The sequence below is a fragment of the Paenibacillus sp. NPDC056579 genome, from assembly GCF_042793215.1.
Lineage (GTDB): Bacteria > Bacillota > Bacilli > Paenibacillales > NBRC-103111 > Paenibacillus_S.
In genome coordinates this window covers 574,654-631,313 of the sequence record NZ_JBHTVD010000003.1, presented here as the reverse complement: position 1 = coordinate 631,313, position 56,660 = coordinate 574,654, and the positions used below count along the sequence as shown (strand labels likewise).

The 56,660-nt window shown below is 51.3% G+C and carries 58 protein-coding genes (2 of these 58 only partly in view); 43 read left to right on the top strand and 15 right to left on the bottom strand.

All coding sequences use genetic code 11. The features are described 5' to 3' along the window. Positions 1-164 carry the 3' end of an SGNH/GDSL hydrolase family protein gene (locus tag ACFQ88_RS15470; RefSeq protein ID WP_379454690.1) on the top strand. The gene continues 472 nt to the left of window position 1, outside the view, so 164 of the gene's 636 nt are visible here — the last part of the coding sequence; its start codon lies beyond the left edge, outside the window; the stop codon is at positions 162-164. 123 nt (positions 165-287) lie between these two features. On the opposite strand, the gene ACFQ88_RS15465 is transcribed toward ACFQ88_RS15470, so the two are convergent. Both ACFQ88_RS15465 and ACFQ88_RS15460 read right to left on the bottom strand, forming a co-directional pair. Further along, entirely contained in the window at positions 288-1,136 is an 849-nt protein-coding gene (locus ACFQ88_RS15465; protein ID WP_379454689.1) for a sugar phosphate isomerase/epimerase family protein, read from the bottom strand. A 35-nt stretch (positions 1,137-1,171) separates the two neighbouring features. Beyond that, the gene (locus ACFQ88_RS15460; RefSeq protein WP_379454909.1) at positions 1,172-2,251 is read right to left on the bottom strand and encodes a Gfo/Idh/MocA family protein; all 1,080 of its coding nucleotides are present in this window, start codon (positions 2,249-2,251) and stop codon (positions 1,172-1,174) included. A gap of 191 nt (positions 2,252-2,442) precedes the next feature. Between ACFQ88_RS15460 and ACFQ88_RS15455 the strand changes: the two genes are divergently transcribed. Beyond that, a complete protein-coding gene (locus ACFQ88_RS15455) occupies positions 2,443-3,345 on the top strand; it encodes an AraC family transcriptional regulator (protein ID WP_379454688.1) in 903 nt (300 codons plus the stop codon). A gap of 337 nt (positions 3,346-3,682) precedes the next feature. Here the strand turns inward: ACFQ88_RS15455 and ACFQ88_RS15450 are convergent, their stop codons facing one another. Then, positions 3,683-5,314 (bottom strand): LTA synthase family protein, encoded by a 1,632-nt coding sequence (locus tag ACFQ88_RS15450; protein ID WP_379454687.1) that lies wholly within the window; start codon positions 5,312-5,314, stop codon positions 3,683-3,685. A 253-nt stretch (positions 5,315-5,567) separates the two neighbouring features. Between ACFQ88_RS15450 and ACFQ88_RS15445 the strand changes: the two genes are divergently transcribed. The 3 genes from ACFQ88_RS15445 (at position 5,568) to ACFQ88_RS15435 (ending at position 10,532) form a co-directional block, all read left to right on the top strand. Continuing rightward, positions 5,568-7,319, top strand: coding sequence for an ABC transporter ATP-binding protein (locus tag ACFQ88_RS15445; RefSeq protein WP_379454686.1), 1,752 nt, complete (start codon positions 5,568-5,570; stop codon positions 7,317-7,319). After that, a complete protein-coding gene (locus ACFQ88_RS15440) occupies positions 7,316-9,100 on the top strand; it encodes an ABC transporter ATP-binding protein (RefSeq protein ID WP_379454685.1) in 1,785 nt (594 codons plus the stop codon). Before ACFQ88_RS15445 ends, ACFQ88_RS15440 begins: the two co-directional genes overlap by 4 nt. A 379-nt stretch (positions 9,101-9,479) precedes the next feature. Beyond that, positions 9,480-10,532, top strand: coding sequence for a Gfo/Idh/MocA family protein (locus ACFQ88_RS15435; protein ID WP_379454684.1), 1,053 nt, complete (start codon positions 9,480-9,482; stop codon positions 10,530-10,532). Between the two features lie 6 nt (positions 10,533-10,538). Here ACFQ88_RS15435 and ACFQ88_RS15430 read toward each other — a convergent pair whose 3' ends face one another. Then, positions 10,539-11,156 carry an MmyB family transcriptional regulator gene (locus ACFQ88_RS15430; protein ID WP_379454683.1) on the bottom strand — a complete coding sequence of 206 codons (618 nt, stop codon included), beginning with the start codon at positions 11,154-11,156 and terminating at the stop codon, positions 10,539-10,541. Positions 11,157-11,409: 253 nt separating this feature from the next. Between ACFQ88_RS15430 and ACFQ88_RS15425 the strand changes: the two genes are divergently transcribed. After that, on the top strand, positions 11,410-13,434 hold the full coding sequence (locus tag ACFQ88_RS15425; RefSeq protein WP_379454682.1) for a heparinase II/III domain-containing protein: 2,025 nt from the start codon (positions 11,410-11,412) through the stop codon (positions 13,432-13,434). 255 nt (positions 13,435-13,689) lie between these two features. Next, positions 13,690-14,841: a DUF2087 domain-containing protein gene (locus ACFQ88_RS15420; protein ID WP_379454681.1), complete on the top strand. Its 1,152-nt coding sequence runs from the start codon at positions 13,690-13,692 to the stop codon at positions 14,839-14,841. Positions 14,842-14,917: 76 nt separating this feature from the next. Here ACFQ88_RS15420 and ACFQ88_RS15415 read toward each other — a convergent pair whose 3' ends face one another. The 4 genes from ACFQ88_RS15415 to ACFQ88_RS15400 form a co-directional block, all read right to left on the bottom strand. Beyond that, positions 14,918-17,254, bottom strand: coding sequence for a helix-turn-helix domain-containing protein (locus tag ACFQ88_RS15415; RefSeq protein ID WP_379454680.1), 2,337 nt, complete (start codon positions 17,252-17,254; stop codon positions 14,918-14,920). A gap of 178 nt (positions 17,255-17,432) precedes the next feature. Further along, complete coding sequence (locus ACFQ88_RS15410) at positions 17,433-18,953, bottom strand: extracellular solute-binding protein (protein WP_239627447.1); 1,521 nt, start codon at positions 18,951-18,953, stop codon at positions 17,433-17,435. Positions 18,954-19,064: 111 nt separating this feature from the next. Then, positions 19,065-19,937, bottom strand: a complete 873-nt coding sequence (locus ACFQ88_RS15405; RefSeq protein WP_239627445.1) for a carbohydrate ABC transporter permease — start codon at positions 19,935-19,937, stop codon at positions 19,065-19,067. Between the two features lie 30 nt (positions 19,938-19,967). After that, the gene (locus tag ACFQ88_RS15400) at positions 19,968-20,927 is read right to left on the bottom strand and encodes an ABC transporter permease (protein ID WP_379454679.1); all 960 of its coding nucleotides are present in this window, start codon (positions 20,925-20,927) and stop codon (positions 19,968-19,970) included. Positions 20,928-21,248: 321 nt separating this feature from the next. On the opposite strand from ACFQ88_RS15400, the gene ACFQ88_RS15395 reads away from it, so the two are divergent. Together ACFQ88_RS15395 and ACFQ88_RS15390 are read left to right on the top strand one after the other, a co-directional pair. After that, a complete protein-coding gene (locus ACFQ88_RS15395; RefSeq protein ID WP_379454678.1) occupies positions 21,249-23,135 on the top strand; it encodes a heparinase II/III domain-containing protein in 1,887 nt (628 codons plus the stop codon). A gap of 205 nt (positions 23,136-23,340) precedes the next feature. Beyond that, a complete protein-coding gene (locus tag ACFQ88_RS15390) occupies positions 23,341-24,264 on the top strand; it encodes a pectinesterase family protein (RefSeq protein WP_379454677.1) in 924 nt (307 codons plus the stop codon). Positions 24,265-24,363: 99 nt separating this feature from the next. On the opposite strand, the gene ACFQ88_RS15385 is transcribed toward ACFQ88_RS15390, so the two are convergent. Continuing rightward, the gene (locus ACFQ88_RS15385) at positions 24,364-25,251 is read right to left on the bottom strand and encodes a sugar phosphate isomerase/epimerase family protein (RefSeq protein WP_379454676.1); all 888 of its coding nucleotides are present in this window, start codon (positions 25,249-25,251) and stop codon (positions 24,364-24,366) included. A gap of 328 nt (positions 25,252-25,579) precedes the next feature. Between ACFQ88_RS15385 and ACFQ88_RS15380 the strand changes: the two genes are divergently transcribed. The 11 genes from ACFQ88_RS15380 to ACFQ88_RS15330 all read left to right on the top strand — a co-directional run bounded on the left by ACFQ88_RS15380 (position 25,580) and on the right by ACFQ88_RS15330 (position 33,394). Continuing rightward, complete coding sequence (locus tag ACFQ88_RS15380) at positions 25,580-26,350, top strand: DeoR/GlpR family DNA-binding transcription regulator (RefSeq protein ID WP_379454675.1); 771 nt, start codon at positions 25,580-25,582, stop codon at positions 26,348-26,350. A 256-nt stretch (positions 26,351-26,606) separates the two neighbouring features. Further along, on the top strand, positions 26,607-27,467 hold the full coding sequence (locus ACFQ88_RS15375) for a GNAT family N-acetyltransferase (RefSeq protein ID WP_379454674.1): 861 nt from the start codon (positions 26,607-26,609) through the stop codon (positions 27,465-27,467). A 358-nt stretch (positions 27,468-27,825) separates the two neighbouring features. Next, the gene (locus ACFQ88_RS15370) at positions 27,826-28,395 is read left to right on the top strand and encodes a histidine phosphatase family protein (RefSeq protein ID WP_379454673.1); all 570 of its coding nucleotides are present in this window, start codon (positions 27,826-27,828) and stop codon (positions 28,393-28,395) included. Between the two features lie 203 nt (positions 28,396-28,598). Then, positions 28,599-28,976, top strand: coding sequence for a VOC family protein (locus ACFQ88_RS15365; protein ID WP_239627425.1), 378 nt, complete (start codon positions 28,599-28,601; stop codon positions 28,974-28,976). Between the two features lie 101 nt (positions 28,977-29,077). Next, positions 29,078-29,830 carry a CAP domain-containing protein gene (locus ACFQ88_RS15360; protein ID WP_379454672.1) on the top strand — a complete coding sequence of 251 codons (753 nt, stop codon included), beginning with the start codon at positions 29,078-29,080 and terminating at the stop codon, positions 29,828-29,830. Between the two features lie 594 nt (positions 29,831-30,424). Then, positions 30,425-30,595: a hypothetical protein gene (locus ACFQ88_RS15355; protein ID WP_379454671.1), complete on the top strand. Its 171-nt coding sequence runs from the start codon at positions 30,425-30,427 to the stop codon at positions 30,593-30,595. 14 nt (positions 30,596-30,609) lie between these two features. Then, complete coding sequence (locus ACFQ88_RS15350; protein ID WP_379454670.1) at positions 30,610-31,089, top strand: GNAT family N-acetyltransferase; 480 nt, start codon at positions 30,610-30,612, stop codon at positions 31,087-31,089. Between the two features lie 143 nt (positions 31,090-31,232). Next, positions 31,233-31,520 (top strand): protease complex subunit PrcB family protein, encoded by a 288-nt coding sequence (locus tag ACFQ88_RS15345; RefSeq protein ID WP_379454669.1) that lies wholly within the window; start codon positions 31,233-31,235, stop codon positions 31,518-31,520. A gap of 18 nt (positions 31,521-31,538) precedes the next feature. Beyond that, complete coding sequence (locus ACFQ88_RS15340) at positions 31,539-32,000, top strand: GNAT family N-acetyltransferase (RefSeq protein WP_379454668.1); 462 nt, start codon at positions 31,539-31,541, stop codon at positions 31,998-32,000. Positions 32,001-32,022: 22 nt separating this feature from the next. Then, positions 32,023-32,508 carry a pantetheine-phosphate adenylyltransferase gene (gene coaD, locus ACFQ88_RS15335; RefSeq protein ID WP_239627410.1) on the top strand — a complete coding sequence of 162 codons (486 nt, stop codon included), beginning with the start codon at positions 32,023-32,025 and terminating at the stop codon, positions 32,506-32,508. Positions 32,509-32,590: 82 nt separating this feature from the next. Further along, positions 32,591-33,394: a phosphotransferase family protein gene (locus ACFQ88_RS15330; RefSeq protein ID WP_379454667.1), complete on the top strand. Its 804-nt coding sequence runs from the start codon at positions 32,591-32,593 to the stop codon at positions 33,392-33,394. 88 nt (positions 33,395-33,482) lie between these two features. Here the strand turns inward: ACFQ88_RS15330 and ACFQ88_RS15325 are convergent, their stop codons facing one another. Next, the gene (locus ACFQ88_RS15325; protein ID WP_239627404.1) at positions 33,483-33,941 is read right to left on the bottom strand and encodes a GNAT family N-acetyltransferase; all 459 of its coding nucleotides are present in this window, start codon (positions 33,939-33,941) and stop codon (positions 33,483-33,485) included. Positions 33,942-34,154: 213 nt separating this feature from the next. On the opposite strand from ACFQ88_RS15325, the gene ACFQ88_RS15320 reads away from it, so the two are divergent. The 6 genes from ACFQ88_RS15320 (at position 34,155) to ACFQ88_RS15295 (ending at position 38,492) form a co-directional block, all read left to right on the top strand. Next, a complete protein-coding gene (locus tag ACFQ88_RS15320; RefSeq protein ID WP_379454666.1) occupies positions 34,155-34,589 on the top strand; it encodes an NUDIX domain-containing protein in 435 nt (144 codons plus the stop codon). Positions 34,590-34,729: 140 nt separating this feature from the next. Beyond that, positions 34,730-35,515, top strand: a complete 786-nt coding sequence (locus tag ACFQ88_RS15315) for a DUF3891 family protein (protein WP_379454665.1) — start codon at positions 34,730-34,732, stop codon at positions 35,513-35,515. A 35-nt stretch (positions 35,516-35,550) separates the two neighbouring features. Continuing rightward, positions 35,551-36,096, top strand: coding sequence for a hypothetical protein (locus ACFQ88_RS15310; RefSeq protein ID WP_379454664.1), 546 nt, complete (start codon positions 35,551-35,553; stop codon positions 36,094-36,096). 58 nt (positions 36,097-36,154) lie between these two features. Further along, positions 36,155-36,547, top strand: a complete 393-nt coding sequence (locus ACFQ88_RS15305) for an MmcQ/YjbR family DNA-binding protein (protein ID WP_379454663.1) — start codon at positions 36,155-36,157, stop codon at positions 36,545-36,547. A 110-nt stretch (positions 36,548-36,657) separates the two neighbouring features. Continuing rightward, positions 36,658-37,929, top strand: coding sequence for an ATP-binding protein (locus ACFQ88_RS15300; protein WP_379454662.1), 1,272 nt, complete (start codon positions 36,658-36,660; stop codon positions 37,927-37,929). Between the two features lie 125 nt (positions 37,930-38,054). Further along, positions 38,055-38,492 (top strand): NUDIX hydrolase, encoded by a 438-nt coding sequence (locus tag ACFQ88_RS15295; protein WP_379454661.1) that lies wholly within the window; start codon positions 38,055-38,057, stop codon positions 38,490-38,492. A gap of 18 nt (positions 38,493-38,510) precedes the next feature. Here ACFQ88_RS15295 and ACFQ88_RS15290 read toward each other — a convergent pair whose 3' ends face one another. Continuing rightward, complete coding sequence (locus ACFQ88_RS15290; RefSeq protein ID WP_379454660.1) at positions 38,511-38,708, bottom strand: hypothetical protein; 198 nt, start codon at positions 38,706-38,708, stop codon at positions 38,511-38,513. 123 nt (positions 38,709-38,831) lie between these two features. Between ACFQ88_RS15290 and ACFQ88_RS15285 the strand changes: the two genes are divergently transcribed. From ACFQ88_RS15285 to ACFQ88_RS15260, 6 genes are all read left to right on the top strand, one after another. Further along, a complete protein-coding gene (locus ACFQ88_RS15285; RefSeq protein ID WP_379454659.1) occupies positions 38,832-39,533 on the top strand; it encodes an HAD family hydrolase in 702 nt (233 codons plus the stop codon). 53 nt (positions 39,534-39,586) lie between these two features. Then, entirely contained in the window at positions 39,587-40,195 is a 609-nt protein-coding gene (locus ACFQ88_RS15280) for a histidine phosphatase family protein (protein ID WP_379454658.1), read from the top strand. Between the two features lie 222 nt (positions 40,196-40,417). Next, the gene (locus ACFQ88_RS15275) at positions 40,418-40,642 is read left to right on the top strand and encodes a DUF896 domain-containing protein (protein ID WP_239627379.1); all 225 of its coding nucleotides are present in this window, start codon (positions 40,418-40,420) and stop codon (positions 40,640-40,642) included. 67 nt (positions 40,643-40,709) lie between these two features. Continuing rightward, on the top strand, positions 40,710-41,117 hold the full coding sequence (locus tag ACFQ88_RS15270) for a DoxX family protein (RefSeq protein WP_379454657.1): 408 nt from the start codon (positions 40,710-40,712) through the stop codon (positions 41,115-41,117). Positions 41,118-41,188: 71 nt separating this feature from the next. Next, a complete protein-coding gene (locus ACFQ88_RS15265; RefSeq protein ID WP_379454656.1) occupies positions 41,189-41,752 on the top strand; it encodes an NADPH-dependent FMN reductase in 564 nt (187 codons plus the stop codon). 225 nt (positions 41,753-41,977) lie between these two features. Further along, positions 41,978-42,532 (top strand): DJ-1/PfpI family protein, encoded by a 555-nt coding sequence (locus tag ACFQ88_RS15260; protein WP_239627369.1) that lies wholly within the window; start codon positions 41,978-41,980, stop codon positions 42,530-42,532. 273 nt (positions 42,533-42,805) lie between these two features. Here the strand turns inward: ACFQ88_RS15260 and ACFQ88_RS15255 are convergent, their stop codons facing one another. Then, a complete protein-coding gene (locus ACFQ88_RS15255; protein ID WP_239627367.1) occupies positions 42,806-42,955 on the bottom strand; it encodes a hypothetical protein in 150 nt (49 codons plus the stop codon). 107 nt (positions 42,956-43,062) lie between these two features. Between ACFQ88_RS15255 and ACFQ88_RS15250 the strand changes: the two genes are divergently transcribed. Continuing rightward, a complete protein-coding gene (locus ACFQ88_RS15250; RefSeq protein WP_379454655.1) occupies positions 43,063-44,898 on the top strand; it encodes an ABC transporter substrate-binding protein in 1,836 nt (611 codons plus the stop codon). A gap of 119 nt (positions 44,899-45,017) precedes the next feature. On the opposite strand, the gene ACFQ88_RS15245 is transcribed toward ACFQ88_RS15250, so the two are convergent. Next, positions 45,018-45,737 carry a glycosyltransferase family 2 protein gene (locus ACFQ88_RS15245; protein WP_379454654.1) on the bottom strand — a complete coding sequence of 240 codons (720 nt, stop codon included), beginning with the start codon at positions 45,735-45,737 and terminating at the stop codon, positions 45,018-45,020. Between the two features lie 289 nt (positions 45,738-46,026). Between ACFQ88_RS15245 and ppdK the strand changes: the two genes are divergently transcribed. The 5 genes from ppdK (at position 46,027) to ACFQ88_RS15220 (ending at position 51,191) form a co-directional block, all read left to right on the top strand. After that, positions 46,027-48,717, top strand: coding sequence for a pyruvate, phosphate dikinase (ppdK, locus tag ACFQ88_RS15240; protein WP_379454653.1), 2,691 nt, complete (start codon positions 46,027-46,029; stop codon positions 48,715-48,717). 100 nt (positions 48,718-48,817) lie between these two features. Next, entirely contained in the window at positions 48,818-49,261 is a 444-nt protein-coding gene (gene ndk, locus ACFQ88_RS15235; RefSeq protein WP_239627358.1) for a nucleoside-diphosphate kinase, read from the top strand. Positions 49,262-49,461: 200 nt separating this feature from the next. Continuing rightward, the gene (locus tag ACFQ88_RS15230) at positions 49,462-49,665 is read left to right on the top strand and encodes a helix-turn-helix transcriptional regulator (RefSeq protein WP_239627355.1); all 204 of its coding nucleotides are present in this window, start codon (positions 49,462-49,464) and stop codon (positions 49,663-49,665) included. Then, positions 49,662-49,961, top strand: coding sequence for a hypothetical protein (locus tag ACFQ88_RS15225; RefSeq protein ID WP_239627353.1), 300 nt, complete (start codon positions 49,662-49,664; stop codon positions 49,959-49,961). Before ACFQ88_RS15230 ends, ACFQ88_RS15225 begins: the two co-directional genes overlap by 4 nt. A gap of 114 nt (positions 49,962-50,075) precedes the next feature. After that, positions 50,076-51,191, top strand: coding sequence for an aminopeptidase (locus ACFQ88_RS15220; protein ID WP_379454652.1), 1,116 nt, complete (start codon positions 50,076-50,078; stop codon positions 51,189-51,191). Positions 51,192-51,281: 90 nt separating this feature from the next. Here ACFQ88_RS15220 and ACFQ88_RS15215 read toward each other — a convergent pair whose 3' ends face one another. After that, positions 51,282-52,160, bottom strand: a complete 879-nt coding sequence (locus tag ACFQ88_RS15215) for a helix-turn-helix transcriptional regulator (RefSeq protein WP_239627351.1) — start codon at positions 52,158-52,160, stop codon at positions 51,282-51,284. A 138-nt stretch (positions 52,161-52,298) separates the two neighbouring features. On the opposite strand from ACFQ88_RS15215, the gene ACFQ88_RS15210 reads away from it, so the two are divergent. The 4 genes from ACFQ88_RS15210 to ACFQ88_RS15195 all read left to right on the top strand — a co-directional run bounded on the left by ACFQ88_RS15210 (position 52,299) and on the right by ACFQ88_RS15195 (position 55,245). Further along, positions 52,299-53,585, top strand: coding sequence for a Gfo/Idh/MocA family protein (locus ACFQ88_RS15210; protein WP_239627350.1), 1,287 nt, complete (start codon positions 52,299-52,301; stop codon positions 53,583-53,585). Between the two features lie 250 nt (positions 53,586-53,835). Next, positions 53,836-54,579, top strand: coding sequence for a peptidylprolyl isomerase (locus tag ACFQ88_RS15205; RefSeq protein WP_379454651.1), 744 nt, complete (start codon positions 53,836-53,838; stop codon positions 54,577-54,579). Positions 54,580-54,613: 34 nt separating this feature from the next. After that, positions 54,614-54,835 carry a hypothetical protein gene (locus ACFQ88_RS15200; RefSeq protein ID WP_239627346.1) on the top strand — a complete coding sequence of 74 codons (222 nt, stop codon included), beginning with the start codon at positions 54,614-54,616 and terminating at the stop codon, positions 54,833-54,835. 32 nt (positions 54,836-54,867) lie between these two features. Then, complete coding sequence (locus tag ACFQ88_RS15195) at positions 54,868-55,245, top strand: PH domain-containing protein (protein WP_239627344.1); 378 nt, start codon at positions 54,868-54,870, stop codon at positions 55,243-55,245. Here ACFQ88_RS15195 and ACFQ88_RS15190 read toward each other — a convergent pair. Then, positions 55,230-55,655, bottom strand: a complete 426-nt coding sequence (locus tag ACFQ88_RS15190) for a hypothetical protein (protein WP_379454650.1) — start codon at positions 55,653-55,655, stop codon at positions 55,230-55,232. The two genes, ACFQ88_RS15195 and ACFQ88_RS15190, sit on opposite strands and share 16 nt — an antisense overlap. A gap of 310 nt (positions 55,656-55,965) precedes the next feature. Between ACFQ88_RS15190 and ACFQ88_RS15185 the strand changes: the two genes are divergently transcribed. Further along, positions 55,966-56,660 carry the 5' portion of an AbrB family transcriptional regulator gene (locus ACFQ88_RS15185; RefSeq protein WP_379454649.1) on the top strand. It continues 430 nt past the right edge of the window, so the window shows 695 of its 1,125 coding nt (coding positions 1-695); the start codon lies at positions 55,966-55,968; the stop codon falls past the right edge of the window.

Below are 56,660 nucleotides of genomic sequence, written 5' to 3'. Positions count from 1 at the left end.
CACGCGAATACGGCGCGCGTCTTGTCTCGTTGGACGGATTGTTCGCTCAAGCGTCAACCAAGGCTCCATCGGCTTTCTGGGCTCCTGACGGAGTACACCCGTCTCCGGCAGGACATGCGCTGATAGCTAGAGCATGGCTGCAAGCCGTCGGCGCTATACAATAACATGCACAATGCCCCGGTTAGGAGAGCTAGCCGCTGTTGAAATTGCAGCTAAGCTCTCTTGTGCCGGGGCATTGATTATTATTGTCATTGAAAGTAGATTCGGCTGCTTGTTACCGAGTTTTTTTATTCAAGACCTGCAGCGGCATACACTTTATGGAATGCCTCCTGCGAACGCTTCAAAAGCACATCGCTCGATTCCTCAAGCGGCTTCGGCGTCAATATTTCCTGGGCAATCACGCCACGATAGCCGATTTGGTTCAATGCACGAAGAAATCCTCCCAGGTCGATTACGCCTTCTCCTGGGAACAGTCGGTCATTATCCAAAACGTCCTGCACCGGTACCGCAGGTGCATCGTTGATATGAACCAGCACGATTTGCGACGGATCCAGCTGCAAAATAGCTTCAACGTCCAGCTCGTTCGTATACCAATGGTAGCTGTCGAACAGCAATCCAACGTTGGATTCTCCTATCGCGTCAATCCAGTCGAGCGTCTCCTTTAAACCCCAGATGAAGGGATTTTTCCATCGCGTTCTAAGATGATGCGGCCCTACGAACTCGAGTCCGAGACGGATGCCGAACGGCGCCAACAGCTGCGCGCATGTACGCAGACGCCGGGTGGCCAGCGTCATGAACGGTGCGGACTCGTAGTCGGTTGATGGGAGCACATAGGTGCAGCATGCCGTGCACCCAAGGGCAGCGGCGGCTTCGGCGTCGCGAACCAACCGTGACAAGCCGGCGCGGAATTCCTCTTCGCTTGTACGCCATTGCACGGACAGCCCGATGGTTCCGATTTGAATTCCGTATTCCTTCAGAAACGATTGTGCCCCGGCAATTCCTTTGCTGTCGATCCATTGCTCCAGCTCTTTACCGTCTGCAGCAATAGCTTCGAACCCATGTGCGGATGCAGACCGGATGAAGTCCTCCAGTGTGCCGACGCTGCCGATTCCTGCACGGGTTAACCCTTTTAACATGGTGTGGCCTCCTTTTATAAATGTGCTTGAGCTAGTTACAAGCTCCAGTCCAGCTTGACTTCGTGACCGGTTCTGGACGATTCGTAGATCGCGTCGAGGATCAGGTTGTTCGTAAACCCTGTCAGTGCCGAAGTATCCGGCTCTTTACCATCGCGGATACATTCGAGAAAATGACGGCTCAGCCGGATGCGTCCGCCTTCATCCTTTTCAGGGGTGGAAAGGGAAACTTCAACGGGACGGTCGAATTGCTCCGTAAGCAGCTTGCCTTGGTTGCCGCGAATGGATGCGCCGCCCTCGGAGCCCATGAGATGGACGAAATGAGCGCTGTCCGTATCCATATGAACCGCCCAGCTCACTTCAAGCGAGAGCGTGCTTCCGTCTTCCATTTTGATCAGGGCCGTAGCCAAATCCTCCACGTCGAAGCGGCCGTTCCAATCGGGAGTTCCCCAAGTGCCGATGCCGCGCTTTTTAGGTCCGAATTCCGCATAGGTTGAGCCGTATACGGAAACCGGCTTAGGGTTGTTCATCAGGAAAAAAGCCAAATCCAGCATATGAACGCCGATATCGATCAACGGTCCGCCACCGGATTCGTCACGCTTTGTAAACCACGTTCCCCAGCCGGGAATCCCTTTGCGGCGCATCCAGCCGACTTTGGCGTTATATATTTGCCCGAGCGCCCCTTGATCCACTTGCCGCTTGATTTGCAGAGGGAGCCACTCCCACCGCATTTGGTGGGGAATCATCAACACTTTGCCGCTTGCCTTTTGGGCTTTGACAATTTCTTTGGCTGAGGGCACGTTGATTGCCATAGGCTTCTCGAGCAATACATGTTTGCCTGCCTGAAGCGCCTGTACTGCAATGGGTGCGTGATACTGATTCGGCACGCCAATGACAACGGCATCGATCTCAAGGTCGGCGATCAGTTGATCTGCCGTTTCATAGCATTTGGGAATGCCGTATTGGGCTGCGCGCTGCTGTGCCAACGGTAAGTAGGAATCCGTAACAGCCGTGATGACGACTTCTTCACTAGGAAGCTTTTGGAAGGTCTGAATATGTACGTTGCCGATATTGCCGGCGCCGATGACGCCGATGCGGATAGGGTTGCTCATCTGAATGTCCTCCTGACGGTTTGTGGCTGCCTGCAGCCGGATAAGTAATCTGGGCCGATTTTAATGAAATTGAATCATTTCAAAACGAACGGTTGAAAGAAACCGTATTCTTTTTTATAGTAAGATGGAACTGAAGAAATTGCGTCCCACTTTTTCCGGTCGGTATCCCAAAATTTCAGCAGGGGAGAGATAGTCGCATGGCCGTCATTCCGAAATATTTGACCCATTATCCCAACATGGACTCGGAGCTTCCTTTTCACATAAAAATTCACAGACTGGAAAACGGCTTCCCATCGCATCGGCACGATTTTTTGGAGTTTTCCTATGTTATCGAAGGGCGCGGAACGGAAATCATCAACGGTGTGGAGCATCCGATGGTTCCAGGGACATTTACGCTCGTCATGCCTTATCAATATCATGAAATTATCTCGGAGCCGGGAGCTCCGTTGTCGTTATATAACTGCAACTTCGGAATCCACTTGTACGCGCCGGGAGAGCAGCTGCCGGGAATCGATCTGCATCAGGCCGAAGACCTGCTGCCATCCTTCGTGCTGCTGCCGGAGTGCGAGCAGGAGAGGCTGCGGTCTCTTCTTGCGGAAATGCGGGAGGAATATGCAGGGGATAGCTTGTGGAAGCAGTCGCTGCTCAAAGCCAAGCTGACAGAGGTGCTCGTCCGGTTCGACCGGTTCCGCAGAAACATGACGGGAGAAACTGTGGCGGCGCCGTTTCGCAAAGGGAGAGGACACTCGCAGCAGCCAAGCAGCATCTGGCGGGTCATTCAGCATATACACGCTCATTACCAGGATGATCTTACATTATCGGGAGTGGCCGACACGTGCGGCTTCAGCGTTCCTTACTTGAGCGAGCTGTTCAAAAAGACGGTGGGGCAAAACTTCCTCACCTTCGTGCATGAAGTTAGGATCCGTCATGCGTGCGGACTTCTTGCGGCGACGGAAATGAACGTCTCCGATATTGCACTGGAGTCGGGCTACGGCTCCTACAATACATTTTCCAGAATATTTAAAGAGCACAAAGGAATGACCCCTGTCGAATACCGGAAGAGGAAGTCGGCAGCGGTAGAATTGATTTCCAACAGGTGAATACGAATGAAAAATACCCTGAGAGCTTCGGTTGCGCATGGAACCGTTTGCACGTCAGGGCTTTTTGCCATATCAGAATAGGTAAGACTCGTAAAGGCCGCTCAACTTCGGGTTTCGTCGATGGATGTTTTTCTCTCCACAATGGAATGGATAAGCTATCCGAGATCATCGGATGCAGAATTCTATTTGGCGATAAAAACTTCCATTGAATGCGGCCGCTCATCTTCGGGTTTCGTCGATGGATGTTTTTCTCTCCACAATGGAATGGATAAGCTATCCGAGATCATCGGATGCAAAATTCCATTTGGCGATAAAAACTTCGATTGAACGCGGTCGCTCATCTTCGGGTTCCATCGATAGACGTTTTTCTCACCAACACCGGCAGAAAATACGGCTTCGATTGCGCCAGAATGTTCTCCTTCTCGTCGACAACCTTGACCTGAAGCTCCAGATTGCCAGGTTTCGCCAATAAAGATTTGGGCAGGTCGGCCGTAAGCTCCTGTTCGCTTTCCCATTTTGTTTGCATCGGCTTGCCGTTCACGTAGACGACGCTCCCAATACCGTAGCGGCCGCCGGTCAGAGTGATCTGTATCATCTTTTTCGTATCGGTGAGCGAGGCGCCGTCACCCGTACTGAGCGAATCTGGAGTAACGGATGTAATAACAGGATCTCCGTATCCCATTATCAATGTAGGTTGGATTGGCGGGTCATCCATACTCTCCGGGGTATTCCTGTCGCCGCCGAACATCATAACCTGCTGGCGTGACTGGTATTCAGTCAAATCCGCCTCGTTAATGTTCATGGCTTCATAGTACGATTTAGGCGGTATGATCGGGATTTTCTTGGACAGCTGCGACAGGAAATCGGTGTAATCGCTTCCTTTTATCTTGGCCAAATTAAGAACGTAAGGTCCGAGAAAGGAAGGATTGAAGTATAAGTCTTCCCTGCCTTCCTGAAGGTAGTTGTTCCATATAAGCAGAGGAACCTTGTGAGTCTTCTGCAGAAAATCGGGATCCTCCTCGCCCTGTAAATAATGGCCTTCGCGGTACACGTAATAATCTTCCTCAAAGAAAGGGAGATGGTCGCCGAAAAACACAACGATCGTCGGCTCCTTCACTTTGCTGTAATGCTCTACGAGCTCCTGCAGCATGGCGTCCGCTCCATTCGCTCCTTGTGCATACGTTTCCAAAATATCGATTGCTGCGCCTGCCATCGTATCTTTCTTATCTTTGATTCGAATGGTGTTCCGTTCGAATTTATTGGCATAATAATGGTAATGATTTTCCATCGTGTTAGCGAAAATAAAATCGGCGCCTTCGGTGCGAGCGCTTTCTTCAATAATCCGTTTGGCTACGGCATGATCGCCGATATAAGGCCCGACGAATTCATCCGGATTAAAAAACTCGTAGCTGATATAGCGGGAAAAGCCAAAATGACGATACACGTTCCGGCTGTCGAAATACCAGTCGTAGAACGGGGTAATCGCGGTAGGAGTGTAGTTTCGGGACGACAAAATCGACGCCAGCGACTCGATATCGCGCTTGACGAATTCCTCGTACGCTATCGTATTTTCGGGTAGAAACCGCATGGAATTGCCCGTAAGCACCTCCAGCTCCACATTGGCCGTACCGCCGCCGAACTGGGGTGACAGCATCCAGCCGCTCGTATATTTCTTGCTCAGCTCGTGAAAGGTGGGTATCGGGTCTCTGCTGAACGTCAGATCTTTCATAAGAGTAGGGTCCCAGAACGATTCGCTGAGAACGATAATAATATTGGGATTGCGTTTCAGCTCCTCGCTTGTCCAATCGGTTAAGGAGGTGTCCAGCTGCAGCGGCTTGCGCGGATTGACAGCATTCTCGACGGGAGGAGATGTCCGCATCATGGATATAACGCCTATGACGACAAGTAGGGCGAGCATGCGAGCCCATACCGGGTAGCTGCGAAACGGTTTACGGAATTTTGATAGCATGGACATGTCTCCTAAATTAACAATAATTTCAATTATAGCATGGATAGGAAAGGAAACGCATCCATTTTGTAAGCGATCCCAATTTGCCGATTTCATCAGCAGCTTAGAGCCTGTTTGAGTCCTGAGCTTGCATATGGGGAAAGTTAATTTCATCCAAAAAATACGTTGACGCCGCCATTGGTATCCACTAAAGTAACAAACGTACGTACGCTTTTTGGAAGAGCGGTATTCACCTTAAGGAGGGCAGTCCATCATGAAACAGAAAATACCGGTGAAGGAATACGCCGGATTGCTGCAAAGCTACTTAAGGCCGCAGCGCAAAGCGATTGTATGGCTGTCGCTGCTGTTGTGCGCCGGCATCGTCATGCAGCTCATCAATCCGCAAATTATCCGTTATTTCATCGATACGGCCAAGTCGGAAGACAGCTCGGCACCGCTCATCTACGCGGCAGCTTTGTTCATCGGAGTATCCTTGCTGCAGCAGGTCATTACTATTATCGCGACCTATATCGGGGAAAATGTGGGCTGGATCGCCACGAATAAGCTGCGCGGGGACGTTGCGGAGCATTGCATGAAGCTGGATATGTCGTTCCATAAGTCTCACACATCGGGTGCCATAATCGAGCGCGTCGACGGCGACATCAACAACCTGGCGAATTTCTTCTCCAACTTCGTCGTGACGCTGCTCAGCAATCTGGTTCTGGTTGCCGGCATGCTCGTTCTGCTGTATCGGGAAGGGTGGGTTATCGGGCTCGGCATGACCTTGTTCGTCGTGGCTGCTATATACGCCATCCAGTATATTAGAAAATTCGCCGTCCCTCACTGGGGGAATTTGCGGCAGATGAGTGCGCGCTTTTACGGCTTTCTAGGCGAGCATCTGGAAGGGACGGAGGATACGCGCGCAAACGGTGCGACTGATTATGTCATGTTCCGCTTCTTCACCTTGATCCGGGAATGGCTGCCGCTGCGTATGAAAGCCTTTATGGGCTGGGCCAGCATGTGGATTACGACGCTGGTCGTATTTGCCATCGGCAATGCGGTAGCTTTCGGCCTCAGCGCTTATTACTGGAAGCAGGGGGCGATTACGCTCGGTACCGTCTATATGATCTTCTATTACACGGAACTGATGGCCAAACCTATCGAGAAAATCCGCACGCAAATGGAAGATTTGCAAAAAGCGGACGCGAGCATTATTCGAATCCGCGAGCTGCTCGCTACAGAGCCCAAAATTCGTGACGGTAAAGGAGTGCCGCTGCCGGAAGGGCCGTTGTCCGTTACGTTTAACCATGTCATGTTTGGATACGAGGATGATACGTTAACCTTGAACGACATCGATTTCCGGCTGGAAAAGGGCAAGGTGCTCGGGGTACTGGGCCGGACGGGAAGCGGCAAAACGACGATGGCGCGTCTGCTGCTGCGGTTTTACGATGTGAGTGCCGGAGGAATTTTGCTGGAGCAGGTCGATCTGCGCGACGCCAAGCTAAGCGTTCTGCGCGGCAAAGTCGGGATGGTGACGCAAAATATCGAAATATTCCAAGGGACGGTGCGCGATAATCTGACGTTCTTCCGCGACGATATCCCCGATAGCAAAATCATCGAGGTGCTGGAGGAGCTCGGCTTGAAGGAGTGGTTCCGTTCAATGCCTGCGGGACTCGACAGCCAGCTGGAGTCCGGGGGCGGCGGCCTCTCGGCCGGGGAAGCGCAGCTCATTTCGTTCGCCCGCGTATTCTTGTCGGATCCGGGGCTCATCATTCTGGATGAAGCGTCGTCGCGTCTGGATCCTGCCACCGAGCAGAAGATCGAACAGGCGATCAACCGGCTTCTGGTGAACCGGACCTGCATTATCATCGCCCACCGGCTGGCGACGATTCAGCGTGCGGATCAAATTCTAATCCTGGAGCAGGGAGAAATGATCGAATTCGGTGACCGTACGGTGCTCGCCGCCGATCACCGGTCCCGTTACAGCCGGATGCTTCAAGTCGGAATGGAGGAGATGCTGGCGTGAGCACCTTTACGTTTTTGTGGCGGATTACGAAGTACCGGCCGCTCTTATATATCCTTAATGCAATAGCCTGGTCGCTTATTTATTTGGCCCCTATCATACCGGGCTGGATTACGAAGGAATTTTTCGATACGCTGTCGGGCGGCGCCGTGTACGGGTTCAGCATTTGGACGCTGATCGTCCTGCTGATTGCGGCTGCACTCGGCAAATCGGTTCTCATTGTTCTGGGCTTTATTACGGACATCAGCTTCCGTTTTCGAATCGGCGCTTTGCTGCGCAGAAATATGCTGAAGCACGTGTTGAAGGAGCCGGGAGCGAAGGCGATTCCATGCTCTCCGGGGGAGGCGATCAGCAGCTTCCGCGATGATGTCGATCAGCTCGAGGAGACGATCAGCTGGTCGGTGGACGCCTTCGGGATGACCTGCTTTGCTGTAGTATCCTTCTACATCTTGTACGGCATCGATCCGAGGATGACGCTATGGGTATTTCTGCCGCTGGTCGTCGTAGTGACCATAGCCCAGCTGTCTACGACGCTGCTGCAAAAATACAGGGCGGCAAGCCGGGAGGCGACAAGCCAGGTTACCGGCGCCATCAGCGAAATGTTCAGCACAGTGCAATCCATTCAGGTGGCAGGCGCTGAGGAGCGGGTTATCAGCCGGTTCCGCCAGCTGAACGACAACCGCAGGCAGGCGATGCTGAAGGATAAGCTGCTGAACCAGATGCTAGACTCCGTGTTCTCCAATACGGTCAACCTGGGAACCGGCTTTATTCTGCTGCTGGGAGCACAGTCGATGCGAAACGGCAGCTTTACCGTCGGCGACTTCGCTTTGTTCGTTTATTACTTGACGTTCGTCACGCAGTTCATTCAAAACTTCGGCAAGTTTTTGACCTATTTCAAGCAAAGCACCGTAGCCAAGGACCGGCTGGAGCATCTGCTTCAAGGAGCCGACCTCGCTGTGGCGACCGAGCATCATCCGCTGTATTTGCGCTCGAACCCGATCGATCCGGGAAGCTTAGATGCTGCGATTAAGGAACAAGATCGGCTGCAGTCGATGGATGTGCGCGGGCTGACCTACCGCTATCCCGAAACCGGTAGAGGAATCGAGGATGTTACGTTCCGCATCCCGCGCGGATCGTTCACCGTCATCACGGGGCGCATCGGCTCCGGCAAGACGACGCTGGTGCGGACGCTGCTCGGGCTGCTTCCGATGGATAGCGGAGATATCCTCTGGAACGGGCAGCGGGTCGACCATCCCGGGGACTTCTTCGTTCCGCCCCACAGCGCCTATACGCCGCAGGTTCCGCGGCTGTACAGCGACACGCTTCGCAACAATATCCTGCTCGGGATGAAAAGCGAAGGCGGGGAGCTGCAAAAAGCCGTTCACTCCGCCGTGCTGGAGCCCGATATAAGCCATTTGCAGCATGGAATGGATACGGTGATCGGCCCGCGCGGAGTGAAGCTGTCCGGCGGCCAGGCGCAGCGTACGGCGGCCGCCCGCATGTTCGTCCGCGATGCGGAGCTGCTCGTCTTCGACGACCTGTCGAGCGCCCTCGACGTCGAAACCGAGCGCAAGCTGTGGGAGCGTATCTATGAGCAGCGGCAGGGGGAGGCTACCTGCCTCGTCATTTCGCACCGCAAGACGGCGTTGGCCCATGCGGATCATATCATCGTACTGAAGGACGGCCGGATTGAAGCCGAAGGAACGCTGGAGGAGCTGCTGGAGACGAGTGAGGAGCTCCGCCATCTGTGGCTTCGGGAGGACAGCAGCGAGAACGCGGGCTAGAGTCCTGAGAGTCCCCATGCTTTTCACGATGTGAATACGCGAGCACATGGCTATAAAACCAACTGGCGCCCGCTGTCTCAGCGCGAGTCAAGTCATCATACAACCGTTCCCGCCGGCCTGCTATCAGGCTGCCGGGAGCGTTTTTTTTCGTATATAGAATTTATTATCATGGCTCTCCGCAAAGTATCTGATTGGCCTCGATGCCCAATCTCCACTTTGTGGGGTTATGTTACGAGAAGACATCATGCCATACAATAGCAACCTGAATACATAGGAATCGGCATCCCGGTTGCTATAATGAAACTGTGCTTAGAAGGAACCGGGTTCCTTGGGGGCGGGATGGCGAATAGAGATTAGAAATCAGAAGAGGGATGATGAGATGACTTTGAAAGCTATTATCGTAGGAACGGGCGGTTGGGGCAAAACGTGGGTTACGCAGACGCTTCCCAAAGCCGTTCAGGAAGGGCAGCTGGAAGTGGTGGCAGCCGTTGATGTGAATCCGGACAGTCTGAAGCTTGCGGAGCAATATTTGGGGTTGAGCTCTGACCGGTGCTTTACAGAATTGGAGCAGGCCTTTGCAGCGACTGCCCCGCAAGTGTGCATTATAGCATCTCCGCCTCATACCCGAGAGCATATCGCAGTTTTTGCAATGGAGAACGGCTGTGACGTGTTGTGCGAGAAGCCGCTTGCCGATACGCTGGAGGCCAGCTGCAAGATCGTACAAAAAGCGCGCGAGCTCGGGAAGAAGGTTGGCGTTACGATGACGCACCGGTTCAGACAGCCGATCTGGACGTTTCGCGAGCTGGTTCGATCCGGTAATTACGGTGCGCTGGACTACCTCGTTTTCAATTTTAACTGGAACCGCAGAGACGGCCTAAAGGACAGACAGGCTAAAATGGACAATACAATGCTAATCGAAGGCGCTATCCATCAGCTGGACTTGCTGGAGCACTTGGCGGGTGCACGCTGTGAAACCGTGTATATGGATTCGTGGACTCCGAAGTGGGGCAACTTCACGGGCAGTGCACAGGCAATGCTTGCTTTGAAGTTCGAGAACGCGGTCCGCGCCTCTTACGAAACCGCCTGGTGCAATGCATCGGCCCAAAACAGCTGGGAGCAGGAATATATCCGCGCGGAATTCGAGCATGCTACGGTCGTTTTGAATCGGGGAGCCGTTGAAGTGTTTGCCGAGGAGGACAACATAAAGAGCGGTCCGACAGGTATGCCGGTCCCGCTCAAAGAAAATGCCAAATGGGGCAATGATTACTTACTGGAATCGTTCCTTCAATGGGTCCATGGCGGACCGGCAATGGAAACGAATGCGGAAGCGAATTTGAACTCCATGACGCTACTGTTTGCGGCTATCGAAAGCAGCAAGCTGGGAATGCCTGTCCGGGTCCGGCAGTTTGCCGCCGATAACGGACTCTTATAGAAAGCTTCAGGACATGGATCCAAGCAGCTGCCGCATCTTCAATTCCGTTTCGGAATCCGGCAGCGGGGTATAGACGCAGCAGCGAAGATCGGCGTTGGCATATACTTGAAACGAGGTAATCTCGAATCTCATGTTGCCGGCGAGAGGGTGGTTCAACTCCCTTACGGTTTTAGGCTCCGTTCTGTGATCGCCCTGCTGCCACAGCTGTGTAAACTGCGGATTGATTTTGGCGCAATGGTCGGTGAATTCGTCGTACCAAGGGTCGCCTGCGTATTGGCCGTAATAGTTGCGGAATATAGTAAGAAAATCGTGTGCGAAATCTTCCCAGTTCACCACCAGGTCGCGCATCTCCTGCTTCATAAAAGAAAGCCAGACGATATTGCGTTCCTCTTCGCGGATAGGTCCGATGCTGCCCATAATGGCGCTGGCTGCCTTATTCCATCCGACAATGTTGCATCTGCGGTCGGCAATAAAGGCAGGGCAAGGACAGAGATAGTCCAAAATGCGCTGCAGCGTAGGATTGATAACGTCGGATTCCGGGGCGAAGGCTAGCGATAATGGCGAAAAGGCGGGCATAGTATGTAAACTTTCGTCTTCGATACGACAGGCGTCTATTACAGTCACTTTGGTCACTCCAATATTAAATCGTACATGTGATTATAAAATATACGTGAGCAAAACACAATATTTTGTCGAGCACCAATTTAAAATCTTGTACGTCTTGTGACGGAAGCGTAAAGTAACGACATTTTTTCGAAATGTACCGTAACTTTCCCAGCTCGGATTCTGGTAGGATGAACAGAGAATTGAAAGCTTTGTCGAACTTCGCTCGACGTTGTTCCATTTTGACGAACAAATACTGGAAGGGGTAATGGACATGTGGACCCAATCATGGTTAGAAGCAATAAGCGATAAATGTAAGCGTTATCCGCAGGCGCGCGCAGCATACGACCGTTTTCGCAGCGATCAGGAGAGACTGGTGTCTCAGAGAGTGGCCATTCCGCTCTTGGAGGGCGGATGGAGTCACGATTACAACTGTCCCAACGACGGTGACCGTCTTATTCTAATCGACCGGCATCATCACCGCTGTCCGACCTGTAACGAGGTTTGGAGCGGCAAGCCATGGGATGATGTAGCCGTAGCCAACGAGCATTGGAACTATGCAAGAACGTGCCGCAACGCAAGCGTCGTTTCCGCTATCGAGGGCAACGGGCAATGGGCCGAATGGTCGAAGCAGGTGCTGATGTCCTACGCGGATCATTATGAAGGATTCGAGCTGCACGACCGGTATGGCGGCGCCAGTAAAACATCGGGCAAAGTGATGTGCCAGACGCTGTCGGAGGCGAGCTGGCTATGCTTGCTTGCGCAGGCCTACCATATTTTGAAGGAGCAAGGAGTATTGTCGCCCGAAGAATGCCGGCATATAGCGGACAAGCTTCTATATCCGGCGATTGAGGTTATCAATAACAACCCGGCAGGCATTTCGAACTGGCAAACGTATCATAATGCAGCCAAAGCTTTAACAGCCGCCGCTGTGGGCGACAGAGATCTGATGGATCAGGCGCTTCATGATCCGGAGAACGGTTTTTACTTCCAAATGGAAAATAGTCTTGGCGAGGACGGGTTCTGGTACGAGGGAGCGTGGGGCTACCATTTCTACACATTGGAGGCGCAAACCTTAATCGTGCTGGCAGCGCAAAGCTTTAACCTTCGCCTGTACGAGGAACCGCGGTTTCAATCGATGTACCGTGCGCCGCTGGAGTGCATGCAGCCGGACGGAACACTGTCCGCGATTCACGATTCCGGCGTGGTGCCGATCCAAAAGTACTTCCATCTGTACGAATTTGCCGCCAAATACATCGGGATCGGCAGCGAGGTGCTGGAAGGCGCTGCAAGAGATTCATTGTACAGCTTTCTGTTCGGCTTTGAAGAAGAGCAAGAGGGGAGCGCGGATCTGCAGCCATTGGCAATGGACGAACCGGATAGCCGGTTTGTCCATTTGAAAAAGGCGGGCATGCTGTTTCTGAAGCGGGACGCCGGGGCGCCTGATCAAGGCCAGGTTGCTATGGTCGATTACGGGGAGCACGGCGGATGGCATGGGCATCAGGATAAGCTCAACCTGCTGTTCTTCGCCGGAGGACATCCGTGGCTCGAGGATGCAGGGATGCTTCCTTACGGAAACCCGATACATTTCGAATACTTCAAACAAACGGTCGCGCACAATACGGTAGCTGTCGGAGGCAGGTCGCAGGCTGAAGCCGAAGGCTCGATCGTGCTCATGCAAAGGCGGCCGGACGGAACGCTGGTAGCCGTCATGGATGCAGGAGAGGCATACCCTGGAGCAAGGCTGCGGCGGAAAATCGTCCTGACCGGCGATGTGCTGCTCGATGCTTTTCAAATTCGCTGCGACGAAGAGCAGACGGTGGATTGGGTCATTCATACCCAAGGGAAACCATTCCTTCCGGATGGCAGCGATGCGGATGAGGCGGCGCGGCTCTCTTGGAGGGAAGCTGCGGAAGGAAGCCTTGGGAGCGAAGACGGGTACTCTTACTTACAGAAGCTGCAGACGGCTTCTCCCGAAGGGGGGCAGTGGCGTGCTGATTGGCAATGGAATAAGCAGGATGCGGCCGGAGACCGGCTGCAGTTGATAGCGCTCGATGTGCAAGAGGGAGAACAGGTATTCATGGCGGAAACCATGGCGATGCCGTCCGTCGGCAAGCGAAGCACATTGATCCGAAGAAGAACCGGAGTTAAGGAAACCGTCTTTGTCTCTTTGTTCCGTGCGACCAAAGGCGATGAATCGGCGATCCCGGTGAAGGCGGAATACGACGCCCAAACCGGACAAGTCGTTCTCCATATTGGCGGCAAGGAGCCGGTAGTGCTATCGGCATGCTTCGAATAAGCGAGTCTCATTATGCAGCCAGCCTTTTTTATGAAAAGGCTGGTTTTCTCACCACAATAGAATTTATAAGATTCCGAGGTCATCGGATATAAAAATTCTATTTGGCGATAAAACAACCTCTTAACGCGGCCGCTCCTCTGTGAAAGGACGTCGATAGACGTTTTTCTCATGAAAGCCTTCGGAGTGTTGACATGAACCAAACGGAACCATAAAATATCTATATATTTATAAATGGATCGGGCAGGTGTTTGGTTGATGGATCATACCGAATTATTTTGGAAGGTACCGCTCAAGGATTTGAAGCAAGGCTATTATTATCAGGAGCCTACTGGGGAATACATCTGCCTTGTATGCGGCCAAACCTTCGAGAAAGGGATCATTTATTCCGATGAAGTCACGTTTTATGAGGCGGGGAAGTTTGCGGAGCGGCATGTTGCCCGTGAGCACGGCTCCATGTTCGACTTTTTTCTAGGCTTGAACAAAAAGCTGACAGGGTTGTCCGATCTGCAAAAAAGCTTGCTCCGACTGTTCTACGACGGCTACAGCGATAACGAAATTGTAAAGAAGCTCGATGGAGGAAGCGCTTCGACCATTCGCAATCACCGCTTCGCCCTGCGCGAGAAGGAAAAGCAGGCAAGACTGTTCCTGGCCATTATGGAGCTTTTGGAGCAAAAAAACTACGAAGCGAAAGGGCAGGACAAGCCAACGTCCAGAAAGACATCGGCACCGGTTCAAAAGACGGCGGCAGCAGGCAGCAAAAGCTACGATACGACGGAGGAAGAGTACCAGAACCTGGTGCTGACGTACTTTAAGGAGGGGCTTGACGGGCCGCTAAGCACGTTCCCGACCAAAGCAAAGCGCAAGCTGGCCGTACTGCGCCATTTGATCGGGCGTTTCGAGCCGGGGGTCCGATATACCGAGAAGGAGGTCAATGCGATTCTCCGGGAGGCTTATCACGATTATGTAACCCTGCGCCGGTATATGATCGAGTTCGGACTGCTGGACCGTGAGGATGACGGCAGCGCCTACTGGGTTCAAGAGGGAGCACCGGCGATGACTGAAGAACGGCGCAAGGAGCTTGTGCGCGCCTACAACGAAATAAAGCGGCCCATGGGCGTGTACCGGATTCGCAACAAGCTCAACGGCAAAAGCTGGATCGGCAGCAGCGCCAACATGGAAGCGATGTGGAATCGGACCCGGTTCGAGCTGAGCATGAAAAATGGCCGAAGCAAGCCGCTGCAAAACGATTGGGACGAATATGGCAGCGAAGCCTTTGAATTTGAAGTGCTCGAGGAGCTGAAGGAACCGAAAGGCAGCCGCAAGGATACGGCGGATGAGCTGAAGGCGATGGAAGCCAAATGGATCGGGAAGCTGCAGCCCTTCGGGGATAAGGGATACCACGAATGAGAAAACGGCAAGGAAGCCCGCACGGTGTCAGACCGGAGGCTCTTTGCCGTTTTTTTGCCGATAAAAGTGGTGGCAATTATTCCGCGATGCTCTGATGCTTCAGCATGTGCTTCGTTCTGTATTCGCCGGGAGTCATGCCGCACAGCCGCTTGAAGGAGCGGATGAAGTTTTGCGGATTGTTGTAGCTGAGCCGCTCCGCGATATCGGAGACTTTCCACTCCGTTTCGCGAAGCCATTCTTTAGCCTTTTCCATCCGGTAGGCAATGATATAATCCGTGAGCGTCATACCGGTTTCCACCTTGAACAAATGGCTGAATTGCGAGGTCGGCATCGATACCAGGTCAGCCAAAGCCGGCTGGGACAAATCCTGGTCGTAATGCTCATGGATGTAGTCGAGAACCTTCTCCATCGTATTTCTTTGGCGAAGGCTTCGCCGTTCGGTAATGTGCTGCAGCAGCGTCGGATACAGCTCCTCTTTTAACCATTTGACAATGGCTCCGCTCGTTTTCATGCGTCCGATCCGATGGTATACGTGATAGCGGAACAGCTTGGGGCCCTCTTCGGGATCCAGCTCGAACAGCGTTTTCAACGAGGCGGCTACCAGCTGGACGAACGCCTGCTGCACATGGTCGTAGTTGCCGTTGCCGTTGGAATCGGTCAACCGGTTAGCGAACTCATCCACCTGGTAGCACACTTGCTCCAGCTGCCCCAGCTTGATGCCGGTCAATATATGCTGCTCCTGCTCGATCGGATATTCGTACGAGCTGGTTTGCGGCTGCACCGCACCGATGTAGAACACGTTCCCGCTGCCGTGGATCATTTGATGCTGCAGCGCCTCCATCGCTTCTTTGCCGGATTGCTTGATATGCCCCGTACCGGGGTAACAATGGCCGATCCCGACCGTGACTGTAATGTTCAGGAAGCGGTGAGTGACACTGCGCAGCTCCTCGGCCAGACTGAACGCCGCTGCTTGCAAATCATGCTGGGACACTTCGTCCGTGCCATGATTCAGCACGATGGCGATGTGGTCCGTCGGCGTTTGGAACACGACGCCATGGGCGCACCGGTTAAGCAGCTCGCGGGCTATATTCATAGCGGCATAAGTGAATAAATGAGCATCCTGTTCCGTTTGGCCGCGGATCTGGTCGAGCTCCATGCACAATACGGTGCAGTAGGGAGCAGGCATCTCAATTTCGTAGTAGTGCAGCTTCTCTTCGATTTCATCCGGACTCATCGTCTCCGTGATAAGGCGCTGCAGGAAGCTCGCGCGCAGCATAGGCAGCGACTCCATAACCTGCTGCTCCAAATGGCGATTGGCCGAGTGGAGGGAATCCATGTAGTGATGGAGCAGGCCGAACTCATTCATATTCGTCTGGGACGGCAATGACGTCGGCAGCCGTTTGCGAACGACGTCGATAATCGCTTGGAGCCTGCGGATGAACGAGCCGGACAAAATAATCGCAGCTATTAGGCTGACGAGAACCAGCAGCAGACTGACCGCCAGCGTTGCGCCTTTGATCCATTGAATGCTGGAAGCAAGCTCCTTCAAAGGGACGGCGGAGATGTATCTCCACCCGTTATAGTCGGATTTTACATAATTGAACAGGATGTCCTGATGGTCGATAGGCTGGGTGAACATTTCCTCCGGGCTGTCCGACGATACCATCCGATGGATGACGGGATCGTTGAAGTCCGGCTTCAGCAGCTGCTTATTCCAGTCGGATAAAATATTTCCTGACGGGGTAGCGATTAGCATTTCGCCGCTTTGCCCGAATTCCATATGGGAAAATACATCGAAAAACGCCCGATCGTTCAGCTCAATGATCAGATAGCCGAGGGGCTTATCTACGGACACAGGGAGCTTGCGCACCAAGGTCACGACATGGGTGCCGCCCCGGGGAACGCTCGGCTGGGACCTCTTGCGGTCAAACCAGAAGAAAGCTTCGTCATGATTCTTTATCGCTTCGAGGACGCTGGGATGGAGCAGGCTTGATTCCGCCATGCCCTGGCTCGGATTGACGATCAGATTTTGCTGCGTCATATACAGGTAAACGCCGTCCGAATCGTTAATCAAGCCCTCCATCGAAGTCAATATCGCCATTACGGAGCGGAACCGCTGCGGGTCTTCATACGGGTTCGGAAGCGACAGGAACTCTTTGAAAACCGGATTGAACGCATGCTGCAGCACAACCTTATCCAAATTAATAAGCTTCTCGTCGATTCGCTCCTGCACCTGCTTGATCGTTTCCCGGTTTGCCTTGCCGATTTCCTTATATAAGCTGTGGCTGGCCAGCAAATAAGTGACCGTGCCCAGGATGGCTATAGGAACAACGGCCAGGAGACAGGCGGCTATAATAACTTTCAGCTTCACGGGACCGAAGGTGCGTATTCGCTGGACCCAGAGGGTGAGCACAATTGCCACCACCTTTTTGAAAGCGTTTTATCCTCGATATTATATATGTTCGTGTCAACATCGAATTTCCCTTCCGTCGGAGGCAAATTCCTTCGTGACTGATTTCACGGCGGAAGAGTCAAGGCTATAGAAAAAGGCCCCTCGCGGGAAACATTTCTCAGGAGGGGCGTTCATGACGTTATTTTTTTTGCGATTTGTACCAGTCGTTGGTTTCCTTCGTAATTTGGCTGCCGCCTTTATCCAGCCATTCCTTCGCGAAACGGTCAAAATCGTCCATCGGCGCTTTACCCATTACGAGCTTCACGTATTCCTCGTCTCGCAGCTTGTTCAGATCGCTCTGTTTATCCGGAGCGGACGGCGCTACGAAGGCGAGTGCAGGGTTTTTGATCCCCATATCCTTAACGAGGTCGAGATTTTCCTTCTGGGCTTTCTGTACGGCCGCCGGGGCGGAGGAGACAACGTAGCTGTAAGGATCGAACGGATTATGGGCAATTACGGCGTCTACACCATCGGCTTTATATTTCTCGACGTTAATTTTGTACGTTCCATCGGCGTTCTTGGTAGAGTGAATGCCTTCCACTCCGTATCGTTTCAGGTTATACGCTTCGTCGCCGGCCTGCCAATCCAGCAGCTCCATGATGCGCTTAAGCTTCTCCTTGTCCGTCTTGGCAGGAACGACCCATTGGCCGAAGAAGCCGGAGGTTTCACTGTACCCGGACTTGCCGGAAGGGCCGGCAGGCGGTGCGATCATGATGAGGTTGGCCTTTGGATCCACCTTGGACAGGTTCTCGACATAGCGCGCATAGTCGCTCGTTTGTCCGCCCAGCAGAATGCCGGCTTTGCCGCCTTCGAGCTTTTCCCAAACCTGCGTGTTCTTGAGCACCGCGAAATCTTTATCCAGGCCGCCGTCCGCGTACAGCTTGCGCAGCCATTCGAGCGCCTGCTTTTTACCCGGAGTAATGGCGTCATTCATCAGTGTCCCGTCTTCCATCACGCGCCAGCCAGCGCCGGAGTCGAAGGCCATATAAAGCGGGTCCATATGGGATACGTTCTCGCCGAACGCGATGCCGAAGGTGTCGGCCTTGCCGTTCTTATCCGGGTCGTCGTTCGTAAACTTGACCGCGGTTTTGTAGACATCGTCCATCGTTTTCGGAACGGGCAGTCCCAAATTATCGAGCCAGTCCTTGCGGATCATGACGGCGGAACGGTTCAGAGCCCGGGTCCGGGGTACACCGTACAGCTTGCTGTTGATTTTGACGTTATCGAACACGGCTTGCGGGGTTTTCATGATGTTGGGCGATGCTTTAATAAGGTCGTCCAGCTGCGCGAAGGCGCCTTGCTCAACGTATTTGTTAAGCTCGGGGTCCGGATATTTGGTCCACAGGATGATATCGGGCATGTCGCCTGAAGCGAGCGTCACCTTGAGCTTGTCCTCATAGCTGTTGTTTGGTACAGCCATCGGCTCGAATTCGATGTTGAATTTGTCCTCGATAAGCTTCCATACTTCATTCTTCTGAGGCGGCTCGTTATACAGCGGGAACATCATGCTGATCTTCATTCGTTTGGAGCTGTTGCCGCTACCGCTGTCTGAGGACGGCTTATCCTCCGCACCAGGGACCATGGAACAACCAAGCAATGACGTTGCGGTAAGGGCGGTTACGGCAGATACGGAAATCCATTTGGACCATCGTTTAGTCATCGATAAAGACCTCCTTATTTCTTGTGCATATGGATAGGGCGGGTTGGCCGCCCGGCATGCCTCGATATGGCAACAATTCATGAAATGCAAGGCGGTCAGACGGACCGGCGGTTAGCCTTTTACGGATCCGAGCAGTACCCCTTTGGCGAAATGCTTTTGCAGGAACGGATATACGAACAAAATAGGAACCGTGGCAACTATGATGGCGGCCATTTTGATCGTGGTCGGAACGATCTTCAATTCACCCATGGCCACTTCGAAATCCTGTGTCGAGCCCTCGATTATCATTTGCCGCAGGACGACCTGGATCGGCCATAAATTCGGCTTGGTCACGTACATGACGGCCGCAAAAAACTGGTTCCAGTGCCCGACAGCGTAAAACAGCGTGAAGGTCGCGAGAGCCGGCATCGATAGAGGAAGCACGATACGGAACAGCACGCCCAAATTTTTGCAGCCGTCGATCCGCGCCGCCTCCTCGAGCTCTTCGGGAATCGCCTGAAAAAAGTTTTTCATGATGATCAGGTTGAAGGCGCTGATAGCGCCGGGAATAATGAGCGACCAGACGGTGTTAATGAGGCCGAGCGATTTGACGATCATGTAGGAGGGGATGAGACCCCCGTTGAAAAGAATCGAGAAGACGACGAGAAACATAATGATCCGGCGGCCCTTGAGCCTTTTTTTGGCCAGCGGGTACGCCATGAAGGTCGTCAGCACCAGATTGGTGACCGTGCCGACTACCGTAATGAAAAAGGTCGTGTACAGCGAACGGACGAAATGCGTGTTGCTAAAAATCGTCTGGTACGCATCCCATGTAAATTTCTCCGGCCAAAGAATGACCCCGCCCCGGAGCACCTGCTGCAGAGGAGCAAGCGATGTAGCCAATATATAGAGAAAAGGAAACAGCGTCAGAAGTGCGCATAACGTTAGAATGACCACATTGGCGACATCGAACAGACGGCTGCCGAAGGTTGGTTTGATGTGCATAGTTCTGCTCCTTTCATTTCGGCTGTTTTCTTAAAAAACGCCTTCCTCGCCGAATTTTTTGGTCAGCCAATTGGCTCCGACGACAAGAATCAGTCCGATCAGCGACTTGAACAGACCGACAGCCGTAGTATAGCTGAATTTGCCTCCGATTAAGCCTTCCCGGTAAACATACGTTTCGAATACATCCCCTACGCTATTGACCGTCGAATTCAACATAAGGAAAATGTGCTCGAACCCGACATCGAGAATGTTGCCGAGACGCAGGATCAACAGGATGAAGATCGTGCTGCGAATCGCCGGAAGCGTAATGTGCCACAGCTGGCGCCAGCGGCCTGCACCGTCGACAATGGAAGCCTCGTACAGCTGCGTGTCCACTCCCGATAGAGCGGCGAGGAATATAATCGTTCCCCAGCCTGCTTCCTTCCAGATGCTTTGCGATACGAGCAGCGTACGGAACCAATCCGGCGTAGTAAGAAAGGGAAGAGGTTGGCCTCCCGACGCGACTATCAGCTCGTTAACCATCCCTCCCTGAGTGCCCAACAGCAAGTAAGTTATGCCTGCAACGACAACCCAGGAAATGAAATGCGGCAAATAAATGACGGTTTGAACGGAACGCTTGAACCAGGAAATTCTGATTTCATTAAGGAGCAGGGCGATAACGATCGGTGCCGGGAAAAAGAAAACAAGATTGTACAAGCTGATTAAGATGGTATTGCGAAAGATTTGCCAAAACTTGTCGTACTGGAACAATCGGATAAAGTGATCGAAGCCGACCCAGTTACTATGAAGGATGCCTTTGAAAGGACTGTAATCCTGAAAGGCGATAACGACTCCCCACATGGGCAAGTATTTAAAAATAAGAAAATAGAGCACGCCCGGAGCCAGGAGCAAATACAAGTCCCAGTCCATCAAATTGCGCTTGAAGCCACGATTCAGCTTTCCAGCGGTTTCGGGAACCGATGCGCTTGCCTTAACGGTATCCGCTTTCATAACCCATCACACTCCTTGTTCATTCGATGCTCTAATGGATAAGGCAGCGGCGCTTTGGAAGATCCGCCTCTTTGCGATCATTGTAGGGGACGGTGCACGAAAAAGAAACAATCATTTCATCTGACACCCGGAAAGCCGTCGGAGCCGCATAAACAGCGCTTTTTTGCGCCGATAATCATTTCTTCTGATTATGAAAAAAAGGGTTGAACAGGCAGTGATTACGATGATCTTTTCATTTGATCGTAGGAATTGCCATTGGCTGGTTATACAATGAACTTAGCTGTCCGCTACCTACTCTAACCTTGAGAGGATGATGTAACTATGTTTGGTCAAGCTATTTCGCAGGAGGCTGCAGCAGAACGTATTGTTCCTGTCCATGCATTTCGACCTTATCCCGATGCGGAAAACAGGTCGATGTGGGAGTCGCTTCAGGAGGATGTCCGTACGATATGGATCGGATGGGCGGAGGAACGGCTTGAGTTTACTTGGCCGGCACTCCCGGCTTCCCGCTATATGGATTTCGTGCGCAACGGGAACCGAACGCGGTATGAGACGGTATATTTCGAGCGCCGAAGAGCGTTGACCGATCTGGTCATCGGCGAATGCATCGAAGGGAAAGGCCGGTTCATGGAGCAAATCGCCAACGGTATTTGGTGCCTGTGCGAGGAATCGTTCTGGGTAGTCCCGGCCCATATGTCGTTATCCCCGCAAAGTAAAGGCTATGCGCTGCCGGATGTGACCGAGCAGGTTATCGATTTGTTCGCTGCAGAGACCGGAGCGCTGCTGGCATGGACGTCATACTTGCTTCAGAATCGATTGGATGCGGAATGTCCGATGATAGGGAAACGAATCCGCCATGAATTGCGGAGACGCATTATGGAGCCTTATCTAGACCGGGAGGATTTCTGGTGGATGGGCTTCGCAGGCCGCAAAGTCAACAACTGGAATCCGTGGATTCATTCCAATTGTTTGACTGTGTTTCTTCTGACTGAGGACGACTCGTTCATCCGAAGCCGGGCGGTTGCCAAAGCGGCGTTAAGTCTTGATTATTTTCTGGAGGTATATCACCCGGATGGAGGCTGCGATGAAGGCCCCAGCTATTGGGGACGTGCCGGCGCTTCCTTGTTTGATTGCCTGGAGCTGCTGTATTTGGCTTCGAACGGGAAGATCGATTTTTATGGAGAACCGCTCGTTCAGGAGATCGGCAAATACATATATCGGGCGCATATCGACGGCAATGACTTCGTCAACTTTGCCGATGGGGACGCGAAGCTCTCTATATCCGGAGATCTTGTCTATCGATACGGGGAGCGGATCGGCGATGCCAAGATGAGCCGGCTTGGGGCGTATGCATTCCGGAGCAACGGCTTTAAGCGAGACCGGATCGCTTCTCTGATGCGTATATTGGGTGAGCTGAATCATGCGGCGCTGCTGACGGGCGAGCCGGTCTCACCTCCTTACGAGCGTGACGTATGGCTGAAGGATACGCATATTTTTGCCGCAAGGGAGCATGAGGGAAGCGCAGCAGGGCTGTACTTGGCCGCCAAAGGCGGGCATAACAACGAAAGCCACAACCATAACGATGTCGGTCATTTTATCGTTTATTATAATGGAAGGCCGTTCCTCATCGACGCAGGTGTCGAGAGCTACACCGCCAAAACGTTCAGTCCCCAGCGTTATGAAATATGGACGATGCAGTCCGCTTTCCATAGTCTGCCTACCGTAAACGGGATGCAGCAGGAAGCGGGGGAAGACTACCGGGCGACAAACGTCACGTATGCGGCTAACGAGGAGCGGGCGCAGGTGGAAATGGAGCTTTCCAAGGCGTATCCGGAGGAAGCCGGTATTGTCAGCTGGAAGCGGACCTGCGCGCTGCTGCGCGGAAGAGGAACGGAAGCTGCGGTGGAGATAACGGATAGGTACCGGCTTCGCGAAGCATCCGCGGATATCGTGCAAAACTATTTGTGCCTGCAATCGCCCGTACTGCTTGACGACGGCACGATTGAACTCGTCAACGAGCAGGGGGAGCGGCTCCGGCTGCGTTATGACGCTTCGCGGTGGAAAGCGTCCGCAGAGGCTGTTCCCGTCAACGATGCACGGATGAAGCCGGTATGGGGCGATACGCTGCATCGAATCCGTTTGCAGGCGGTTGAGCTGGTAGCGGAGGAGAGGGTTGTTGTGACCGTCACGGCTTCTAAGCAGCTGTAAAAAGCAATGATAAAAAGCATTCGATTCGTGGAGACGCGGACGAATGCTTTCTTTTTGCTGCTCTTATTTCCATGCCGACAAATATAATGAATTATTGATCCATTTCAGCATGAAAGAATAAAGATTATTCCATTTTTTTGTAGTATCTTGAAGGCACGAGAAGTCAGATAGGCTAGAGGATTAAGAAGGAGAGAAGGGGAAGAGGATGCTTAAATGTATTGTTGATGCTGCAGGAAGCGGGGATTTCAGTACGGTACAGGAGGCGGTTGATGCCGCGCCGGATGGAAGCAGAGAGAAAGTGACGATATTCATCAAGAACGGCACTTACGAAGAAAAACTGCTCGTTCCGAAGGAAAAACGGAACTTGCATTTCCTGGGGGAAAGCCGGGACGGGGTCGTGCTGACGTATTCAGACAATGCCAAGACGCTTGGTCCCGACGGTGAGCCGCTGGGAACGTTTCGCAGTGCCAGCGCTTTTTTTCATGGAGACGACTTCACAGCTGAGCAGTTGACCATACGCAATTCATCCGGTCAGGGCACCGGGCAAGCGGTAGCCGCATTCGTAACCGGCGATCGGGCCGTATTCCGCAGCGTCACGTTCCTTGGATTTCAGGACACGCTGTATACGGGAGAAAGCCGGCAGTATTATGAAGACTGCCGTATTGAAGGCGATGTCGATTATATATTCGGGCCGGCGACAGCCGTATTTAACCGGTGCCGTATTCACAGCAAGCGAAAGGGCGGATATGTGACCGCCGCATCGACGCCTGAGGATAAGCCTTTCGGATACGTATTCCTCGATTGTACGCTGACGGCGGATCCCGGTATGACCGATGTGTATCTCGGCAGGCCATGGCGTCCTTTTGCCCATGTCGTATGGATCCGTACCGATATGGACGCATCCGTCAAGCCGGAAGGCTGGCATAACTGGAGCGACCCTGCCCGGGAAGCGACATCCCGTTATGGTGAATTCGACAGCCGGGGACCCGGGGCGAACCCGGAAGCGAGAGTATCTTGGTCTTGCCAGCTAGCTCCGGATGAGGCGGCAGCTTACACCGTTGCTAATGTGTTGGCAGGGGAGGATGGCTGGGACCCGTCCGCCGTACAGTTCGAAGAACGGTTACGGTGAGCGATCCAGAGTTCCCTTCCTTTGCATGCTGTTACGCTACCTAAAGAAAATCCACGCCCGGTCCGCTGCTTCACGGTCCTGGCGTGGATTTATTATTAATTAACGAACAGCGCCCCGCCAAGCTTCCTCGGCCAGCCGCTTGAATACTATAGCCTGCTGCCAGCGGTCCGAAATCTCGGCTTTGCCGCCTCGGTAGCTCTCCAAGGTAATCGCATAGCCTGGAGGGCCGAGCTCGCTCACGAACGGCAGCACGTCACCGGGCTGAGCGTCTTGAAGCCAGTAAGCCATTCCTTTCGTCCACCAGCGCAAATAATGCTCCACCATGCCATGCTGGCCATCCGGCCCTATGTCCACCTGCACCTGCTCCCCGTTGGATACACGTCCGTGGAGCCCAGAGGTCCGGCGCAAAAGCTCGTCGAAGAAAGGCTCGGCCTTTTCGATCAGGCTGCTATGGCCCATTTCGCCCGCAACGACATAATGGGAGAAGTCGATAGTCAAGCGCAGCTTGGGCAGCGCTTTCACATAATCGACGGTGCGGTGCAAATCCTGTGTCACCCGGGCACGATGGGTTTCGACCATGAACGGCATGCCCGCCGCTTCCGCTTCCTCTACTAAGCCGTGGAGCAGCGTGACCGCCTCGTCGCCGATAACGAATGAATCCATGACCTGCGAATTGACATACTGCGCTCCGAATTGCTTGGCCGCCTGAAGCACAGGCTTGATATCTTCCCTTTTATATGGAAACGAATGCGTTCCGAAGCTGAATTTGTATTGCTCCAGGAGCCGGTGCCATCTTTCCTGATCTTCCGGTGCGGGGATCGCTCCGAATATGCCGGTGAAGCCGGCTTCGGCAATCTTTTCAAATTTCTCCTCGACGGTCCATTCCCGTTCTCCATTGCCGAGTCCTACCATGCCCCACCAGGCTTGTTGAATATCCAGCCGGGGCTTGCCGCCGGAGCCGTCATTAATCTTATGTATCGCCGCCATGTTGTTCGATATCCCTCCTTATTGTGGTGAAATGTGATGAATAGCATAAAGAGCGTGTAACAGAATCGAATGTGAGTTGTCCCCAGGTGCCCCTCCATTATATAAAAGAAATCTGCCGTGTGAAATGCCTCTGAAGACGGATTTGAATGTTTTTGAATGAAAAAAGTGTTGCATTGAAAACAAGCCTATTCAGAAACAAAACAACATTCCTGTAAAGCCTGCGGAGCTAGTGCTATCGGCCAACTTGTTGTACAATATAGGGCACTGGGACATTTTGCAAACAAATGCAGGAAGCAAATCAATAACTAGAATCGAATGAGGGATCAGGATGTTGGTAGCCCAAAGATGGCAAAAAATCGTACAGCTCGTCAACGAGCGGGGCAGTATCCGGGTGACGGAATTAAGCGCAATATGTGAAGTGACGGAAGAAACGATCCGCCGCGATTTGGATAAGCTGGAGAGTGAAGGCAAGCTGCTGCGCAGCCATGGCGGAGCAATCAGCATCCCTGCCTCACAGGCGGAAACGCCATATATGGAACGCGAAACGACGAACGCCGACGAGAAGCGCCGTATTGCGCAAGAAGCCGTTCGTCATGTGAACGAGCATGACCGAATTATTTTGGATGCGAGCTCTACGGCTTGGAACATGGCCCAGCTGCTGCCGGACATAGCGCTGACGGTGCTGACCAATTCAATCAAAGTCGCGATGGAGCTGAGCACGAAGGAGAAGATCAAGGTGATCTCCACGGGAGGACTGCTCTCCTCTCGTTCACTCTCTTACGTAGGACCTTTGGCCGAGCGCTCCTTAAGCACCTACCATGTGGATAAAGCGTTCATATCATGCAAAGGGCTGCATCTGCAAAGGGGCTTGAGCGAGTCGAACGAGCTGCAGGCGCTGATCAAGCAAAAGATGATCGGCATTGCCGATACCGCCTACGTACTGGCCGACTTCAGCAAGTTCGGCCAGCAATCGCTAGCCCACGTCGCATCGTGGGAACAAATCCATCATGTCATCACCGACGAGAAAACGGATGCCGGGGTCATCGAGCAGCTCTCCGAGCTCTCGGTGAACGTCATTCAAATTCCAAGCGTTTCCTGAGCGAAATCGTTATAATGTGCTCCTCCTCATGAAGATAATCTGAGGAGGAGTATTTTTTTTGACACCATGCTGCTAGATAAACTTTTTATCCTAGTCATTTATTATCGAGAAGCGGACCAAGCGCTGTGGTACACTGGCAAAAAAGAAGGTGGTTTTCGTAAAACAATAATCAGCTCCTTAATATAACACCGGAGGAATTGAGTAAATTTAGCAAAAGAGCGGAAAGGTTGTGACGTGTCTGGTACAGGACATCGTTTTGAAACAAACATTAGACGAACAAGAGCTGGCTGACATTCGACGATTGGCCGAGGCTTGCGAGGAGCATGAGGGCATCCGATTAAAATTGAATTGGGAGATGCTGCAGGATCGGCAGGAGGGAAGAACGAACGATCTTTTATACTATAAGGACGGCAAGCTGGCAGGATTCCTTGGTATTTATATCATCATCCCGTCGGCGGCGGAGCTAAGCGGGATGATTCACCCTGATTTCCGCAGACAGGGGATCTTCACCGAGATGATGGAGGCTGCAATTCGGCTGCTCGCCGTCAGCGGTCCCCATGAGCTCATTTATATTTGCCCGCGAAATTCGATCTCGGGGACAGCCTTTATGAAGCAGCGTGGGCTGCCCTATGCTTTTTCCGAATATGGCATGGAGCGCGCTGCGCGTGCGGAGGTCTTGCCGCCGAGTCAAGGGAGATATCCCGAGTTCACCCTGCGCATGGCGGAGGAGCGGGATGCGAAGACGATCGCGGAGCTTAACCAGGCAGGCTTTAATATGCCGGCAGCGGATGCAGATTCCTTGGCTAGCTCCCGCTTATTGCCGCAGGAGCTCATCTACCTTATTGAAGTGGACGGCCGTGCCGTTGGCAAGCTGGGGGTGCTCACGGAGGGATCGACGGCGTTCATCTTCGGATTTTGCATGAGGCCGGAGGAACGGGGGCGCGGCATCGGGAGAGCGGCACTGGCTGCGGTGATGGAGCGGCTGCGGCGTGAACGGAACATGGATACGTTTGAATTGGAGGTTGCCGCAAGCAATGAACGGGCACTTGGATTGTATGAGTCTTGCGGCTTTCGCCGGACGAATGTGATCGATTACTATAAACAGTCTTTGCTTTGATGTACAACAATATTTTGGATAATCTCCGGGCAGTCTGCTGGTTAGCGGGCTGCTTTTTTGTCCTCTCTAACGATTTATGAGCCCTGTCCTTTTGAAAATAATAGCTACTAAAGCATATAATATGGTAGAATGTGGGAAATGGGCAAGTCTGGAATACATTCTCGGGATCCGATGGAAACTTTGACGGTCTTCGCTGCCGGACAGGCTTCCCAGGCAAGAAAGCAAGCAGGATACCAACGAGCAATGGGCTGAACGTATCCATCAGAGGACCGGACTGAGCCGTGATACAGCCCTCCAGGCGCTTCATGTGTATTCGAACCGGAACAACTAATTCCCTCATGAAGGCAGGAGCTGCTATATGACAACGTTTCTTTATATGATCCGGCATGCGGAATCTCCATATGTTGCAGGAAATGAGAGATTACGAGGGTTATCCGTTAAAGGAAAGCAGGATGCCCGCCAAATAGACCAAATACTTCGTCACGAAGCCATCGATGTCTTCGTATCCAGCCCGTATACCCGCGCTATAGATACGATTCTTCTGCTGGCAGAAGCTTGCGGCCAAACGATACTTGAGTACGAGGAGCTGCGTGAGCGCCCAATTGCAAGCTTGGATGTGAGTATCACCGAGCTGGAGCTGCTGGATGCTGTGGAGCAGTCATTCACGGATCTCGATTTCAAGCTGGAAGGCGGAGAGAGTACACGGGAGGCTCAGGAACGGGCTGTTCCGGTCATCAAGCAGCTCCTTAAGAAACATGCGGGCAGCAAAATAGCTGTCGGTACGCACGGCAATATTATGACCATCATAATGAACTACTTTGACAGCGATTATGGCTTTGCTTTTTGGAAAAGCACGTCCAAGCCGGATATTTACAAGCTGGAATTTGAAGAGGAACAGCTTAAGAGCGTGAAGAAACTTTGGGAGTAAGTTATTCTGTTTGAGTTGTTTCCAGACAGACTCATTAGTAATAAACTTAAATAATATGTTTTTCTTTAAAATGTAAAAAAATGAGAGCCTATTGCCGAAAAGGAAGATATCGGGTTTGCCGATCAAGAATAGGATCGAAAGTGCGCACAGAGAAGCGCTGTCATGGTTCTGATCCATATCATAACTCGAAGGGGCAATCAATAATGAGCGAAAGCAAAGTAAGCGCGATTCCGTTTACTCAAGATATTGGCAATTGTTATATCCACGTGTATAACTTCGGGAAAGCATACGATTTCTATACGAAGACGCTGGGCCTGGTCCCTGCGTGGACGAATGACGATCCCAAAAAGCCTTTGGCCGGGTTCAATATGGAAAATCGTGTCGGATTCATTCTGGTAGGAATGCCGGAGCCGGTAGCACCGCTGCCTTATGCAGCATTTCATTTCCGATGCACCGATGCGGCTGCCGCCCGAGATTATTTGATCGAACGCGGTGTCCAAGTCGGAGAGCTTGCCCATGACAAGCATGCCTTCGAATTTTGGGATCCGGAAGGCAATAAGCTGTTTACTATGGATATTTGATGTGATTTAGCATCACACAGAACAATGCGAATAATTCAAGCTGTCTCCGGAAAAGTTAATGGCGTACCTTCATAACTTTATCGAACGGAGGAGACAGTGTCATGGTTAAATATATTGTTTTGGCAGTAATATTACTTGTATCAGGCTGTACAGCCAGCAACAACAATGCGGCGCAAAAGACTCCTTCCATGAAGTCTCAATCAGCTGCACCGACTCCTGGCACCCCACAGGCGTCATCAACGTCAACATCGACTCCGTATCAAGGATCAGTCACCATGAAAGGAGCTCCTAATGGAATTCCTTCTAATATATGGGACTTGATACAACCACCGGCGGGAAATCCGATAACACAGGTACCTTCGAATCCGTCTTATCAAGTTCCTCCAAATTATCAGGCACCTACCAATCCAACCTACCAGGCTCCATCCAATCCAGCGTATCCGACACCGGCCACACCTTCGCCGACTGGGCAAGCTCCACAAGGCAGCTCGGAATATGCTCAGCAGGTACTGGATTTGGTTAATCAAGAAAGAAGCAAAGCGGGTTTAGGGGCACTTACAATGAGTCCTGAGTTAGCCAATATGGCTTTGGTCAAGGCGCAGGATATGATAAACAATAACTACTTTGATCACAATTCTCCAACACACGGCTCTCCGTTCGATATGATGAATGAATTTGGCATTACCTACAATTCAGCCGGTGAAAATATTGCCAAGGGGCAAACCAGCCCTTCACAGGTTATGAACGATTGGATGAACAGTCCGGGGCATAGAGCCAACATTCTTAACGGATCCTTTACCAAAATCGGCGTTGGTTTCTATAACAATGCTTGGGTGCAAGAATTCACAGGGTAATACCGTTCCGTCCTCAGGAAAAGAAGCCGCAATTAAAGGGCTTCTTTTTTTCATTTTATGAATGGCTTCCTTGAGAAGGGACATACTAAATTCGTGAGGTTAGCTGACATGCTTTATTATTTGCTTAAATAAAATAAGGCCAATGCTAGGTCATGAGCAATAGCTGCACGGTATCCTAGTAGTCAATTCATTCGCCACTTCCATGGGCCAGTAGTACGGCTATCTGCTCGTAAATGCCCAGTACCCTGCAAGTTAGGCGCAATAAACTGGGTACTATCGTCCCGTTAAACTTGCTATTACCCCAAATGGAACGCTCTACCGCCCTTCATCCCAATGAACTACTCAACTCCAATCGACCATCTCGTTTCAAAGCAGCAGTAGCTTTTACATCTTTTTATTAATTAAATAGAATGCGCTTTCAATAATAATATTCCTAAAACTTTTTTCTAATTTATCACTTTGCCAGAATCTCGCAAAAACTTAATTGTCAACCTTCAGATCTAGCAAGGCTGAGGAAGGGATTTTTACAATAGTACCGAATTCTATATTATTCCAATTCTCGAATAGGACCGACTTAATAATGGGGGTATACCGATGAATAAACAGCTCTTCATTGCTTGGCTGAATGATAAGATTGCACAGATTAAGGATACGCCTGTCAGCGTTGTAGATACGAAGGAAAAGCAGCACTATTTGCTCGGCAGCCTGAAAACACTGGAGCTGATGAAAGAGCAGATCGAGCAGGGGAAATTCGACGTGGAATGAGAGGTAGAGCATCCGTGATTGATATTCTAATTTGCAATGAAATGGACGCAATACCCATTGCAGCGTTATACAAAGAGCTGATGACCGAGATTATCGTGAAGACTGTTGGAGATGAACAGCTTTTTCCTAAGGAAGATGCTGCACCATTGTGCAGACAACTGATCTCCTCAGGGCAGTACACTGTGCTTAAGGCAGTAGACCTTGAATCCGCTGGCATTGTCGGTTTTTTATCGATGTGTGAAAGCTTCTCGCTATATGCGAACGGGAGCTACGGTGTGATTCAGGAGCTGTATGTGCGCGAGGAATTTCGCTCGCACGGGACTGGAAAAAGCTTGATCGCGTTCGCAGTTAATTTTGCCAGATCCAAAGATTGGAAACGGCTGGAGGTCGCAACGCCTCAGCTGCCTGAGTTTGAACGAAGCTTAGCCTTTTATGAAAGGGAAGGTTTCCTAATCACTGGCGGCTGCAAGCTGAAGCTTCTACTGGCTAATTAAGGTTGGTTCTAATGATAAGTCGAGTTCTGGGTGCTGCTGCCATATGTCTCTTATTCCTTATTGTTGGATGCTCCATGGGAAGACCGGCTTATGAAATACTGGAGGGGCAATCACTTCGGAACACTCTCCAAGAAAACGCCCGATTGAATCAGTTTTGGAACGAGGCGGTTGCAAGGCTGCATCCGTACTCCGGTTTCGATACGATTACCTTGGACAATAAACAGTACATTATCCTGACCAGCGGAACCAAATCTAGCAGTGGTTACAGTATTAAAGTTCATGATGTGAAGGATAGAGAGGGCTATCTTCTAATTGAAGCGGAGGATGTGAAGCCACGGTCAGGCGCTACTCTTGCAGTGTTTGACTACCCTGCCATTTTACTTGTCATGGATAGAACGGAATTGCCGATCCGCTTACGCTGGGTTAAGTGAACGGGGGATTGAAAAAAGATGCAAATCGTACAAACAAGGGACTTTGAAACAATTGCCCGATTGAATCGGTACGTTCATGAGGTCCATGTCCGGTTGTATCCGGACTATTTTAAGGAATACGAGTATGAACCGATCAAACAGTTTTTTGCTGCTATGGTAACGAAGCCTTCGCATGTATTTTTTCTTGCGGGAGTGCAGGGTGAGCCTGTCGGGTATGCCTGGATCGAACTGAAGGCTTATGCCGAGAATGCTTTCAAGAAACCATATCGTTCGGTATTCATCCACCAGATCAGCATCTCGCAGTACCATCGCTCCCAAGGCTACGGCTCTCGTCTGCTCGAGATAATAGACGAATTCGCACGCAATAACGAAGCAGTCAAGGTTGAACTCGATTATTGGGCGGCTAACGCAATGGCCAGGGATTTTTATGCCAAAAACGGGTATACCATTTATAGGGAATTCGTCTATAAGGAATTGTGATTTCACCAGGAGGTGTATCCGTTTGAGAGCCATTTATCCCGGATCGTTCGATCCTTTTACGCTGGGGCATTTGAATATTTTGGAGCGGGCGACACGGCTGTTCGAGCATATTGATGTTGTAGTAGCGGGCAACAGCAGCAAGACGTATTTGTTTACACCGGAGCAACGGTGCGAAATCATCCGGCTATCCACACTCCATGTGAGCCAATCCGTAAGCATCGTTCATCACGGCGGAGTCATCGCCGATTACATTGCGGAGCGCAGCATCGACGTCATCATAAGAGGGATCAGAGGCTCTACCGATCTGGATTACGAGATTAAGCTGGAGCAGTACAACCGTAAGGCGTGCTTGGCTGAAACCGTTTATTTAACCCCGACGACCAAGCATTTGAATACGAGCAGCACACTGGTCAAAATGTTTTTGCAAACGAAAAAATATGAATTGGCAGCCGAATATTTGACGGAGCATGCCCAAGAGTACATACAGTCATTGTTAAGCGGCGGCTAAGTCGAGTGTGTCCGGCCCGATCGGAATGGGGTTGTGCATAAGTAGTATTAAGATAAATTTTAAGCGAGAGGAGCAGCGGAACATGGGAGAGCCCGCCAGAGTGAAGCTGGGGCAAGGAAGACAGGCGGAAGTGTTTGAATATGGGGACCAAAAAGCGCTCAAATTGTTTTATCCCGGTACACCGTTACATGTCGTGGAGCATGAGCGCAATGTTTCCAGAGTGATTAACGAATTTGATTTGCCGACGCCACGAACCTATGAATTGGTTCAAGACGAAGGAAGAGACGGCATCGTTTACGAGAAAGTGGAGGGCCCGACGCTTCTGAAGGTGCTGCTTGCCGACGCGTCCAAAATGGCTTGGGCAGGGGAGCTGAGCGCCGAGCTTCACTCTAAAATGCATGCTTGCCGCAGCGACCGTCTGCCATCGCAGAAGGCCTCGTTGGAGAGGCGCATCCGCTCGGCACAGATAGAGGAAGACATTCGGGACAAGGCGTTGCACGCGTTGGAATCGCTGCCGGAATCCAATGAGGTTTGCCATGGCGATTTTCACCCGGATAATGTGCTTCTTTCGCCGCGGGGGCCGGTCATACTGGATTGGGTCAATGCAACGAGAGGCAATCGAATGGCCGATTTTGTCTTCAGCGCACTTATTTTAAAAGTTGCCGAAGTACCGGACTTTATACCGAATGCGGATTTATTTAACCATGGAAGAACCGAATTATTCAAAGCTTATACGAAGAAGTATTTGCAGCACTACCCGGCATCCATGCAAGAGATCGTCCCTTGGATTTTTCCCGTAGCAATCGCAAGACTTGGGGATCATATACCTTCAGAACGGCTTCGTTTGTTGAAAATAATTTCAAGACTGTCAAGACAAGTTGAATAGAGTCATGAAACGATAAACACACAGAGAGCCTGTTCATAGGGAGGATCTGTGTGTTTTTTCATAGGGAGCGGGCTCCTTAACGAGGTGTTCACTTCACATACAGCTCCGAAATCACTTCCCATTTGTCGGGATGATCGGAGGTCATTTCCCCTGTTTTTTTGAACCCGACGCTTTCATACAAAGCTTCCGCGATTAGGTTATCGGGTTTGTAGCTGATCGTGATCGTGGGACTGCAGTCTGAAAGACCTCGGATCCAGTGGATTGCTTCCAGCAAGGCAGTTCTTCCATATCCTTTCCCCTGATGCCTATGGTCGATCATGAATCTGACAATCCAGTACTTTCCGTCTTCAGGATCTTTGCCGTACATCATGAAGCCGATGGCCTCCTCCCCCAAATAAACAGCAAGAGGGACTTTATCGGACTCGTAATGCGACTGCAGCAGGGAAAACGAATTACTGGCGACAAAAGATTTCTGATCCGCCCTTACGGACAATTGGATGATATTCTGCCAATTCGCGGCGTCGATTGTTTTTAAAGTGATGGACATAGGGCACTCCTTTACCGTCTGATATGGATAATGCTACTACGTGTTGATTCGTAAGTAACGATAAAGGTTGAGTATAACTGTTTTTGACAAATATGGGGCTAATAGATGAATATGTAATCGGAAATTTTGTCTAATCGAAGAAAAGCTAGTTTCATAGACTTCCATTTTGTGGTAGCCTATAAAGGATTTATCGAACCTACGGAGGAGATACCGATGCTGAGATTTATTTCCGAGCTGCCGCAAGACAAGCCGATTGCAGGCGTACACAGCGTGCCTGTACTTGAGAACGGCAACCTGATTATGGTATGGGATCGCGATGAGCAAGCCTTGACTACAATTGGAGGACGGGTTGAGCGAGGCGAAACATTGGATGAAGCGCTCGATAGAGAAGCACTGGAAGAGGCTGGAGTCGTATTGGGCAAGGAAAGAATCCCTTTCGCCTGCTGGTACTGGCAGGAAACGAACAGCTACACCGTCTGGTTGTTGACCCGAGTGGAAAGCTTCCTGGATATGCCTCAAGGCTTCGAGAAAACCGGCTATGTTGTAATGAACTTCCCAACCGCTGTCGGACTAGTAACAAAACTGGAAGGCGAAGGCGAACGAAGCCGAATATTGACCAAGGCAGGTCAGCTGACAGGCAGGCTGTGAATACAATACTGGGAAGAAATGAAAACCATGACTCATGCGATTTTGGCTAAAGAAATCTATGATATTGCCCACCTGACAGGTACTTTTCTTCTGCGGTCCGGAAAAAGTAGCGTCGCAAGCTCAAACAAGGAGTGAGAACGATGATCGTTCGGGAAACGGAAAAGCATTTTATTATGATAACGCAGGTTGATCATGCGGCTTTGTCGGGTGATATGGCGTCGCATTTTGTCCCTTCCGTCTTCGGGGATGATTCCTGTGTGGAAGACGTGTTGTACGCCATTTACGAGCACGATCGCAGCTGGCTGAGGCTGGACGACACTCCCATCTGGAATGATCGAGCAGCGGCTCCGTATTCGTTCATGGATTATCCTGAGCTGCCCAAGCTGGTTTTGTACCGGTTTGGCGTCGATGAAATTGAGCAAAAGAATGAATATGCAGCCTTGCTGTGCAGCCGTCATTTCGCATCGTTTTATCCACAAGCGGCTACGATGGCGAAGGAGTACGGTGAGTTCGTTCAGTATGAGCAGGCAAGACAGCAGCGAATTATTAACAAGCTTCGGCTAACAAGTGATTCGTTGGTGAATCGGCATTTCCGGCTGCTTCAGCTTTGCGACAGCTTGTCCTTGTATATTTGCTTGAATGAGCCAGGCGTCAGCAAAGAGCAGGAGCATCCATGGTATCGAAACGGCATTAACGGTTCGGAGAAGCTTTTTGACCCTACGGATGACCGCAAGCTTATGGCTCAATGGACCGACGAGGAGACCGTTCAATTGTCTCCGTTTCCTTTTCGCACGCCATTCACGGCTGCTCTGCGATACAAGCGGATCGACAAGCGTTCCATCCGGCAGCTGGGCCTGAATGAAGCTTACCGCCAAGCTGACTTGCTGGAGCAGAAGATTGCTTTTGCAGAGGCGGCAAATCCGTAAGAATCTATATGAAGCGGGGTGCTTATAGAATCAGGATGAAAGATCGGTTAGCAGCGGTTGCGGTTATACTAATCTTGTATAGTATCATTGCATTAGCGGAGCAATATCGCGGTTCATTCGGTACGATTGATGAAGCGATTCGCAATCAAGCGGGCGTTAGCGAGACATTGCAGGTACAAGAGCTTGTACCGGCTTTCCAGAGCGGAGATCATGCGTTGTATTTCGGAGTCAATTCGTCGCAGAGCATAGTAGGGGTTTATTTGACAAAAACAATGTTCGGGTGGAGAGTCAAGTCCCGGACAACCGGTACCGGCATGGAATTGACCTCAGAGCTGCAAAAGCCGCTTGGCGGCGGGAGCATCGAGAACAATGAGCTTTTTTACGGCTTAGCCAATGCGAATCAAGTACAAGAAGTGCGCGTCAACGGTATCCGTGCGGCCATAATTCCGATAGATAAATACTTGCCATATCCCGGAGCCGAAGGAAAGGCCGTATGGTATCTTTTATTCAAAAAGAGAGAACCGTCTGCTGTCATCGAGGCATTCAATTATAGCGGAAGCAGAGTATATCCGTCTCCTTAAACGCCGACAATCAGTATAGGGAATAGCAATAATAGAAGTGAAATGGGAGGAACTGTACATGAGCCACGGGAAGACGCTTGCATCGGAACAAAGCTTGCTTTTATTGGACAAAGTCAGAACGATTTGCACACAGTATCCTGAAGTAACGGAAAGTACGGATCTCTTCGGTCATATCTCCTTTCGCGTGAACGACAAGCCGTTCGTGATGATGGGAGAGAAGGACGATATCCCTACGATGTCAATTAAGACGGCCCCGTCTACACAGGAGTTTCTGCTTCAGCAAGAGGACGGCAACTATAGCAAAACTCGCTATATAGGACAGCACGGCTGGGTCTCTCTCCGAAGTGTGACCGACATAAACTGGGAAGAAGTCAAGGATTTAATAGAGGAAGGCTACGGCCGGACAGCACCGAAAAGACTGCTTCGTGCACTGCACCATCATGAGCCGTAAGGCTTATTTTTTTTGTTGGAAAAGTACTTATAATGAGCAGGAAACCGATAAGAATTGTCGAAATGTACAGAGGCCTTCTAGCTGTCCAAAAACCTTTCCGGGAGAAACGTATGATAAGCCTGAGCTATTTTAAAGATTACTTGCTTAACATCTTTATGATCTTTTCTCCGCTGGTTTTTTATCCGTATATTTATCGTACCAAGAGCAAGCCCCGATTGTACTGTTTCTTGCTGTTTGTCCTGTTTTCCGTTGCCTTAGTCGTAACGATGTCCTTTCCCATTCATTTAAGCGGGCTTACGTATGATTTTCGCGCCATTCCTCTTGCCATCGGCTCCTTGTACGGAGGGTTGCCCGTATCCGCGATGTTGTATTTCATTGTATTCGCATGCCGTTATTTCATGGATAGCCCCAACCAATTGCTTTATATCATCTCGTTATGTCCCAGCTTTCTTCTGGTCGTCCTTTATTTGAGAAAGTATCACCTGCTTAGCTTGTGGTCGAAAATCGCTGCGGCTATCTTTCTCAGCTTCCTTATCAAATTCATGACATTTGCGATCTATTTGACATTGACGGCGCAAATTCAGCTCTTGTTCGTACGGCCAATCATCACGTTGGAAACCTACTTGGTTCAAGGATTTATTGTCGGGTTATGCGTTTATTTAATTGAGTTTCTCATTTCTTATTTTCACATGCAGGAAGAGGTCGTCAGCAGCGAGAAGGTAAAAATCGTCAGCGATATGGCTGCTGCGGTGGCTCATGAGATTCGCAATCCGCTAACGACCGTAAGAGGCTTTATTCAATTGCTGGGGGCCGAGTCGCTCGACCAGGAGAAGAAGCGGTACTATCAAAAGCTTTGTCTTGAAGAGCTGGATCGCGCCCAGGTGATCATTACCGACTATCTCTCCCTCGCCAAACCCGATCCCGAAGTGATCGAGCCTATACATATTCAGGACGAAGTCCGGTATTTGTCGAATATTTTGTTAACCTATGCGAATTACTACAATATCCAGATAGTCGGCAACGTGACGGATGAGGAGTGTATCTATATCGATGGCGACAAGCACAAGTTCCGACAGGCATTAATCAATATCGGCAAAAATGCCATTGAAGCGATGCATAACGGAGGGGTACTGGAAATCCATGCCAGCAGTCGGGATGACCAGGTTGTTATTCTCATTAGTGATTCGGGCGTAGGGATGACGGAAGAGCAAATTAGACGGCTAGGCACTCCTTACTATTCGACCAAGGATAAGGGAACAGGGCTTGGCACTATGGTTTCGTTCGGAATTATTAAGAAGATGAACGGTAAAATCGATATTCAAAGCGAAGTGGGAAGAGGCACGAAGTTTGAGCTGAGATTCCCGCAAAAAGAAAGTGCATGAATAAAGGTATTGCCGGGGTGAACTTCGTGTGCTAATATTTTCCATAAATATGCATGTTTGTTTCTTTTGTGGAAATAAGCATGTTTTTTTATATGGTTGGATAGAAGGGGACGTGGGTAGTAATTATGCAAACTTATACGCATATTGGAGTGTACGGCATTCTAGTAAGAGATCATCAGGTTCTGCTTGTGCAAAAAGCAAGGGGACCTCATATTCACAAGTGGGATTTCCCTGGGGGATCCATCGAGTTCGGCGAGGAGCCGTATGAGACTTTAAAGAGAGAATTTGCCGAAGAGACCGGTTTAACGGATATTGCCGGCATCATCAGGAAGGCTTCCTCCTACACGTTGATTTATCCCTTAAGGGAAACAGAGCTAGAGCATTTGCACCATATAGGAATCATTTATGATGTGGAGGCTTCGAGCGGGTTGGAAAAGCTGAGATCGGATGGAGACGGACAGGATTCTTTAGGGGCACGCTGGATTCGGTTGGAGGAGCTTGGACGGATGGAAGTAACTCCATTTGTCCAGGAATGGATCTCTTCGCGGATGGAACAAGGCTAATAAACTAAAAAAACCGCATTACGCGGTTTCGATGAGCTCCGTTAAAAAAATGCTGGTTTTGATGATCACGCCATTCTTATCCAAACGTACATAAATCCATTCGGTCTGTTTATCGACTACAACGCCCTTGCCTTCCCGCGTCAATACTTTGGTCTTATTCAACAGAACGGAAAACGGATAATGAACCGATTGACTCCTAAGAACTTTCTTTGGCATTCCAACAACTTCCTTTTCCTATATGTTATTTCTATTGTAGCATTTCGCCTGTCAATATTCTGTTAAGAATATCACATTAATGAAAAAGTTGTCGAAAATCCGAACAGACAGGAGAATCTTGTCGTGAATCCAAAGATGATATTTTGGGATTTTGACGGAACGCTTGGTTACCGTAGAGACGGGATGTGGGGAGCATCGATGCTGGAGGCGCTACAAAAGCATGATCCGGATACGAAGATAACGGCGCCGGACTTCAAACCGTTTCTGACGACCGGCTTTCCTTGGCACCAACCGAACATTTCGAACCCGCCGAACTTATCGCCCTCAGCATGGTGGGCTCCCATTCTAAACCAATTTGCTCGAGGATATGAGCATTGCGGAATTGAAAAGGAATTAGCTCTTGCATTGGCGCAAACGGCTAGAGAAATTTTCATCGACTTGGCGCGCTGGTCATTGTTTGACGATACCATTCCCGCTTTAACTCAATTAAGTCAAAAGGGCTGGAAGCACGCTATCGTATCGAATCATATACCGGAGCTAAAACAGATTGTGCAATCGCTTCAGCTATGGGAGCATATCGATGGTTTCATCAACTCCGCAGAGGTGGGGTACGAGAAGCCCAATCCCGCGATATTCAACTTCGCGCTGCAGATGTCCGGCCATCCGCCGGAAGTATGGATGATAGGGGATAATATAGAAGCCGACTATTTCGGTGCGGAAGCCGCCGGAATCCGTGCTATATTGGTGAGAAGCGAAGACGCAAGAGCAAGCAGACGTTGTCAGTGCTTGACGGAAGTTATAAGCTGGGTAGAAGGCGCATTGTAAAATGAAATAGATTCATATGACTATCTGAATAAAAGAAGAAAGAAGGGAACAAAATGACCCGTATCGCTCTAGTAAGACATGGAGTTACTTCATGGAATAAGGAAAAACGAACTCAAGGGCATTCGCACAATCCGTTGGATGATGAAGGGATACAACAGGCCCACAAAGTAGCCGAAAGATTAAGCGAAGAGAAGTGGGACGTTATTATCGCGAGCGATCTGCTAAGGGCGAAACAAACGGCGGAAATTATTAGCGACAAGCTGGGCATACCGATCGAAGCTTTGGATGAGCGATTGCGGGAACTAGGCCGCGGCAAAGCGGAAGGAACTACCGAGGACGAACGGATCGCCCTCTGGGGAGCGGACTGGCGGCAGCTCGATATCGGGTTCGAGACGGCGGAGCAGGCGATGGAGAGGGGCAGCGAATGCCTGAAGGAAATTGCCCGCACCTACTCGGGGAAACGGGTTCTGGTCGTTAGCCATGGAGCGATTTTGAAGCATACATTAAAAAAACTGATCCCGGCTCTGGAGGCGGAGGCGCATTTAGATAATACATCAGTGACCGTACTGCATAGAAGCGGTAGCGAAGAGAATGCATGGAGCTGCGAGCTGTACAATTGTACGAGCCATTTGCAGCAGCATAGTGAGAATGCCGCTGAATGATTCTTCAACATTGCGTGAGGCTTTTTATTAGAATTGAAACTGAGCTGTACCTCCAATGTCAAGTTGTGAGCCGTCATTGGGGTGCAGTTCATCATTTTTTTACTACGCCGCAGCTGTTTGTGTGAAAAGTAAAAAAAAGTTATTGACATTTATCTCAAATTAATATATCTTAAAATTAAGATAAACGAAATTGAGATATACAAATTCAAGGAGGCGAAGGAAATGATACCGATTTTAAACCGCATTAATGAATTGAGCAGAATTGAACACAGCACAGGATTATCGGATCCCGAGAGAGCGGAGCAAGCTGCACTCCGCAAGCAATATTTAGAGATTTTACGCGGTCAAGTCATGTCGACGCTATTGAACGTTTCTGTAATGGATGAGTTAGGGAATGATGTTACTCCTAAAAAGCTTGTAGATATGAAAGAACATAAGTCTCAGTAATTTTTCATCCCATATATCTTAAAATTAAGAAAATACAAATTGAGAAAAAATAAAGGAGATGTTTTCTATGATGCATTTTGGATTATTAATTATTCGGGTAGTTATTGGTGTATTGTTTATCGGTCATGGGGCTCAGAAATTGTTCGGGCTGTTTGGCGGTTATGGACCTAAGGGGACAGGGAGCTGGATGGAATCGGTCGGTATTCGGCCGGGTGTAGCGATGGCAGTTTTTGCCGGACTAATGGAATTGGCAGGCGGAATCATGCTGACAGCGGGATTGTTGACACCGGTTGCTGCGGCATTGATTGCCGCGACCATGGTTGGCGCCATCGTCAAAGTTCATGGTCCGAATGGGCTGTGGGCTACGGCTAACGGCTATGAATATCCGCTGGTTATTATTGCCTCGGTTGCCGCTTTGGCTTTTACGGGGGCTGGGGCGTACTCGCTCGATGCTGTGTTCCATTTGTTCTGGTAAATGAATCATTTTCACAAAAGATGTGGAAAGTAATGTAAAATGGTAAAAGAATGAACATAGGAGGCAAGCTGATGTCGAAAAAAATTGGGATTATTGTAGGCAGCTTGAGGGAGCATTCGTTTAATCGAATGATTGCGAATACGATCCCTGAACTTGCAGATTCCGTACAGTATGAATTTATATCCATTGCGAATCTGCCCTTGTATAACGCGGATTTGGATCATGGAGAAGGGCCGGATCCGGTAAAACAGTATCGTGAGGCGATTCAAGAAGCGGATGGCATCCTCATCGTTAGCCCGGAGTATAATTCAGGAATACCGGGCGTACTGAAAAATGCGCTCGATTGGGCATCGACGCCTACCAAAACTGCAGTCTTAATCCATAAGCCTGCAGGAGTGATAGGTGCAACGCCTGGTGTCAAAGGAACGATTCTGTCCCAGCAGCAAATCAGGCAGACGTTGGATGCCACGCAGTCGTATGTGATGCCGTTTCAAAAAATGTACATCTCTCAAGTTATGGATAAAATTGATGCCAATACTCATAAGCTCGCAGATGAAACGACCCGCAAATATTTGGGGCGCTATGTACAAACGTTTATCCAATGGATAGACCAGGTGCAGCAATTGAATGAGTAGGCGCTAATCACCAATATTGATCTAGGCGACAACGGGAGGCAGATATACCGATGGATGATTCGACGCTCCTTCACCATTACCTATCGCTGCGCGACCGGGAAGCGGGAAAGCCCGCCGTCAGCAAAGCTTAATTTCTTTCTACAAAATACGTCAAATTCCACCCGTTTACATTTTGCGGAGCTTGACTCACAATGAGAAGGAAACCAAAATGCGGGAGGGATTACGTTGTCCAAAAAAGTTCTCCTACTGACCGGCGATGCCGTTGAAGCATTAGAAGTGTACTATCCGTATTATCGCTTACTGGAAGCAGGCTATGAAGCCGTCATTGCGTCGCCGAAGAAAAAGACGCTCCATACGGTCGTCCACGATTTTGTAGGCTGGGATACGTATACGGAGAAGCCGGGGTACCAGCTGGAATCGCACGTTTCGTTCGCGGAAGTGGATCCGTCGCAGTTCGATGGACTAGTGATCCCGGGTGGAAGAGCGCCGGAATATATTCGTCTCGACGAGAACGTGCCCCGCATATTGACCCATTTTCTGGAAAACAACAAGCCGGTAGGAGCCATCTGCCATGCTGCCTTGGTTCTCGGGGCTCTGAAGGATAAATCGTTCTTTGAAGGTCGTACGATGACGGCTTATACGGCTTGCCGGTTTGACGTAGAGCAGCTGGGGGCGAAATATACCGAGGAGACGCTGCATGTGGACGGCAATATTGTTTCCGGCCATGCTTGGCCCGATTTGCCGGGCTTTATGCGCGAGTTTTTGAAGCAGCTCGGTTGATGTAAGATAGTCCAATCCTAATTGTATAGGCAAAATATAAGGCGGGTTCCCGGCATTACGGGGATACCCGCTTTTTGGCGTATTAGTTATAGCCTCGATCCAGGAGAGATTCGGCAAGTAGAACAGCGCCTTTGCCGGCGTCCGAAGCGCTGCTGAAGCGTCGTAAGGTGATAGCAATTCCGGTAACCGTGCAGTTCGGGACAGGGAGGATGAAGCCTTTCCAGCCACGGCGTTTTTGCTGCGTCCGGATCAGATGAGCATGGTCGTCTTTCTTTACAGGATGGATATAAAAGTGCAGACGGCGGCTGTTCCTAACAGCCAATCCAGCATCGGGATTTGTACAGCCCATACGCTCATACCTTGCTTCTCCATTTCCTGCTGCCGTTCTTTCATTTGCAATTCCAGGTCGAATAGGTTCATCATGGGAAATCTCTCCTTTCTTTGTAAGTTCATTATATATGGATAAAGATGAATAAAAAGTGTAGAATGTGAGAATAACTCTTCATCTTTTATTTCCGGAGGAGCGCCCTATGCTGGAGCAATATTATTTGACGATTAGAAAGCAGCTTCCCAACGTAATGGAAGGGGAGGAGGTTGAGGTCACGCTGCCTCAATTGACCGAATGGCTGCATTTTTCAAGCCGCAATGTCAATCTCGTATTGAAAAAGATGGAGGAAGAATCGTGGATTCGCTGGCTGCCCGGCCGCGGGAGAGGGCACCGGTCGAAAATCGTCTTTCGGATAACGCGTGAATCGGTAGCCATGAGGCTGGCGCAGGACTATGTAGGAAAAGGCGACTTGCAGCTGGCATTTGCCTGGATCGACGAGCATGCCTATTTGCCTGCGCTCAGGGATCAATTCGTTCTGTGGCTGGATAGACATTTCGGCTACCGGCCCGAGGAAACGGAGGAGGACCGGACGGATACGCTTCGGATTCCCTATAACAAACCGATCCAATGTCTGGATCCGCCCTACATTACATTTGTTGTCGAATCCCACATGGCCAAGCAGCTGTTCGACAATCTGGTCCGTTATAACAAGCATACGAAAACGATCGAGCCGCAGCTTGCGCATCATTGGTGCCGGAACGAAGCGGGAACGGAATGGATTTTTTACTTGCGTAAAGGAGTGCTGTTCCATCATGGAAGAGAAATGACATCTCATGATGTCAAGTTTACGCTGGATCGTATATGCCGCGATGCCGGGGACAGCCCGTACTATTGGATGTTCGAGGACGTGGAGCGGGTTGAAGTCATTAACCGGTATACGGTACGGATCGAGCTGGCCCGCCCGAATTCGCTGTTTCTCAATTGCTTGAGCTTCGACCGCGCCTCCATCGTTCCGGAGGATTTGGTTCAGTCGATGGGCGAGCTGTTCAAACGGACTCCGGTCGGAACGGGGCCGTTTCAAATCACGCAGCATGACAACAATATGCTGGTGTGTGAAGCGTTCACCCGATATTTCGATAAGCGGGCTCATCTGGACCGGATTGAAATCTGGTTTACACCGGAGCTGAATTGCAAATCGAGCTGGGTGGAACGGACGGTACACCGGATCCGTACACCGGACAGTGAAGAGACTATGGAGCAAACCAACCATGTGGAGATCCTGTCCAACGGCTGCAGCAAGATGCTTACGTTCAATTTGAAAATGGAAGGGCCGCAGCAGCGGCTAGCCTTCCGGCAGGCGCTAATTCATGGCGTCGACCGAAAAAGGCTGGAGCTGCTGACGTCTCCGCTCGAATCCATGCTAGCGGACTGGTTTGTGCCTAAGGAGCATGGAGCCGCAGCACAGGAGGAATTGTATGATCCGGAACACGCCAAGCAGCTTCTGAAGGATTCGGGGTACCATGGAGAGACACTGCTATTGGCGATTAATGAGGCAAGCGCTGAAGACGGCAAAGCACTTCAGAAGCTGCTCGGAGAAATGGGAATCCGGATCCAGCTGGAGATTACAGGGGAAGACCCGGCAGAACGAATGATGCAGGTTGAAAGAAGCCATATTTGCTGGTATAACATCACCATGGATGACGACTTGATTTTGTCGATTCTGGAAGTGTTTCTGGCCGGCAACAGCTTCGTGAACGTACATCTGAACGACGAGTTCATGACGGAAATGAAACCGATTATCCGGCAAATTTATACGGCGGATTCCATACACGGACCTTCCGGACAGCTGGCCGGAATCGAACAGCTCGAGCGGCTGGTGAAGAAGCATGCGGCCGTATTTTTCCTCTATCATTGTCAGCAAAAAACAACGTATCATCCATCGTTAAAAGGAGTAACGTTAAACGCGCTGGGCTGGCTGCCGTTCGGGGAGGTATGGTTCGAGCCGGTGGTGAAGCCCTCCGGGCTGGAAGCTAAATAATAAAACACCGGGGCTGTGCCCTGGTGTTTTTTGATATGGTATCCGCTTACAACGGCTATGAAGTTATTTACGCGCACTCGGAAGAACGATTTTTCCTATGCATAGCGGGAGAAACGTCGTTATCTTTGCACGAACTCCTGGATATTTTGCACATCTGGAACGACCCTATGGTGCTTGATAAGCTCTTCATCGCCCATTTTCCATGTATGGCTGGTTGGATCCGCTCTGCGTATAGCCAGAAAATTGTATTTTCCTCCGGAATACACCCTGTACCCTCTCCGCTTGCTTCTGGTACAAAAGGAATCGTCCTCACCTAAGCTCCGGTTAGGAAATTTGACCTTTCTCCATACTTTTTTTCTAAACATCAGCGTGGCTCCGGGCAGTCTTGTGACATATTGGTGTTCGTCCTCCGCAAACCGGAGAAGCATCGTATTGGACCCGCTCAAAAACATATAATGAGCACGTTTCCCGACGATGTCGGCGTGCTTTCTTTTCAACGACCGCAGGCTGTCCCTCAAATAACGCGGAGCGTAGTAATCGTCGTCGTCGAATTTGGCAATGAAGCGATACTTGCTCTGTCTTACCGCGAAGTTGAGACACGCGCCAAGCGTGTAATGGGCGGGAAGCCGGAACACCTTGACATTTCTGTTCCCTCTCGCGAACCGTATATAGGGCTCAAGCGGGATGTCGTTGCTGTTGACCACGATGATGAGTTCCTTTCTTATAAACCGCTGCCGTTTGTAATTGTCGATCAGATTGTGGAGGAAGTCCGCCCGATTCGTACAAGTAACGACGGAAATGCCATACCGTGCCCTGGAGCGATATCGTCTAATACGCATTCAATCACCCCCTCTATCGCTTGGTATTGAAAATGTCTCCTTCTACAATATGTCACGTGGACAACTGCGGCACGGCATATCCACAGTTTGGATGTACACAATTGTGGAGCTCTCCGAAATAAAGGATGCATAAAGGACAAGAATCGTCAGCGGGTTGCCCTATATAGTATGCAATAATTCGCATTATAACGCACTATTGAAAATGAATAGTATGTATGATATCTTGTTTGTAGCGAATTTATACCACATCATTCCACATTAGTACTATCCAATTGACGGGGGGAACAGTATGCTGCGAGTAGTGCCGTTCGAGCAAGGCAGCGCTTCTATGAAGCAACGGTTAGGAGGGAAAGGCGCCAATTTGGCGGAGATGACCAAGGTCGGACTGCCGGTGCCGCCGGGCTTTACCATCACCACGGATGTTTGCCGTGCATATTATGCGGCAGGAGGGCAGCTGCCCGATGGATTGTTCGAGGAGACGATGACCGCGATGCGCGGGCTGGAGGAAGCCAAGGGCGAGAGGTTTGGCGATCCATCCAAGCCGCTGCTTGTTTCGGTCCGGTCCGGGTCCGTTACGTCGATGCCCGGCATGATGGATACGATTCTGAATTTGGGCTTGAACGATGAGACGGTGGAAGGCCTTGCCCGTGCAACCGGCGACGCCCGGTTCGCCTATGATTGCTACCGCCGGCTGATACAAATGTTCGGCAATGTCGTATTCGATCTGGAAAGCTTTCACTTCGAGTTCCTGCTTCAGCGGGCGAAGCAGCGGCTCGGGATCGAGCATGATCACCAGATGACGGCGGATGCATGGTCCGCGCTAATCGATGAATACAAGGCGGTAATCGTGAAGCATACGGGGCTTTCCTTCCCGCAGCAAGCGGAGGAGCAGCTGAAGCTGGCTATCGAGGCGGTGTTCCGCTCGTGGAACAATCACCGCGCCCGCATTTACCGGAGCATTCATCACATTCCGGATGAACAGGGAACGGCCGTCAACATTCAATCGATGGTGTTCGGCAATATGGGGGCGGATTGCGGAACCGGTGTCGTATTCACGAGAAATCCTTCTACAGGCGAGAAAGTGCTCTATGGCGAGTTTCTGATGAACGCTCAGGGCGAGGATGTTGTGGCGGGAGTACGGACTCCGATGCCGATTGCCAAGCTGGAAGAGGAGCAGCCTGAAGTCTACAAGCAGCTGGTTTCGGCTGCGATGAAGCTCGAGCGTCATTACCGGGATATGCAGGATATTGAATTTACGGTCGAAAAGGGCAAGCTGTACCTGCTGCAAACCCGTAACGGCAAGCGTACGGCGCAAGCGGCGGTCCAGCTTGCGGTAGTCTTCGTGAAGGAGGGCACCATCACGAAGGAGGAGGCGATTCAGCGCATCGAGCCGTTCCATCTCGATCAGCTGCTGCACCGCGCGATCGACCCGGCTAGCCGGCCGGAAGTGCTCGCGGCAGGGCTGCCGGCGTCGCCCGGAGCGGCGACGGGGCAAGCGGTGTTCGACGCCGACACGGCCGAGGCGTGGTCGCGCGCCGGCAAGAAGGTGATCCTCGTGCGGTCGGAGACGACGCCTGAGGATATCCATGGCGTGCTCGCGGCCGAGGGCGTGCTTACGAGCCGTGGCGGAATGACGAGCCACGCCGCAGTGGTGGCCCGCGGGATGGGCAAACCGTGCGTCTGCGGCTGTGAGCCCATCCGCTTGCGCGATCGCGCCTTCGAAGTCGCTGCCGCCGACAAGGTGACGGCGACGATAGCCGAAGGCGAGTGGATCTCGATTGACGGCGCCACAGGGCGCGTCATTCGCGGGGTTGTGCAGCTGCGCGAGCCGGAGATGACCGCGGAGCTCGAGGAGCTGCTCGGGTGGGCGGACGACATCCGCCGCCTGCAGGTGTACACGAACGCCGACACGCCGGAGGATGCCGGCAAGGCGCGCGGCTTCGGTGCGGAAGGCATAGGATTATGCCGCACCGAGCATATGTTTATGTCCCCGGACCGGATGCCGGTCGTCCGGGGGATGATTTTGGCGGATACGCCCGAGGAGCGGGCATCCGCGCTGGCGCAGCTGCTGCCGATGCAGCAGGGCGACTTCGAGGGCATCTTCCGCGCGATGGAGGGGCTGCCGGTGACGATCCGTCTGCTCGACCCGCCGCTGCACGAGTTTTTGCCGAACGTGGAGGAGCTGGCTGTGCAGCACGCCCAGATGACGCTGCAGAAAGCGGCGGACTCTGCGGAGCGCCAGCAGGTGGAGAAGCTGCTGCGCAAGGTGCGCGGCTTGCATGAAATGAACCCGATGCTGGGAACCCGTGGCTGCCGCCTTGGGCTCATTCACCCCGAAATCTATGAAATGCAAGTCGAAGCGATATTCCGCGCCGCCTTGCAATGTCTGAACGAGCAAATCGATGTCCGTCCCGACATCATGATCCCGCTCGTTGGTCACGCAGCCGAGCTGAAGCTGATGCGCGAGCTGGTGGATCGCGTGGCGGCTGAGGTACTGGGCGAACAGCAGCATGCCCTTCACTACCGGGTCGGGACGATGATCGAGGTTCCGAGAGCGGCGATCACGGCCGGCAGTATTGCGAACCATGCCGATTTCTTCTCATTCGGCACGAATGATTTGACGCAAATGACGCTCGGCTACAGCAGGGACGACGCCGAAGGCAAATTTTTGTCGCACTACGTGGAGTCGAAGCTGCTGCCGTCCAATCCGTTCCAGGTGCTTGACCGCGAAGGAGTCGGTACGCTCATCCGCTGGGCGGCGGAGCAGGGCAAGGCGGTCAAACCGCAGCTCAAGACGGGCGTTTGCGGCGAGCATGGCGGCGATAAGGAGTCCATCTTCTTCTGCCATGCGGAGGGATTGGATTACGTCAGCTGCTCGCCGTACCGCGTGCCTTTGGCCCGTATTGCTGCAGCTCAAGCGGCCCTGGCTCTTGGTGACGCCCCACCAGTACGGCCGGCTGAGCCTATCCAGTCGGCATAAACATCATTTTTTTCAAATGTAACATATTAAATTGTTTACAAATTGGAAATAATGGATAATCCATTGAAATTAGAATGATGGCAGGACGGAGTGTAGCCGGATGGAGCGAACGTATTTAATGATTAAACCCGATGCCGTACAGCGCGGATTGATCGGGAAGCTGGTGCAGCGATTTGAAGACAAGGGGTTCCAGCTCATCGGAGCCAAATTAATGCATATAACGAAGGAACAGGCGCAAGTCCATTATGCGGAGCATGCCCACAAGCCTTTTTACGGAGAGCTGGTAGATTTCATTACTTCGGGACCTGTCTTCGCCATGGTATGGCAGGGCGACCAGGTCGTCGCGCTGTCGCGTGCCATGATGGGCAAAACAAGGCCGCTGGAAGCGATGCCGGGAACGATACGCGGCGACTTCGCGGTCCGTACGGAGTGCAATATTATTCACGGCGCCGATTCGCCGGAAAGCGCGGAGCGGGAAATTGCGATCTTTTTCAAGCCGGAAGAGCTGCTGACCTACGAGCATGCTATTCAAAAGTGGATTTGATGCTGTCTTATCTAATGCCTCTCGTCGTAAAGACGGGAGGTTATTTTTTTGACTTCATGTAAAGGAACCTTGACATCCATATTGAAGTAAAGTAAGCTTTACATAAAGTAAAGGTAGCTTTACAATTTGAAGTTATACAAGCAAAGGCCGGTGCGTTAGGTCGCATTAGTCACCTATGCTAAGGAACCGGGAGGAGCCGTATGAAGAACAAAATAAGGGAACTCCGGGCCAAGCTCAATTGGACGCAGGAGCAGCTGTCCGAACGGATCAACGTATCGAGGCAAACGGTTATCTCCATCGAGAACGGCCGATATAATCCGTCGTTGGATTTGGCGTTCAAGATCGCCAAGGCATTCGATTGCCGGATTGAAGACATCTTTATTTATGAGGAGGATGCACAATGATAGCAAGCTGGTTGGCTTGGGTTGGTTTGCTTGGAGGGGCTGCGATGGGATTGCTCGGCTGGTGGTGGGGCAGGTACATGATCAAAGGCAGCCGCGGTTTGGACGAGCGATACTTACTGGCATGGCAGCAAGCACGCGCCAAAGGGTGGCTTTGCTCATTGTTCGCCATATTTGCCTTATTCGTGGCTTTATTCCTTGGCTTACCCCTATCCGCTCCGGTCGTCCTCAGTATTTTGCTGATGATCCATATGCTCAGCTGGGCTCTTTTTGGTGTTTATTACATTATCCGGAGTTGACGTATATAAGCCTTGTTTGATGTTTGGGGCAAAATTCGTTACATTGGTAATAGGCATCGTTCTAAGCATGCAATATAAGGAAATGAAATTGGTAAAACGAAGGAGATTATATCAATGAGAGATCCGAGACTCAAACAGCTTGCGGCCAATTTAATCCGCTATTCCGTAAACCTTCAACCCGGTGAAAATATTTTGATCGAAATGATCGGCCTGAACGATCAGGAATTGACCAAGTGTCTAATTGAAGAGGTGCACGCGGCGGGAGGCCATCCGTTTATCGAGCTGCGCAATCCGGCTGTAACCCGCAGTCTGATTATGCATGGCACAAAGGAGCAATTCCGGACTCTCATGGAGCTGGAGCTCGAGCGGATGAAGAAGATGCAAGCTTACATCGGAGTGCGCAGCGGTGATAACATTACCGAAACGTCCGATGTGCCTGATGAGAAGATGAAGCTGTATGTGACGGAATACATGCGTCCGGTTACCGACCAGCGGGTCGATCATACGAAATGGTGCGTGATGCGCTATCCGAATCCGTCGATGGCCCAATTAGCCAACACAAGCACCGAGGCGTTCGAGGATTTCTACTTCCAGGTATGCAATCTGGATTACAGCAAAATGGGCAAGGCTATGGAAGCGCTCGTTCAATTGATGAACCGTACCGACAAGGTTCGGCTCGTGTCCCAGGGTACCGATTTGACGTTCTCCATAAAAGAGATTCCGGCTATCGCCTGCGCAGGGAAAAACAACATTCCCGACGGGGAAGTGTTCACGGCACCGGTCAAAAATTCCGTCAACGGCACTCTTTCCTATAACACGCCGACGATTTATCAAGGAACCTCCTTCGAGAATGTCGTGCTCCGTTTTGAGAACGGCAAAATCGTTGAAGCGACCGCCAATAATACGAAGAAGCTGAACGAAATTTTGGATACGGATGAAGGGGCAAGATACATAGGCGAATTCGCCATCGGTGTAAATCCTTATATTAAGCAGCCGATGAAGGATATTTTGTTCGACGAGAAAATCGACGGCAGTATTCATTTTACGCCGGGCAAAGCTTACGAGGATGCCGATAACGGCAACCGTTCTTCGGTACATTGGGATATGGTGCTTATACAGCGGCCGGAATTCGGCGGCGGCGAGCTATACTTCGACGATGTGCTGATCCGCAAGGACGGGCGGTTCGTCATTCCGGAGCTGGAGCAGCTGAACCCGGAAAATTTAATGTAATCCAAGTATTGCTATTAAAATGGAGCGATAAAAAGACGACCCGAGGGATTTCGATTCCTTTGGGTCGTCTCTGTTTTTACCACATTCGTATTATTTCCCTGTCCATTTACGGTACTGCAGCGGCGACATGCCGCACACCGACTTGAAGATGCGTCCGAAATGCGTGCTGCTGTCAAAGCCGACCTTCTCCGTAATATCCGTCACGGACAGCCGCGACGATTTGAGCAGCTTTTGCGCTTCCTGCACGCGCAGACTGTTGACGTACTCAATCACGCCGAAGCCGGTCACTTCTTTATAGATACGGCACAAGTAATAAGGGCTGATGTGAAAATGCGACGATAAGCCTTTCAGCGACATCGGTTCGCGGAAATGCTCGTTAATGTATTTCACGATGTCGGACACCTTGCGGTGCAGCGTCGTCGGGTGGTCGGTCGTTTTGCCTTTGCCCTCGGCCTGCTGTACGTGCCGGTAAATCATGAGCAGCAGCTCGCCGAGCAGCATGCGGACATAGCCTTCCGTTCCGGGTCCGGGCTGCTTTTGCTCCCGCAGCATTTTTTCCGTAATCGATTCGATTAGCATCAGCTCTCTCGCATCGGGATGCAGGATAGGCCCTTCCTCGAACGCCGTGTATAGGCCGTCTAAGATCGTGTGCTGGATCGGCTCCATGAAAGGCTCTTTGAAATTAATCAATATTCTCTCGTGATAAGGGGAATTGGCTTCCGTCGTCTTGTGCAAAATATGCGGCTGGATCAGCACAAGGTCCCCTTTTTTCACGTGATATGAGCGGTCCTTAATGAAATAAAACCGTTCCCCCGCCCGCATATAGTAGATTTCGTAGGAATCGTGCGAGTGGTTCTGCTTCATATTGAACGTGTCCGTTCTTATGGAATGATTCAAATGGAAGCCGTCCTTTTCCAGGAATGTAAACGGCTTTTCTTCTAGCTTCGGCTGGTTTGGCGGAATTTTCATCCAACGCGGCCTCCTGTACATGGTGATAAGTAGGTGTGCAAAAAACGTTGAAAAATTAAAATCTAAGCAATTAATGTGCTGTTTTCATCTCTTTATTGCGCTATACTCACAATAACACAGACAAGGGAGGAAATATAGATGTCAGGTCGTAAACGTTATGCACTCGTAGGTACAGGTGGAAGAGCAGGGTTCTTCTATACTTCCATTGTCCGCGATTATAAAGAAACATCCGAGCTTGTAGCATTTTGTGATATTAACCAAACCAGGATGGATGTAGCGAACAAAAAGATCGAGCCGTTCGGCGCAGGTCCGGTGCCTACTTATAAATCCCAAGATTTCGAACGGATGATCGAAGAGACGAAGCCGGATTTCGTTATCGTCACTACGGTGGACCGCACTCATCATACGTATATTATCCGTGCAATGGAGCTTGGCTGCGATGTTATCTCCGAGAAGCCGATGACAGTGGATGAAGTGAAATGCCAAGAGATTCTTGATGCTATCAAAAGAACGGGCCGCAATTTGCGCGTGACCTTCAACTACCGTTATTCTCCGCACAATACGAAAATCCGCGAGCTGATCATGGATGGAGCGATCGGAGACGTTCATTCCGTTCACTTCGAATGGCTGCTCAACACGAAGCACGGCGCGGACTATTTCCGCCGTTGGCACCGCGACAAGCGCAACAGCGGAGGCCTTCTCGTACACAAATCGACGCACCATTTCGATCTGGTGAACTTCTGGCTCGGCACTCAGCCTAAGACGGTATTCGCATTGGGAGACTTGATGTTCTACGGACGCGAAAATGCCGAAAAACGCGGCGTTACCGAGTTTTACTCCCGTGCCCACGGAGCCGAAGCGGCGAAGAACGATCCGTTCGCGCTTCACCTGGACCAAAACGAGAATTTGAAAGCCATGTACCTGGATGCCGAGAAGGAAGACGGTTATTTCCGCGACCAAAGCGTGTTCGGCGACGGAATCAACATCGAAGATACGATGGGCGTTATGGTCAAATACCGCAACAATGCGATTTTGACTTATTCCCTGTACGCTTATGCTCCATGGGAAGGCTTCCGCGTATGCTTCAACGGCAGCAAAGGCCGCATCGAAATGAACGTAGTTGAAGCCTCTTATGTGAACTCCGGCGGCGAGCAAGCGTTGGAGGGCGCGGTAAAAGGCAAGAAGATCACCGTATTCCCAATGTTCGACGCGCCGTATGAGGTGAAGGTCGAAGAGACGAAAGGCGGCCATGGCGGCGGCGATCCTGTATTGCTGAACGACCTGTTCGGCGAGAAAACGCCTGATCGCTTCAACCGTGCGGCTTCCCATGTGGACGGAGCGATGTCGATCCTTACAGGGATTGCTGGTAATCATTCGATCAAAACCGGTCTGCCTGTTCAAGTGGCGAGCCTGGTCCAATTCTAATATCGTACGAGAGCGCAAGGTACGCTGATTGAGCGGCCTGGCGCTCTTTTTTTCGATTCACCAGACCGGTAACATATACTTTGCTGGCGAAATTTGTTATTTTGAAGAAAGCGGGTATGCTTCTATTTTACCATAAAGGAATGGAATTGCGTTGATTTGCGTTGATTCATGCGATTTCTGTTTTATCTGTGAGCAATGTTGCTTACCCGGCTTAATCATCAATCTTACATAGTTTAAGGAGTGCGTGTTTATGGGTCAAAGCTTGATCGTTGTTTTTCTTGTCTTGGCCGGTATGATCCACTGGGTGAGCGTATCGGATGATCAGACAGCTGCCAAATTGCAGGGAGGAGGAAGTGTTTCTGTGCCATCTTCAAGCAGCTCGGAAACAATGGCACCGGTGGAATCGAAGTCAGCGGAACCGGCGAAGGATAGGGAAGCAGCCGCCAAATCGAAGACATATGCTAAACCGCCGGAGATGACCATTAACGCCGCAGCCTCGTACCAGGCCGTTTTACATACGAACAAGGGAGATTTTACGATGGAGCTGTTCCCGCAATCAGCCCCGGTTACGGTGAACAATTTTGTGTTTTTGGCGAGGGAAGGGTTTTATGACGATGTTGTGTTTCACCGTATCATTCAATCGTTCATGGTACAAACCGGCGATCCGACAGGTACTGGCAGCGGCGGCCCGGGGTACCGGTTCAAGGATGAGCTGAATTCTCCCTATAAGTATGAGCCTGGAATTGTGGCTATGGCGAATTCGGGGCCGAATACGAACGGCAGCCAGTTTTTCATCTGTACCGGCGAGGATAGCAGCTATTTGAATCAGATGCCGAATTATACGATTTTCGGAAAAGTGACGGACGGGATGGACACCGTTCTGAACATTGCAGGTACGCCGGTTACCAGCAGCAAGTTTGCGGGAGAGAAAAGTTCGCCGACCGAGGAGGTCGTCATTCTCTCTATTGACATTATGGAAGGGAAACCGGAATAAACAAATAGAGTCCCGGTCAGGAGGTAAGGGTAAGGTGGAGCAATATTCAACATTAATCGGCGTCATATTGGAGAAGCTGGATCAAACGTACAAGGATTTGTTGTTCAATTATAACGGCATGGACGGCGTACTGCAGCAGCATTCTGCCGAGGAGAGGGCTTCCGTGCCAGAGCTTATGACTATTGCCGAGCTCAAGGATGTGTATGGGGAGCTGATTCGCAGACTGGAAGAGCGCATGCCCGGGATTAAAGACTAGTTCTTGATTCTTGGTAGGAGGGGATTCGGGTTATGGGATTGTTTGACGGTTTGATGGGGAACGCTTCCGAGGTCAGCTTGGCGGAAGTCCAGAAGGAGTATGCTCATATATTGGCGAACGGCGAGCGAGTGGAAAAGGCTTATAAACTGATCCGCGACATGTTTATATTCACGGACAAACGGCTGATCTTGGTCGACAAGCAAGGATTAACCGGCAAAAAAGTGGAGTATCACTCGGTTCCGTACAAATCGATTACGCATTTCAGCGTGGAGACGGCGGGGCATTTCGATCTGGATGCCGAATTGAAGATTTATATTTCCGGCAGCGCTGCGCCGCTGCAGAAGAGATTCAACAAAAGCTTGAACATCTACGAGGTTCAAGCGGTGCTCGCATCCTATGCGGTGAGGTAGCACGCATAGTGCAGGAGCGGAGGAGTAACGCGGAAAAACCGCGTTAGAGAAGCGGCGGAGGCGCAGCCCGCGCCCGTAAAGCGAAAAACCCGCTTTACGTGGCCTGTTTTAGCCGCGCCAGCCGTCCGAGCAGCTACGATAACGCGGAACAACCGCGTTACAGAAGCGGCGGAGGCGCAGCCCACGCCTGTAAAGCGGAAAATCCGCTTTACGTGGCCTGTAAGCCGCGCCAGCGTCCGGGCGGCCACGATAACGCGGAAAAACCGCGTTACAGAAGCGGCGGAGGCGCAGCCCACGCCTGTAAAGCGGAAAATCCGCTTTACAGGGACTGGTTCGGCCGCGCCAGCCGTCCGAGCAGCTACGATAACGCGGAAAAACCGCGTTACAGAAGCGGCGGAGGCGCAGCCCACGCCTGTAAAGCGGAAAATCCGCTTTACGTGGCCTGTATTAGCCGCGCCAGCGTCCGGGCGGCCACGATAACGCGGAAAAACCGCGTTACAGAAGCGCCGGAGGCGCAGCCCGCGCCCGTAAAGCGGAAAATCCGCTTTACAGTGACTCGCTCTGCCTCTGGTGCGACCTCTTCACGCTCGCACATCACAAAGCAGCACGCTCGCCAAGCTCAGGCGAGGTGCTGCTCATTTTTAACTCGCTTTTAACGACCACGGTCGTCCGATGATGCTATAATGAATCTAAAGCCAGTTCGGAAAAGAGGAATGCAACATGAAACGGATCCTGGAAACGATCCTCGTCACATTTGCAGGCGGCGTGCTGTTCACGCTGCTGCACGTCCCGCTCAGCTGGATGCTCGGGCCGCTCACGGCTGTGCTGCTGTGGACGTCGTTCACCAAGCGGCGCCTGACGTGGCCGGCAGGGATGCGCAACGCCGGCCTAGCGCTGCTCGGCTACGGCATGGGGCTCTCGTTCACGATGGAGAGCGCGAGACAAATCTCGTCGCAGCTGCCGTCGATGCTTATCGCAACCATCCTGACGGTTGCCTTTAGTCTGGGCGCAGCGTTTCTGACAGCCCGCTATACCGGGGTCAGCATGGCCAGCAGCGCGATAGGAAGCATCCCCGGCGGTCTGTCGCAAATGGTGGTGCTGAGCGAAGAAATCGAGGGAGCGGAGACGGCGGTCGTCGCCTTTATGCAGACGATCCGCCTGCTCACCGTCATCTTCGCCGTCCCGTTTTTGGCCGTCCATGGCCTTGCGGGCGGAGCGGTAACCGCCGCCGCCGGCGTGCCCCCTACGGGCAGCTCAAGTACAAGCACCGGCTTGTTCTCCTCCCTGGTCGATTGGGGAGCGGTCATAGTGGCAAGGCCGGTGTTTTTCGGCTTAATCGTCGTTATCGTGCTGGCATCGGCATGGATCGCCGTCCGGCTGCGGTTTCCGACGCCGTTTTTTCTCGGGCCGATCCT

Bases quoted from the DNA above. Each gene is read 5' to 3' on its own strand.
- ACFQ88_RS15465 (WP_379454689.1), bottom strand. From the start codon at position 1,136: ATGTTAAAAGGGTTAACCCGTGCAGGAATCGGCAGCGTCGGCACACTG.
- ACFQ88_RS15455 (WP_379454688.1), top strand. From the start codon at position 2,443: ATGGCCGTCATTCCGAAATATTTGACCCATTATCCCAACATGGACTCG.
- ACFQ88_RS15450 (WP_379454687.1), bottom strand. From the start codon at position 5,314: ATGCTATCAAAATTCCGTAAACCGTTTCGCAGCTACCCGGTATGGGCT.
- ACFQ88_RS15445 (WP_379454686.1), top strand. From the start codon at position 5,568: ATGAAACAGAAAATACCGGTGAAGGAATACGCCGGATTGCTGCAAAGC.
- ACFQ88_RS15435 (WP_379454684.1), top strand. From the start codon at position 9,480: ATGACTTTGAAAGCTATTATCGTAGGAACGGGCGGTTGGGGCAAAACG.
- ACFQ88_RS15425 (WP_379454682.1), top strand. From the start codon at position 11,410: ATGTGGACCCAATCATGGTTAGAAGCAATAAGCGATAAATGTAAGCGT.
- ACFQ88_RS15420 (WP_379454681.1), top strand. From the start codon at position 13,690: ATGGATCATACCGAATTATTTTGGAAGGTACCGCTCAAGGATTTGAAG.
- ACFQ88_RS15410 (WP_239627447.1), bottom strand. From the start codon at position 18,953: ATGACTAAACGATGGTCCAAATGGATTTCCGTATCTGCCGTAACCGCC.
- ACFQ88_RS15405 (WP_239627445.1), bottom strand. From the start codon at position 19,937: ATGCACATCAAACCAACCTTCGGCAGCCGTCTGTTCGATGTCGCCAAT.
- ACFQ88_RS15400 (WP_379454679.1), bottom strand. From the start codon at position 20,927: ATGAAAGCGGATACCGTTAAGGCAAGCGCATCGGTTCCCGAAACCGCT.
- ACFQ88_RS15395 (WP_379454678.1), top strand. From the start codon at position 21,249: ATGTTTGGTCAAGCTATTTCGCAGGAGGCTGCAGCAGAACGTATTGTT.
- ACFQ88_RS15390 (WP_379454677.1), top strand. From the start codon at position 23,341: ATGCTTAAATGTATTGTTGATGCTGCAGGAAGCGGGGATTTCAGTACG.
- ACFQ88_RS15385 (WP_379454676.1), bottom strand. From the start codon at position 25,251: ATGGCGGCGATACATAAGATTAATGACGGCTCCGGCGGCAAGCCCCGG.
- ACFQ88_RS15380 (WP_379454675.1), top strand. From the start codon at position 25,580: ATGTTGGTAGCCCAAAGATGGCAAAAAATCGTACAGCTCGTCAACGAG.
- ACFQ88_RS15370 (WP_379454673.1), top strand. From the start codon at position 27,826: ATGACAACGTTTCTTTATATGATCCGGCATGCGGAATCTCCATATGTT.
- ACFQ88_RS15365 (WP_239627425.1), top strand. From the start codon at position 28,599: ATGAGCGAAAGCAAAGTAAGCGCGATTCCGTTTACTCAAGATATTGGC.
- ACFQ88_RS15360 (WP_379454672.1), top strand. From the start codon at position 29,078: ATGGTTAAATATATTGTTTTGGCAGTAATATTACTTGTATCAGGCTGT.
- ACFQ88_RS15355 (WP_379454671.1), top strand. From the start codon at position 30,425: ATGAATAAACAGCTCTTCATTGCTTGGCTGAATGATAAGATTGCACAG.
- ACFQ88_RS15340 (WP_379454668.1), top strand. From the start codon at position 31,539: ATGCAAATCGTACAAACAAGGGACTTTGAAACAATTGCCCGATTGAAT.
- ACFQ88_RS15330 (WP_379454667.1), top strand. From the start codon at position 32,591: ATGGGAGAGCCCGCCAGAGTGAAGCTGGGGCAAGGAAGACAGGCGGAA.
- ACFQ88_RS15325 (WP_239627404.1), bottom strand. From the start codon at position 33,941: ATGTCCATCACTTTAAAAACAATCGACGCCGCGAATTGGCAGAATATC.
- ACFQ88_RS15320 (WP_379454666.1), top strand. From the start codon at position 34,155: ATGCTGAGATTTATTTCCGAGCTGCCGCAAGACAAGCCGATTGCAGGC.
- ACFQ88_RS15315 (WP_379454665.1), top strand. From the start codon at position 34,730: ATGATCGTTCGGGAAACGGAAAAGCATTTTATTATGATAACGCAGGTT.
- ACFQ88_RS15310 (WP_379454664.1), top strand. From the start codon at position 35,551: ATGAAAGATCGGTTAGCAGCGGTTGCGGTTATACTAATCTTGTATAGT.
- ACFQ88_RS15305 (WP_379454663.1), top strand. From the start codon at position 36,155: ATGAGCCACGGGAAGACGCTTGCATCGGAACAAAGCTTGCTTTTATTG.
- ACFQ88_RS15300 (WP_379454662.1), top strand. From the start codon at position 36,658: ATGATAAGCCTGAGCTATTTTAAAGATTACTTGCTTAACATCTTTATG.
- ACFQ88_RS15295 (WP_379454661.1), top strand. From the start codon at position 38,055: ATGCAAACTTATACGCATATTGGAGTGTACGGCATTCTAGTAAGAGAT.
- ACFQ88_RS15290 (WP_379454660.1), bottom strand. From the start codon at position 38,708: ATGCCAAAGAAAGTTCTTAGGAGTCAATCGGTTCATTATCCGTTTTCC.
- ACFQ88_RS15280 (WP_379454658.1), top strand. From the start codon at position 39,587: ATGACCCGTATCGCTCTAGTAAGACATGGAGTTACTTCATGGAATAAG.
- ACFQ88_RS15275 (WP_239627379.1), top strand. From the start codon at position 40,418: ATGATACCGATTTTAAACCGCATTAATGAATTGAGCAGAATTGAACAC.
- ACFQ88_RS15270 (WP_379454657.1), top strand. From the start codon at position 40,710: ATGATGCATTTTGGATTATTAATTATTCGGGTAGTTATTGGTGTATTG.
- ACFQ88_RS15265 (WP_379454656.1), top strand. From the start codon at position 41,189: ATGTCGAAAAAAATTGGGATTATTGTAGGCAGCTTGAGGGAGCATTCG.
- ACFQ88_RS15255 (WP_239627367.1), bottom strand. From the start codon at position 42,955: ATGATGAACCTATTCGACCTGGAATTGCAAATGAAAGAACGGCAGCAG.
- ACFQ88_RS15250 (WP_379454655.1), top strand. From the start codon at position 43,063: ATGCTGGAGCAATATTATTTGACGATTAGAAAGCAGCTTCCCAACGTA.
- ACFQ88_RS15245 (WP_379454654.1), bottom strand. From the start codon at position 45,737: ATGCGTATTAGACGATATCGCTCCAGGGCACGGTATGGCATTTCCGTC.
- ppdK (WP_379454653.1), top strand. From the start codon at position 46,027: ATGCTGCGAGTAGTGCCGTTCGAGCAAGGCAGCGCTTCTATGAAGCAA.
- ndk (WP_239627358.1), top strand. From the start codon at position 48,818: ATGGAGCGAACGTATTTAATGATTAAACCCGATGCCGTACAGCGCGGA.
- ACFQ88_RS15230 (WP_239627355.1), top strand. From the start codon at position 49,462: ATGAAGAACAAAATAAGGGAACTCCGGGCCAAGCTCAATTGGACGCAG.
- ACFQ88_RS15225 (WP_239627353.1), top strand. From the start codon at position 49,662: ATGATAGCAAGCTGGTTGGCTTGGGTTGGTTTGCTTGGAGGGGCTGCG.
- ACFQ88_RS15220 (WP_379454652.1), top strand. From the start codon at position 50,076: ATGAGAGATCCGAGACTCAAACAGCTTGCGGCCAATTTAATCCGCTAT.
- ACFQ88_RS15215 (WP_239627351.1), bottom strand. From the start codon at position 52,160: ATGAAAATTCCGCCAAACCAGCCGAAGCTAGAAGAAAAGCCGTTTACA.
- ACFQ88_RS15210 (WP_239627350.1), top strand. From the start codon at position 52,299: ATGTCAGGTCGTAAACGTTATGCACTCGTAGGTACAGGTGGAAGAGCA.
- ACFQ88_RS15205 (WP_379454651.1), top strand. From the start codon at position 53,836: ATGGGTCAAAGCTTGATCGTTGTTTTTCTTGTCTTGGCCGGTATGATC.
- ACFQ88_RS15195 (WP_239627344.1), top strand. From the start codon at position 54,868: ATGGGATTGTTTGACGGTTTGATGGGGAACGCTTCCGAGGTCAGCTTG.